A 57,671-nucleotide genomic window follows, 5' to 3' on the forward strand; every position below is an offset into this window, starting at 1 on the left:
CATGCCAAAGATATTTGTAATCGCTGGTTTCTTGGGTATATCTTCCCTTACAATGATTATTGATACTGGAGAATGAAGTGATATGGGATCCTGAACGTTATGTGCTTGGAAACTATATTCAAAATAAAATCAACGATGTATTTCTAAAAACAATTCACAGCAAGCTGTCTGGAAATATTTTAGATATTGGTTGCGGAGATGGGCACTATACCAGCTTGTTGGCGGGCAAGGTAAAACATGGCCAAATTCTGGGAATTGATAGCTCTGAACAAATGATAATGCACGCCAATCAACAATGGGCACGTACGGGGCTATCTTTTGAAGTTCATAACATTGAGGAATTTCACCAACCGCAATCTTTTGATTTGGTGCTCTCATTTTGGTGTCTGCATTGGACGAATATCCATATTTCTTTTCCAAATATTTTTCATCTTCTAAAAAGGGAAGGCAAATTGTATGCTGTCATGTCTTCCTTTTCCGATCACAGCATTTTGCAAACCTGGAAAGAATTGGCCAAACAAAACCTGTATAGGGATTTAACAAAACAATACATCTCTCCAATCAATGAACAGTATTTTTATGGTGTGATTAATCTTCTCAACAGATTGCCTTTTAAACGAATTAAACTTGATTTAAAAACTTGCCGTGTTCATTTGCCGCATATTGATTATTATAAGAATTTACTTCTAACCATGCCTTTCATAAAAAGAGTTCCTTCTGAAATAACAGATACACTGGTTGAGGACATGTTAAAAGCATTTCAAACTATCTGTGACAGGAAATACGGTGGTGAATTATATTATGAAACTCGCCCCATATTTTTAGAGGCTATCAAATAACTCAAGGTGTTAGGAGGCAATACTGTGCATTTAAATTTTAATACAACTCCTGGCATGAACATACCTATGGTCATTGCAAGCCAGGATAATTTGAAAGCAAGCCCTACCCCTTTATTACATTTTATTTCTGAGTATCATGATGAGATAATCCAAAAGCTCAATCAGTATGGAGCAATAGTATTAAGAGGATTTTCCTGTCAAGAAGAGAACTGCTTTTCGAAAGCAATCGAATTATGTGCCTTAGGCACGCGATGTTCGACAAGCGATTATGACCTGCCAAGAACTGTACTGGCAAATGAAATTTACACATCAAGTGACCTGCCGGCTGATATTCCCTTACCGCTGCATCACGAAAAACCCCGATCACCAAAACCACCTAATCACATCTATTTTTGCTGCATCATTCCGCCTCAGGAAGGTGGTGGAACAATCTTTGCCAACGCTGAAGAAATATGGATAGATATGCCCCAAGGCATTCAGAACAAGATTCTTGAATACGGTGTCCAATACAAGCAATTTTTTCATGGGCAATCTGTAAAATATCGTGTATTAAGAAAAATTCTGGGAAACCATTGTGCTCGAAGTTGGATTGATTATTTTGGCACAGAAGACAAAACTCAAATAGAACAAAATTTAACTCAAAAGCAGGTAGTATGGGATTGGATAAATCATGGGATTGATTTGATAATAATAAATTATTTGCCCGGAGCATTAAAGCATCCTCTAACTGATAAAATGGCCTGGTTTAATTCATCAGCTTATTTGAATTATTATTCCAATTTGAATTATGGTGAATTAAAAAACCTGCGTTCATTCAAATATTGGGCAAGCCGGTATCTTATCCTGAAAGATATGCTTCCCATGATCTGTCATTATGGTAATGGCCAGGCGTTTTCTGCAAAAGAAATATCTGAAATTAACCAGGTTATTCAGCGTCATACTCGTGTTTTTCATTGGCAAAAAGGAGATTTCATGATTGTGGATAATTTTACTTTCATGCATGGCAAACAAGCTCATGTTGGAGAAAGATTATTGTATTCATGCATGACGGCTTATTAATGCTGGATTATTTTTATCTGCTCCCTGACAGTCGCGGTTCAGTGTTTGAACCATAATCCGAGCCGCAACTATCAGGGCATACTCTTATACATAAGTTATTCTAACTCAATGTATGAAAGGTTTCCCAAGCCAAAGTAAAATCTTTCATGCGTTGTAGACCAATCCACATGACTTTTGTTCCAGGGAAGCCATCAGAGCCTCTTCCTAAATGTCCTCCAAATTTTGCGATCATTAAAATAATTTCATAAAGTTTAGGTGGTTTTTTTGGTGGTTTTTTCTTTGTTGCCATGGCATAAGTGGCTTGCCATTCGTTATCTTCAAAGACTGTTGTACAGTCTATATCAGGGCAAGTTCGTCCCAACATTGTTAAATAAAATACCCGCCATGCCACTATCATATAAAAAGCGATGCAATTAAGAGTAGCCTCGTAAGTTTCAAATCGTAATTCCTCTATCTTGCATCCACTCTTTAAAATTTTTATGTACATTTCTATTAACCACCTACATAAATACCAATTAACAATTTCAACTGCCCGATCCAGTGTTTTTATAGGGACACTTGTGATTAGAAACCATTCAACGGGTTGCTCCCCTTCTGGTGTATTTATTTCTTTGCAGTGTACAACCTGAATTTCAATGACGTTCAATTTTTTGCTTTTTCGACGAGGAGGCCTTAAAGAAACACTACATATACGAATCTCCTGTCTAACGCTACGGGCTTTTCGAGTATGTCTTTTTTTGCAATTTCTATAGGAAGTGCCTGCGGGAATTTCAAACTCTATGGTGCCAAGAACACAAGCTTTGCTAACTTCTTTTTTAAGAAGTAACTCGAATTGATTTGTTTCTTCATTCAAAACAGCTCTATCATGCTGACAACGTATAAGCCAATAGGCTTTATTTTCTTCGGAGGGAAGTTTTTCAAGAACCTCATAAATATCTCCCTCTCTATCGGAAATACTGACAACCATTGTATCGGGTACTGCCAGTGCAATTTTATTCGCTGCATTATAGCCCTTAAGCCAACAATAGGTTTCCTTTTCCTCAATTGACTTTCCCTTTCTACTATTCCTCGTACCAATCTCTTTTCTTATCCAATGCTGCATTTCTACTACGCCCAAACAAACTCGTTCTGGCGTAAATGCAATGCTTGGATGTAAATATAATCCCCGGCTTCTCTCGTTGGAGAGATAACCCATGCCTGACAATGATTTTCTACCTGTAAAATCTACCTCTGTTGTGTCTTGGGGAATTAGAACTATCTTTTCTGCTTTTATACGTTCTAGTGTCGCTTCAGAATGGGGTAAAAGAATTGATTCCGGATTTACATTCACATGGTTAAAAAACCGGTAGGCTGCCAGTGTTTCATTCCAACTTTGAAATGTAGTTGGAATGCTTGCATTTGGTGAGCTAAGTAACCCGCTTAAGATATCTCCATAACGCTTATCTAACCGCTTATCACCGAAGTTCGCTTCCTTGGATTCATTAATAATCCATTCACAACTAGCCATCTAAGTTCCATATAAAAAATATGAATTTTACATGGATTAATACTTATGTATAAGAGTATGACTATCAGGGAGCGGATATGGTATTCCCATACAAAATCTTGCTGAATTCTGGCTATACTTAAGGTAAATAGACCTTCCAGGTTAATTTGTTTATACTCAAATTCTCTCTCTGTTATGGTTGTTTTTATTATAACTCTTTGCCAGACAAATAATTTTTGTGCGTAGCCAGGCACTTTCAGGAGCATTGTAAGTGGTAAACGTAACTATGAAAAACAAAACCAAAAACCTTTTGAATGAACCCATTGCCATCATTGGGATGAATTGTCAATTTCCTGGGATTGATTCTGATATAGAAGATATTAGTGCCTTTTATGACATGCTGATGAAAGGGCAAACACCAATCAAAGATGTGCCTGAAAATCGCTGGAATATTGAAGAATACTATAGTGCTGACAGAAAAAAAGCAGATAAAATTATTAGCAAAAAAGGCGGTTTTTTAGATAACACCCATTTATTCGATGCTGCTTATTTTAAAATATCTTCTGCCGAAGCGAAGCAAATAGATCCCCAACAACGCCTTTTTCTCGAAGTGGCTATTCGAGCTTTAAATGATGCCAATATCCCACTAGACTCTTTAAAAGACTCTAACAGCGGAGTTTATTGCGGCATTTCCACACACGAATACAGCCAACTGAACTATAAAGACCATATCAAATTTAATGCCTACACACCCATTGGAATAGCGAACAGTGCTGCCGCTGGCAGGCTCTGCCATTTTTTGAATTTAAAAGGACCCAGCATGGCTGTTGATACAGCATGCTCTTCTTCGTTCACTGCACTCTATCTAGCGGCCACCGCATTGAGAAACCAGCAATGTGATATGGCAATTGTCGGAGGCGTCCATTTGAGTCTCTGTCCTGAAAGTTTTATCGGATTAACCAAAGCCAATATGCTGTCAGCGACAGGTCAATGCAGCAGCTTTGACAGTAAAGCAGACGGCTTTGTTCGTAGCGAAGGTTGCGGAGTAGTTATTGTTAAACGCTTAACTGACGCCATACGAGACAATAACAAAATCTATGCACTCATCAAAAGCATGGTTATTAATCAAAATGGCGATGGAACAGGCCTTGCAGCCCCCAGTACTAATGCCCAAATTGCCATGCACCAAGCCGCATTGGAACATGCCCATTTAACTGCAGGTGAAATTGATTACATTGAAACCCACGGAACAGGCACAACAGTAGGTGATCCCGTCGAATTTAATGCGATCCAAAGCATTCACCAGGGGCATCACTCTCCTCAAAAACCCTTGATAGTAGGGGCACTGAAAAGTAATATAGGCCATACTATTTCATCATCAGGCATTGCTTCTTTAATTAAAGTACTTTGCTCTTTGCAAAATGAAGCGATTCCCCCCAATTTACATTATTCAAACCCGAACAGCTTGATTGATCCTGAAAGTATCCCTGCGCTTCTACCCGTTGAAGCAATTCCTTTTCTCAAACTCAAAAATAAAAAAAGATATGTCCAGGTATCTAATTTCAGCTTTACAGGCACGAATGTAAGTGTCATTTTGGAAGAAGCGCCTGAGTTGGAATCACACGAGTCAAAGCAAGACGACAATGAACCAAAATGTTTTGTTGCCTCAGCCAATAGTGAACTCTCATTGAAACAATTGATGTCACGCTACGAACACTATTTGAAAAATTCTTCCTCAACCTTGGGCGATATATGCCATACCTTGATCAATTGTAGAGACCATTACAAATTTCGCTGCGCCATCATTGTAAACGATAAAAAAGAACTCATTAAAAAAATTGAATCGAAAGACTATGAAATAAAAAAGGTAGTTCTGCAAAACAATCCCAGAACGGTATTGAATGATGCCAAAGCCATTTACGAAGCTTACTTATCCGGCATTAATATCAGTACTGATGATAAAAATACTGCGTACAACAAAGTGGATTTACCGCTCTACTGTTTTGACAGAAAACCCTATTGGCATGAAGTCAGAAAACAAGTCAAGAATGATCATTGGCTGGATTCTTTATATCAACAACCAATAGAACAACAAGTCGCAATCATTAAAACAGAGCTCGCATCCCAAATCAAAGATCTTTTAAAGAAAGACAATATAGATCCGCATCAGGATTTGGAAACTTTAGGTTTAACTACCTCCTTATTGGAATCCCTGGATCAAATCTTCCAGGATATGTTTTCCCCCCGATATAAGGTGCCTTCTCTCCAATCCTTACGCTACTTAACCCTGGATAAACTGGCAAGACATTTACAAAAAATGATCATGCCGCCTGTCGTTTACCGACAACCGTCAATTAATGTACTCAATGTTGAACCTATTGCAATTATAGGTATGAGTTGTCGTTTCCCCAAAGCAGCCAATGTGGATGAATTCCTGTCTTTGCTGGAAAAAGGAGAAAGCGGCATGATCGATATCCCCTTAGAGCGCTGGGATAACGAAAAATTCTATGACTCGGACGTTGATGCCTTAGGAAAACTGTACATCAAGCAACTGGGCTTCATTGATCATGTCAACCATTTTGATGCGGAGTTTTTCAATATCAGCCCGCGTGAGGCTAAGCTCATGTCACCTCAATTGCGTGTTTTTATGGAAACCAGTTATCACGCACTTGAAGATGCCAATCTTTCTCTTGATGCGGTCAAAGACACTAATACAGGAGTTTTTGTCGGAGTGGGGACTAATGAATATCCCCGAGTTTTAGCTTATCAAGGCGTTACCTTAGAAGATTTGAATATTTACTTTGCGACGGGGAATGTTTTAAATGCGCTGGCCGGCCGTGTAGCCTATTCCTTTGACTTTCATGGCCCAATACAAGCAATAGATACCGCATGCTCATCCTCCATGACAGCCATACACAATGCCTGCCTGAGTCTGCAATCCGGTGACTGTAATATGGCTCTTGCTGGCGGTGTGAACATCATCCTTAGCCCTGATTCTAACATTACTCTTTCAAAAGCCAGAATGCTCTCACCTGACAGCCGTTGCAAAACCTTCAGTGAAGACGCTGATGGCTATGGCCGCAGCGAAGGGTGTGGTGTGGTGGTTTTAAAACGTTTAAGTGACGCCGTTAAAGACAACGATAATATTCTGGCAGTAATCAAAGGCACCTCCATCAACAGCGACGGTAAAAGTGGTGGTTTCACTGTACCTAATGGTGCTGCGCAAGAAGAAGTCATCCTAAGCGCATTGGCAAAAGCGAACCTGTCACCTGGTGATATTGATTTTGTCGAAGCCCATGGGACTGGCACGCCATTAGCTGATCCTATCGAAGTGAATACGCTGACCAAGATTTTTAGTGAGCATCACAACAAAGAAAACCCGCTTTATATCAGCTCAGTAAAAACCAATATTGGGCACTCGGAAAGCGCATCCGGTGTAGCCAGTGTTATCAAAACCGTTTTAAGCCTGAAAACCAAAACAATATTTAAGCATCTGAACTTCAAAAAGCTTAATCCTGCCATTCAATTAATTAATACAGTAATCCCTCTTGATAAAACCGATTGGACCAAGAAACAAGGCTTAAGGTGTGCCGGGGTTAGTTCTTTTGGTTTTAGTGGGGCTAATGCCCATGCCATCCTACAGGAAGCTCCTGAAGACAAAAAAGAAGCACGCACCCTTCCCGAAGAATCTCTGCTCGTTTTATCAGCAAAAAGCAAAACCTCTCTGGAGTTATTACTGGCCAGTTACCAAAACTATTTATCCAATACCCGGGAAGAATTTGCCGATATCTGCTACACAGCAGCAACTTGTCGCAGTCATTTTATGTATCGTGTAGCAATTAAAGCGCAAAATGCAGCCCAGGCGGCCAATATCATAAAAAGCAATGGATACACTATTTGCCATATCACCAAAGAAAAAGAATGGACTCAACAACCGGACACACTTGCAGAATTGCAAACAGCCTACCTGGATGGATTCCCCATCAACTGGTCTGAATTTTATCGCTCCCTTGGCCATCATTTTGCAAAAGTAAAATTACCCTTATACGAATTTGAACGTATAGAACATTGGTTTGGTGACAAAAACAAGTTGAAAGATGCACCTCTACCAAAGGACTGGTGTTTTCAAATCCAGTGGCAAAATGAACCATGTGATAAAAGCAATCGAAAGCTGAGAGGAAATAGATGGCTTTTAATTGGTCCCAGACATCTGGCTGATGGTTTCAAAGCTCAAGGCCTGGAAATTGTCTACGAAGATGAAGAGTATTCTCGAGACAAACTGGAAGGCATCATTTTTGCTGAAAGTTTGCATCTGGCACCACCTGACATAGAAGCTAATATTGATTTTCAAAAGAAAACCTTAAAAAAGCTGCTGAACTTAATTAAAGAACTTGATAACCAGTCAATTGATTTGCAATTGCTCATTCTTACCAGCAATGGAATTGCTGAACTGGCGAATGACAAACACCCTGTCAATATAAGCAATAGCCCTCTTATTGGTTTCTGCAAGACTCTCGCTTTAGAGCTGCCACAATTCAAAACCATTCTCATCGATATGGATAAAATCGAAGAGGACAAATACCGGACACAAGTGATAGAAGAAATCAATTATAACCATGGAAGCCGCTATGAACACATAGTAGCTTACCGTGGTGGGGAAAGGCTGGCTTCCCGTTTAAAAAAGACTCCGCTGGAAGATAGGCGACGACTATTGCATGGAGTGAAAGGACGCTATCTTATTGCTGGCGGCTGCGGTGGTTTGGGATTGGTAACTGCCCAATCCTTGCTTTCCTCTGGAGCAAGAGAATTAATTCTCACCTCAAGAAATATCGATAAACCAAGGATCAAGGAAGCCATTTATAAAATTAAGTCCCATTACCCTGGCGCCAACATCCGGGTTGTCAGTTTAGATATTACTGATAGGGAAAGTTTAAAAAATTTATTATCAGAGCTTAATGCCGATGGTCAGTTAAAAGGCATCATCCATGCCGCTGGTGCTGCGATTAAAGCGCCTTTGCTTGAACATCAGGATGAAGACGTTGATTATTTATTTTCAGCTAAAGTAAAAGGCGGATGGTATTTACATGAACTAAGTCTGGATTGCAACCTGGATTTCTTTGTTGTCTATTCTTCAGTTTCCTCCGTATTTGGAAGCAACAAAGAATCCGTTTATAGTGGAACGAACAGTTTCCTCGATGCCTTGATCGCAGAGCGTCAGCGTATGGGGTTACCTGGCACCGCTGTTCAGTGGGGACCTTGGGGTGAAGTAGGAATGGCCCAAAAACGCTCGCGTGATGAAGGACTAAAACAAGCGTTAATCAGTAATGCACAAGGCCATGTAATCATTAAATGTCTCATCAACGACGAATTCAAACACGCCACTATCATATCTCCAGAATACCTCAAATTTATGCTGGATTTTGTACCCAAGCCCCTACCTGGGTTTTATGGACAACTTGATGAGGAGCTTGAAAAAATACCACAACAACATCATCAAAGCCCGGCAAAAAATCTGTCTCCATGGCTTAATCAATATCTGGAAATTAGTGAAGAGGAGCGATTTAAAGCCTGTAAAGCAATGGTATCTGATATTTGCACAGGAATCCTTGAACTAACAGAAAATGAAGACTTAAACGAAGACGAAGGTTTTTTTGAGTTGGGTTTTGACTCGCTCATGATTACTGAATTGGCCAGTGAACTAAAGAAAAAGCTGGAACCATTCCTTAAAGTTACCGTGACCATTGGTTTTAATTATCCATCCATCAGTAAGCTTGCCAAATACATTGAATCAGAGCTTGATAAGAACTTGGTCAAGATACAAAGTCCAAAATCAACTCCCAAGCCGATTGATGATGGTATAGCAATTATAGGCATGAGTTGTTTATTGCCTAATGCGCCAGACATCGCTGCCTTTGAAAAACTGTTGGAAGAGGGATTAAGCGGTATCAAAGACATTCCAAATGACCGCTGGGATAATAACCAATATTACGATCCCGATATGGAAGCGCCTGGTAAGTCCTACGTTACTAAACTGGGATTAATCGAAAATATTAAATATTTTGACGCTGCATTTTTTGGTATTAGTCCCCGAGAAGCAAAATTGATGGAACCTCAGCAAAGAGTATTTCTTGAGTGTTGCTACAAAGCATTGGAAAATGCCAACTACCCTTCGGAATCTTTGCGTGGCAGCTTAACAGGCGTATTTGCAGGCGTAGGTCCCAATGAATATTATGCGCAACTGGAAAAATCAGGGTTTTCAAACGAAGAACTCAGCGCTTACTCCATCACTGGTAATGTACTCAATCTGATTCCAGGCCGAGTAGCCTACACTTTTGATTTTAAAGGCCCGTCAATCAGTGTTGACACGGCATGCTCTTCGTCGCTGGTCGCAATCCATTACGCCTGCCAAAGTTTAAAAAACAAGGAAATTGATTATGCTCTTGCGGGTGGGGTGAATATACTGCTTATGCCGGAATCTAATGTAACTTTGTGCAAGGCAAAGGCATTATCACCTGATGGCCAATGCAAAACCTTTGATGAAAGGGCTGATGGATACGTCAGAGGCGAGGGTTGCGGCGTAGTATTGCTTAAAAGACTCTCCGATGCCTTGCGGGATAACGATCACATCCTCGCCGTTATTAAAGGCTCAGCCGTAAATAACGATGGTAAAACAGCTGGATTAACCGTACCTAATGGTAAAAGCCAGGAAGAAGTCATGAAAAAAGCGCTTGGCCAGACTGAATTGTCGAGAACCGACATCAGTTATATTGAGGCTCATGGCACAGGAACCCCGTTAGGGGATCCCATTGAAGTGGATGCAATCAACAAAGTCTACGGTCATCAACGCAACAAAGAGAACCCCTTATACCTGGGTACTGTTAAAACCAATATTGGGCATCTTGAAAGTGCATCAGGCGTAGCTGGCGTTATAAAAACCGTTATCAGCCTGCAAAGGAAAACCATTTATAAGAATTTGAATTTTAATAAATTAAATCCCAACATCAAACTGGATGGTACTCAACTTGCTTTAGAAAAAACAAATTGGAAGACGAATACAAAACTCAATTACGCAGCGGTCAATGCATTTGGTTTTAGCGGCACGAATGCGCATGTTATCCTTGCGGAGTTTCCTAAAGAAGAAAAACCCAAAACCTCAAAACCCTCTCAAAAACATTTACTGGTTATTTCAGCCCACTCCAAAACGGCTTTAGATAATTTAACTCAGCGATACCAACAGTATTTAGAGACGACTGAACATCATTTTGGTGACATATGCTTTACCGCAGCGACTTGTCGAGATCATTATCATTACCGTTTGGCTTTAACCGCTGAGAATGCGATTGAAGCGAGTCGTATGCTGGGTGCAGGGCAATTTGCCTTGTCTTATCATGAAAATATTACACTGGACTTACAAAACGACAGAGCGCTTAATTCCCTGTTAATGGATTATCTGCAAGGAAAACCAGTTGATTGGAAATCCTACTATCAATCCCTTAAAGGAGAGTTTACAAAAGTTCTGCTGCCTAATTATACCTTTGACCGCAGCGAGTATTGGCTGGATAAAAAAAACAACGATAGCATGGCCACTCATAAAGGTGAGCAACACCCTCTTTTAGGGCAAATGCTTGCCATGCCAGGAAATGAATATCTGTTTCATCAGAAACTGGATTTGGAGAATTTGGCTTATATCAAACAACACAGTGTTTTTGAAAAAGTGATTTTTCCAGCAACAGCCTATATTGAATCGGGTTTGGCAGCAGCAAAATCCATATTTCAATCCAGCGCTTTTCAAATTGAAAAATTCAATATCGAACGTCCTCTACATCCTAAACAAGGTCAGGAGTTTCAATTACAAGTCAAACCTAAAATGGATGGACAATACAAAATCAATCTTTTCGCAAAACAAGAGAACGACTGGCAAACTTTCTGTGAAATGGAAATTCATGCCAAGCCGACAGCAGCCCGGGAATCTATCCATATTGACGTGCTTAAATCATCCTTTGGCGATAAAGTAGAGCTGTCGGACATATATGAGCAATTTCAGAAAAGCTCATTATTTTACGGTGATGAATTTCGTGTCCTGCAAGAGGGCTATGTTCGGACGAACAGTGTTTTGGCTAAAGTCACATTGACAAAGGCAAGCCAGGGCCAGGACTATTATTATCATCCTGTTCTGCTTGATGGTGCCATGCAAAGTATCTTGTTATTAAGTGTTAAAAATGACGAGAATAAAAATTTTAACGCCGAGAATGTTACCTACATACCCTATGCCTTCATCCGCATGACTGTATTTCAGGAAGCGCCACGAAGCCTATGGGTGCATTTAACTAAACAAAATACTGAAGATGCGAGCGATCTTTGCGTTAACATGAATTTATATGAGCAATCTGGTTTATTAATTGCTCAAATTGCAGGCCTTAAGTTGCGAAGAGTAACACGAAGTCATTTTGTTTCTTATGACGCTGCTTTAAACCACCTTTATTACACAGAATGGAGCCCCGTCCCATTAAAAACCTTACCCCAACAAAAAATCCCTGACTTCTTGGCCATTACAAAAAATCCTGGCAAAGCTAAAGAAATATTGGATGGCCTTAATTATCACCTGGTTGAAAGGATCGATGACTGCACAAATATCGAGAACAGCAACATAGTATTCCTTTATGAACAAGGACAGTTTCATGATCTTTTTCATTGCTGCCAGATCTTATTTCGATTGCGTCCCAAGCGCTTTATACTGGTTACGGAACATGCTTATGCCATTCAAGACCATGATCAGGTCAATCCTTATCACACAATGGCCTGTTCTTTTTGGAAAAGCTTTAGAAATGAATATGAGCCCAATAAAAATTATACCATTGATTTAGACTCCAATAGTCGCTTGGCTACGGCGTTAATGTATTTATTTAATACAGACACCCATGACACTCAAATAGCAGTCAGAGAATCTCTTTACTTACCCAGGCTAAAGAAAAAGCAATTGGTCAGTAACTCTGCCTCGGAGAGATTAATTGACGGCAATGCCACTTATCTTATTACAGGCGGTACTGGAGGATTAGCCAAACTCTTGATGGAATACCTCATGAGGCGCGGTGCCAGGCACATTGCCATTACCAGCCGCGCCCACTATCCGGATGACATTAAGGCATTAATAGATAAGGCCAAACAAAATCAGATTGATATCAAACATTACATGGTTGATGCCGGAAATTATCAGAAAATGGAGCAAGTGATTGGAGAAATACAACAGAGCCCCAACCCATTGAAAGGCGTATTTCATTTGGCAGGTTTGATACAAGATGGGCTCATCGTCAATTTGAATGATGAAGCGATGCAAAAAGTAATCAGTGCAAAGATGGATGGCGCTTTAATTTTACATCAATTAACCCAAAATATCCCATTAGAATGGTTCGTCATGTTTTCTTCATCCGCTTCCTTGTTAGGTGCCAGGGGTCAGGCAAACTATGCCGCAGCTAATGGGTTTTTAGATGGTTTAGCCCATTTAAGGCGCCAACAGGGCTTACCAGCAATTTCTATCAACTGGGGACCTTTCCATACCACAGGAATGGCAGCCAATTTGACTCATACTCTACAGCATTATGGTTTTTTACCATTGGATAAGGACAACATTGATATTCTTGATGTGCTCTTGCCTAGTCAATTGCCTCAAATTTCACCTTGCCCTATGAATTGGGATGTTTACTGCAAACATACACCGAAACAAACGGAATTATCCGCGCTGGTTAAGGCGAAACCACTACCTGATCAGTCTTTTTTGAATGCACTTCGACAACATTCCAAAGAAGAAAGCATCTCAATATTGTCACAAGCATTACGAGAAATTGCAGCGGATGTCCTGGCTTTGGATGACAGCGAACACATTTCTAACCACCAAGATTTGTTTTCAACGGGTCTGGATTCACTGATGTCAATGGATATCAGAAATCGCATTTATGACAAATTACAATGCCAAACACTAAGCTTACCGATTGAATATTTTATTAATACTCCTACCATTAATAAAATCGCCAGACATATTTCTGATGAATTAGACCATGTTTTTGATAGTCACTCTGACTACCACCCTACTGAAAATCCGTCAGAAAGGGAAATTGCATTATGTGATTTTCAATATGTATTCTGGGTGCTTAACAAACTGGATTACCATTTTAATATCGGTACACAAATACAATTACACGGCCGAATCAATAAAGATTATGTCCAACGGGCTTTTGAATTTGTTGTGAATCAAAACAGTGTCTTCTGGATCCATTTTAATAAGGATAAACCAACCCAAAAATTGCATAAAGTTGGACAATTTGAATTAATTTACCAGGATATTTCTCTGAATCATGAAACTAAGGCGCTGAATCACGAATTCCAAAACAATATATTGCGCGCTATTCCACTCACCAAACAACCATTGATTAGAGTGTATTTGTATAAGATTAATAATGAATTGCATGAATTACACATCGTAATACCCCATATTATTGTTGATGACGCATCATGCGAAATGGTTTTTTGTCAATTTAAAAACAATTATGAAAAACTAACTCTTGGGAAAGAATTAGTATCCAACCCAGAAAAAGGCTCTTATTTTAATTATGTGAAACAAAATAATAATCACTATCAAAAAAACCTGAAAAATAAAATTGATTTTTGGCAAAACTATAATAAAGGCTTTAAAATGCTGAGTTTCGGCAATAGATATCATTTATCCGATACCTCAAAACAAACAAAGCACTTATTTCATTACCCTATTGATCCTCAACACGCCGAACAATTTATAAATTGGCATAAAACCCAAAATATCAATGTCAGTACTGGATTGATTGCCGCATGCCAAATTGTTTTCTACAAACTAAGCCGCCAAAATAAAATACCGATCATTTTAATTCACAGTGGTAGAGAAGGTGGGGAATATAAATCAACCCTGGGTTTGTTCTCGGAATATAAAAGGATAAATCTTACCTTAAATGAGAATAGCCAATTTATTGATTGTATTCATTCAATTGAAGAGCAACTCTTAAAAACAGCCCCCTATCAAAAATGTTCTCATCTCATCAAAGACAGTGGCTTGAAAGGTTCGAGCTTATCCTTTGGTCAATATTTGACTTTGGCGTTAAATAAGATGTTTATGCTGAAACACTTTAAAGAAAGTAAGCTCCATTCCATTATCATTGACTATTACCTGAAATATTTAAGTCGCCTGCTATCCTTCAAAAAAAACATTTCAATGAAACAACGACTAAATCAACTATTTAAATTGGATATGTCATTGCAAAAACCGGAAAGATTAAGAGTTCTCGTCAGCGTAACCCCCAGCTTTTTTACCAAAGAACGCCCTGATATGAGTTTTGCTAATCTTGATTACAGCTATCCTAATCATTTTGGATGTATGGATAGGCCGATAGGAAATCGAACGCTTTGGATTTATTTCTCCAAAAATCAGGATGGTGAATATCAAATTTCCATTAATGCGCCATTAACAATAGAATGTAAAAATAAAATCGGAAGTGGTCTTGGCCAGTTTATTACAACTTTTGTAGAGAATAATAATTGTAATATTGCTGAATTAATTCAAGCAATGGAGGATTCCTCCATTGCTTCCTGATTTTACTGAGCCTGGTTAACCGTAGTATTATTATTTTTTATTTGTTTAGGGTTTGATGATGAAGGCTGAGTTGAAACTTTGGGTACCACAATATCCGTTCCAAATTTGCCTTTTATCTTGACCTCACCTGGCTGCAATACAGCAGATTGGCCATTGGCTCTACGACAACGCTGGGTATGACATTTCATCTTACAAACTCCCTGGACACATCCATAGCATCCCCAGTTATCCCAACAGCAAGCCCAATTGCCTTCGATTGTTGAGGTAAAAGTTCCCCCTGCCAACTGGCAGACATCTTTCATTTCAGCATTCGATGCCCCCGTATTCGGCGCAGCATAAACATGAATTGATACAAAACTAAAAAGAAAGAGGAAAAGCACCCCTGCCATCCTTAAAGATTTCATGATTCACCTCCTTGGAATCGTACTATCAGCACCTGCGAAAAAACCCAATTTCTTTGTTAAAAATTGCTTTCAATTTGTTCATTTAGCTTATCTAAACTCCCTCATTAAAAACATTTTTTGCCTTGACCTTGGGGCTTTTCGTAAGCCCTAACTATTTAATTATGGCAAAACCTCATAATTGTTCAAGTTTTAAACAAAAAGAGGTCTTGAAACACTGAAAAGCATCCACTCAGGTTACTTCATTTTTTCTATGCCAAATACTGAATAGAATACAAAAAACCAAAGTTGCCATAACAATACCCAGAGCAATGAAAATCGGTATCTTAAACCAAGGTGCGATAAGCATCTTAAAGCCCACGAATACTAAAATAAAAGCAAGCCCATATTTGAGAAAATAAAATCGTTTGTGCATATTCACAAGCAGAAAATATAAAGCGCGTAATCCTAAAATTGCAAATATATTAGAAGTGAATACAATAAAAGGATCATTGGTTATGGCAAAAATCGCTGGAATGCTATCCACAGCGAAAATCAGATCACTGATTTCAATAAGAACCAACACCATAAAAAGAGGCGTTACGTAGACAAGTTGATTTTTCCTGAGAAAAAATCGCTCACCATGTAACTCCTGGGTAATTCGCAAATGGCTTCGCATCCAATGTAGTATGGGGTTTTTTGCGAGCTCTGGTTTCTTATCAGCAAAAATGAACATCTTGATTCCCGTTATCATCAGAAAAAATCCAAAAATATAAAGAATCCAATGAAATTGATTCACTATCCATATCCCTAATAAAATAAGAATCAGACGCATAACGATGGCACCTATCACACCATAGATTAGAACACGATGTTGATATTTAGCCGGTATTGCAAAATACTCAAAGAGAATAAGAAAAACAAAAATATTATCAAACGATAAAGACTTCTCTATCAGATAACCCGTAAAAAATTCAAGGGCTTTTTCATTGGCCACTGAAAAAGTAAAATTCTCAACAAGATACCACCATAGAAGAAAGTTGAAAATAATAGCCAGAGTGAACCACAATATGGTCCAGGATAAAGCTTCTTTTGTGGAAACGCGATGAGCTTTTCCTCCCCCAAACACAAACAAATCAACAAACAGCATAATGAGCACAAATGCTAAAAAACCTAACCACATCCACCATTCACTGATTGAAGTCATTAATTTCTACCATGTCTTTTCTATGGTTTTTATACCACATTGATATGTTTTCATTATAGTCATAGTATTAGAAATTATGCGCTTCAAAAAATATTTATATTCATTTGAAAAAACCTAGGAAGGAGGAGGAGAAGAAGGATCCAAAGTAGCGATCAATTGAATAACCCCAAACTCACCATTGGTTTTCCTGCCTACAGTTAATTGAATATTCAGTAATTGAGAAACTCGCATGGTATCGTTTTTATAAGTGACTTTTAAGGGCAATGCTATAATCCAATGGTTCTCTCTGGTTTCAATGAACTCTGCTACCCCATTAACTTCACTAGTCATAGTGAGTCTTTGCATTTTAATTGCCTCGATATTCCCTGATTTCATCATGGCAGAATTAAACTCAATCCATCCGTTTTCTGTATAACATGATTGTAATTTATTTAGCTGCGACTCAATAGAAGTAAAATCAAAAGCAAAAGATTGTGTTGCGGCGTGTTCAGCCCATTGTAAAATAATATTTTTATCTGTTTTTATAGTTTCTTCAGGGATTTTATAGTGACAAGAAACCGTTTCTTTTGGCTTTGATTGCTCCGGTTGTTTGAGTTGAATGTTTTGAGAGCCGAGGAACAATTGAGGTGATAGCTGAAGAGAAGATGAGGCCAGTATCGATTTTAAAGATTGTAACACCCTGTTAGAGTCAAGGCTCTTATTCTTTACCGTCAAGTGATTTATCATCTTTTGATCTAAAGCTAAATTAACATCAAGGCGTTGAGTGATTCTCTCATCGTCTTTTTGATAAACAATTTTTATAGGTAATTTAATATCCCATTGATTTTCTTTAACCTCTATAAACTGGGGCTCTCCTTCTATCTGAGCACTTAAAATCGGCTTTTGCTTATTGATTGCCTCAATATTATCTGATTTATCTCTTATGGATTGTTGATATTGAGAAAAAGCACGCCATAAGGGCAAGGGATTAATTCGAGTAATCAATGAATTAAGTTGTAATTTAGAAGAATGCAAACCGATCTGGCTTAACCAGTTTGGATAGAGTTTTCGACTTTTGTTGCCAAAATCACTCAGAGTGCTTTTGTTAGAATCAGAATCGTTAACAAGGGATTTCTGTTGGGATAAAGCAAGATATGGAGTTTTTGCAGATTCAGGCATATCAAATGATTGCATTCTCACAAGATTATGAGTGGGATTTAAGTTTGGCATTGGTTGAATAATTGCCGCTCTTTGCGAAGCCCTGTTACTCAAAGCAAGATTTCCTTTAGAACATTCTCCATGATTTGAAAATAAAAACACAAAAAAAGAATCTGTTATTTTTCTTGCACTATCTAAACTGGCCTTTTTTCTCTCAGCCAGTATTATGCCCATACTTTTAATTACCTCATCAGCTGGCGTCACCTTCTGAGCTAGTGGCGCCAGACGAGGAATAGCAATCATTTGCATAATCCCCAAACTATCTTTATTTTTCCAGCCTATGGTCAGATAGGCATTAAGAAAATGTGTCACTCTTTTTTTATCATTCTCATAAACAACTTTTAAGGGCAATATAATTTTCCATCGATTATCCAAAGCCTCTATTATTTGAGCCTCCCCATCTTTATAGCCCTTTACTTTTAATTTTTCTGCTTTAATGGTTTCTATATTATTTGATTTATGTAAAGCATTTTGCATTTGCCCCCACCCCTTTTCAGTATAGCAAGAGTGCAATTGATTTAATTGGTCCTCAATAGACGAAAAATTGAAATTAAAAGACAGAATAGCCGCATATTCAGCCCAATTTAAAATGATATTCGAATCAATATGAGAAATTTCAGGTGAGATTTTATAATCACAATCAATAACATTGTGATAGACAATACCCTTTTTTTCAATGGATTCGGTTCGCTTTGCAATATCTCTGCTAACAGCATCCTGAGAGTAGGCTTTCATACTCAATAAAATAAGAAATACACCATAGAAGAGATGTTTTGGCATAAAAAGATTCCTTATTCTGTATCTACAAATCCCTTACGAACGTGAAAATTTATCGGATAATTTAATTTATTCTACTGTTTAATAGTTTGGAGGTAACTAGTTAATTTTTCAAATATTTTACTATTCTAATTTCGACCTATGGAAAGAATTGCTATTCAGCACATGTTTTCTTTTTAGACTATAAAAATCTGTCATTTTTCTACTTGAAATTTTATTAATTGACCCTATTTAAACATACAACTACATAGGGTTTTACACTTCAATTGTGAGACGTGGAGCAGCCAGTAGGGTGCTCGGTTAATATTAATCTTGGCCTCAAAGTTAAGGAGATATATTATGAACACTACCTCATTATCACTAACCCCGTTACTACGGCATTCCGTTGGTTTTGAACGATTCAATGATTTGTTTGAATCGATGCGAAATGCCGATGATTCAACCTATGCCTATCCGGCCTATGACATTGAGAAACATGGAGAAGACAGTTATACGATCACAATGGCTGTCCCAGGATTTCAGGAGAGTGATCTGAACATCATGGTACAAAATGATCAGTTAACGGTTAGTGGCCGCATTCAAGAAAAAGAAACCAAGGAGTCTGAATACTTACACCGCAGCATTGTGACGCGTGCTTTTGAACAAACCTTTCGACTTGCAGATCACATGCAAGTAACAGGCGCTGAAATAAAAAATGGGCTATTGTCTATTGGCTTGATTCGTGAAATACCGGAAGAAGCGAAACCACGCATCATTCCAATCAAGAGTATTTCTGATCAAGAAAGCAATAAAAAAGGCAAAACCCTCGAACCGGAAAGCAAGAAAAAAATTTCCAATTAAAATAATGTGCCGGGGGATATGGAAAATCCGGCACGGATTTTAGATAGAATAGCCAGATTTCGCCTGGCAATGATTAATTTGATGTTAACCAGATAAGTCTAATAATAGCAATAACTCAATTGACTTAACCCAGATTTAATGGAGGTTACGACTATGGACATTAAAAAACTTGCTCCCTGGAATTGGTTTAAAGAGGAAGAAGCTCAAAATAAGAGCGTACCGCTTAGTACCACTGGACAAAGCTGCATTTCTCCTCTGAGCCAACTGCATCAAGAAATAGATAGAATATTTGATAATGTCTTAAGAAGCGTTGGGATTTCTAATCTGGATATAGAAAAAACACCCTCTAACTCAGCCCAAAATCTGTTGCTTAAACCCTGTATCGATATTGCAGCAACTGATAAGGAATATACCATCACAGTAGAAGTGCCTGGCGTGGAAGAAGATCATATTAAGTTGGAATTAAGCGATAACACATTGATCATCAAGGGCGAAAAAAAACATGAGTCAGAAAAAAAAGACAAAGACATCTATAGAATCGAACGCGCTTATGGCTCATTTCAACGCGTGTTATCACTTCCAGAAGACGCTAATCAAGAAGACATCAAAGCTCAGATAAAAAATGGGGTTCTCACCATTACAATGCCACGTAAGGAGGTATCCAAACCCAAAGGTAAATTAATAGACATTAAAAAAGCAAGCTGATTTATTGCCAGAAATCTATGAGCAATGTGCCCATATAAGTATCCTCTTTAATTCAATAGAAAGAGGGGGCCAAGGGAAAAGTTAGAGTTGGATAAAAATCTACTCTGACCTCAGAGGTTTCTGTACATCTTTGCAACTTATTAAATTAAAATGATATTTTACTATAAAATTATAAGATAAACTGTATTTTTATTTAAGAAAAGCACTTTTTCTTTCCTGGAGTTCAAGCGGATAACTAAATACGAGGCCATTATGAAGCATGGTTTATTTGCTCATCTCAAACACGACTTACCAGCATCCATTGTTGTTTTTTTTGTGGCTTTACCTTTGTGTCTGGGCATAGCATTAGCTTCACATGTTCCTCTTTTTTCAGGAATTATTGCTGGTGTTATTGGTGGAGTAGTCGTAGGGTTTATCAGCGGCTCAGCGCTTGGAGTGAGCGGGCCAGCAGCAGGACTTGTAGCAATAGTCATTTCCTCTGTAGAGACATTAGGCAGCTGGGAAGCTTTTTTGTTAGCTGGGGTAATTGCTGGAATATTGCAATTAATTGCAGGTTTTCTGCGAGGTGGAATTATTGCTTACTATTTTCCCTCCTCCGTAATCAAAGGCATGCTCACGGGAATCGGTATTATTATTGTTTTAAAACAAATTCCTCATTTATTAGGGCACGACGTCACGCCACTTCTATTGAGTATGTCGGATGGTGAATTGGATATTAATGACATCAGAGAAGCATTGGATGATATTAATCCTGAGGTTGTTATTATCAGCATTGTTTCTCTTTTAACCCTGATTTTTTGGGAGAAGCTGGTAAAAAAACACAAACTGTTTGAAATGATACAAGGCCCCCTTGTCGTGGTCATCCTGGGAATTGCTTTGAACTTGTTTTATGAACACCGATTAACCAGTTTTTCCCTTGATCCATCGGAACTGGTTCAACTGCCGAAATTTAACAAAGCATCCGAATTATTTAATTATTTAACACTGCCAGATTTTTCGCTAATTACTCATTTGAAAATATACAAAATAGCAATCCTCATTGCCCTAATCGCCAGTTTGGAAACACTGCTCTGCGTAGAAGCCGTTGATAAACTGGATCCCTACAAGAGAGTAACGTCTACAGACCGTGAATTAAAAGCCCAGGGAGTAGGAAATATTCTCTCTTGCTTGATTGGCGGACTACCGATTACACAGGTTATTGTGCGTAGTAGTGCCAATGTCGCTTTTGGAGCAAAATCCAAGCTGTCCGCTATTTTACATGGCTTATTACTTTTTATTTGTGTCATCAGCATACCAGAAATACTCAATGAAATTCCACTTGCATCATTAGCTAGTATTTTGATTATTATAGGCTATAAGTTAGCCAAGCCGGCTTTATTCAAACAAATGTATAAAATGGGATGGGAACAGTTTGTACCCTTTATGATTACAATTATTGGGATTATTTTTAGCGATTTACTTTTCGGAATTACACTAGGATTTTCACTAGCTATTTTTATTATCTTGCGACATCACTTTCTTAATTCACATGATATGATTAAAACCCGTGGCAAAAACAAAACCCAATACTGCCTTAAACTGGCAGAAGAGGTAACTTTTTTAAACAAAGGAAGTATAATCAACGAATTAAAAAATATACCAGAAGGTGCCGAGGTAGTTATTGATGGGTCTCGCTCTAAAATTATTGATCATGATATTAAAGAAGTCATTCAAAATTTCATATTGAATTCAAAAACCAAAAATATTCAAGTTAAATTAATAGGAATTTAAATCATGTGGACTTTAACCAAAGAACAACAACAAGCAATTACTCCAGAGAAAGCTATTGAGCTCTTAAAAGAAGGTAACAAGCGTTTCGTTAATAATCTTAAGTTAAATCGCAACTTGCTCCAGCAAGTTAATGAGACGTCACAAGGACAATTTCCATTTGCTGTTATTTTAAGTTGCATGGATTCACGTACTCCAGCGGAGTTGATTTTTGACCAAGGCCTTGGCGATGTTTTCAGTATTCGAGTTGCCGGTAATATTTTAAATGATGATATTTTGGGCAGCATTGAATTTGCATGTCAGGTAGTAGGTGTGAAACTGATTGCAGTTGTCGGCCATACTCAATGTGGAGCAATTAAAGGAGCTTGTGATGGTGTCAAATTGGGCAACCTGACAAATCTACTGAATAAAATCAGCCCTGTGATTCAAGAAGCCAAAAAGCTGGATTCAAAACACGATGTTCATAGCCCAGAATTTTTGAATTGCGTTACCAGCCTGAATGTAAAACATACTATGAATGAAATTAAACAACGCAGTAATATCGTACATCAATTGCTTGATGAAAAAAGAATTGCAATTGTTGGTGGTTTATATCAGCTTGAGACAGGAGAAGTTCAATTTTTTGATGAGTGATATCAAGGCATCAATAATTTTCAATGATCAGTTCTTTTTAGCTGTACAACAGTATTGATGTGGAATGCTTTTATCAAAGAATTGCTGCGGACTTGAGACTTGAAGTCCGCATCTATGAACAACATTTTTTATGCAGATAATAAAAGCAAAATAAAACTCCTAAATAGAGAAAAAATGGCTTGATAATAAAATTAACAACTAATATAAAACGTAAGAAAAAATCATTGGATAACCACAAGACACCGCACAAAGACAAAAGTGGGAGCGTTGAATAATCAGAGGGAAGATACAATATTGCTGTTACTGTCTTAATTAAATAAATACCCACTGACATAACCAGTAGAGCAATCAGATGACGTAAGGAATATAAAATTGAAAAAAGTATTTTCTTTTTCCCAGGATGACTCATTTATACTCACTCTCATAAATGTTGCCCTGACTAACTAATAGAAAAGATCTCACCAAGATTATTTTTCAATGCATTTTGATAAACTGCTTCAGCAACACTTAAATCCTGTATTGCCAAACCAACGGATTTAAACACTGTAAGCTTATCTTTATAGTCAGTATTTTTTTGTAATAGCCAGTGACCGATTTCAATAATCAATTCCTTTTTTAAATGATTGTGCTCTACTGCACTAATGATTTCCCCTGATTCAGCTAAAACAGCGTCTAACTGATCAGCAATCACCACTGCTCGGCTTAACACATCATGGCTAATTTCTTTCATTGAAGGGTGATGCGAGCCTATGGCATTAATATGGGCATGTGGCGAAATGTCTCCAAAATGAATCAGTGGTTCTGTGCTATTGGTTGCTGTACAAATAATATCGGCATCTTTCACTGCCATGGCGACAGAAGGACAAATTGTCATATCAAATTGATCTTCGAATTCGTTAGCAAATTTTTCGGCATTTTTAATATTGCGCGACCAAACAAAAACCTGTTGTATATCTCGCACAGAAGCAACTGCCTCAAGTTGTGTTTTCGCTTGAGCACCTGACCCAATGATCGCGACCTGAGTCGCATTATCGCGTGCAAAATATTTTGTCGCCAGTCCTGAAACAGCGCCCGTTCTTAAGGAGGTGAGGTAAGCAGCATCCATTAATACTTTAGCTTCACCTGTTGTTGCGTCAAGCAACATAATAAAACCAGTGATAGTAGGTTTATTTTTAGTCAAATTTTCAGGAAAAATGGATACTACTTTTAAGCCTAAGCTTTTTTCTTGGGCAAGATAACCCGGCATAGTCAACATTAATCCGTTTTCTTCCTCAATGGTAACACCCGTTCTCAAGGGCAACTTCACCGTGTTATTTGCCAATTGAATAAATGCGCTTTCCAAAGCACTGATTGCCTGATGCATGGTGATGCTCTGCTTTACATCGCTTAAAGACAATATCCTGAGACTCATATCAATAAACCCTATACTTTAGTTAACTACGTAGTGACTGAATAGAATCACATCTTATGGTTTTAAATCAAATAAAGTATTTCCTGTTTTCATATCAAAGGGAACAGAATAATGCTCATGCATGATTTTCCATTTTCCATTCATTTTGCAGTGTACCATTGTACCTCGCATCCAACCTCCTTGCATTTCACCTTTTTCGTTCGTTCCACCACAATAAGTCAAATAATAGGAAACCGCCAGATTATTATCAACCAAAGTTTCCAACTCATGTACTTCAAATACTGAAGGTCCCGGACAGAATGAAAGACAGGTTTGCCAATGTTTTCTATAATCATCAGCTCCCTTAAACTGAAGCTGTGAAACTGCATCAAAAGAACGAATATCTGGTGCATAGTAAGACATGATTTTATCAATGTCTTTATCGCGTGCTGCATTGGCATACTCTTCAATGAGCTTATGAATTATTGCCACCTCATTTTCCTTATTCGCAATAGATTTCACCTTTATCTCCTTTAATTGGCTTCTTCCTGAATTTTAATTGTAGCAAATTCTGCAAAAAACCTAATGAATTGTTAACCTGCAACAGATGTTGCTAAAGCAACATTTTTTTGCTTTGTTAAAAAAGAACCCACAATAGAATTACCCTGTTCCCTGAGGTTTTTTGATACCGATGCAGCGAATGGATTGCCTCATCATATAGAGAAATCTGACTCTCAACAGAAAAAATATTCTGCGGAATCATTTAAATAAAATAACCTATACAATTCAAACAGGTTTGATAAACGAAGCTTAATCAACGTTTCTTTCCTAATTTTACTAAAGTAAAGTTTGGAAAGAAATTGAATGGCAGGTTGTTACATTCTTGAAGGCAACTGATTATTGATGGTAAAGTCTATTCTCATAAAATCAGCCAAAATGTTTGATGATTAAAATAATTCGGGAAATGCCGCATGGAGTTGCTGCGCTCTGCTTAATTCAGGCATTTTCAACTTTTTCATACGCTGTTCAATATTCTTCGCTCGCACTTTTTATTACCAAACAACTTGGAATTGCCAATTTATCAGCCAATAGCATAGTGGGCCTGTTTTTAAGTTTTAGCTATATTTTTCAACTAATTGGCGGTGTCATCGGAAGCCGTTTTATAAGTAACAGACTACTATTTGTTACAACTATTCTTATTCAAAATATGGGTTTATTCTTTTTAGCGCAAGCAAATCCTTCCTTGCTTAACATAGGCTTAAGTTTGTTTATGGTAGGTTCTGGTTTGAATGTTACTTCCAGCAACAGCATGCTTACTCAATGTTTCATACCACAAGATGATCGCAGGGAAAGCGCATTTTTTCTCAGTTATGCCGGCATGAATGTCGGTTATTGCATAGGTTATATAGCCTGCGGTTTTTTTGATTACTCCAACCAGTATCAATATTTGCTCTATGCAAGCATCCTGACTAACTCCATTGCTTTATTGATTATTATTAAAAACTGGGCCTACCTTGGCGATAAAAATTTTCCATTACCCAATCTCACTAAACGAAACTGGTATTTCATAAAAAATATTCTGGCAATAGCATTCATTACATTCCTTATTCCTTTTATGCGGGTATGTTTTGAATTTGCAAACTTTTGTAATGGATTGGTAATAATTACCTGTTTATTCATGTTTCTTATTATCTTTATCCTGGGGCTAAAACAAAAATCCTCCTCCGACAGGAAAAAAATGATGGCATATTTAATTTTGGCAATCAGTTCGGTTTTATTTTGGATGATTTATCTAACTGGCCCAATGGGTGTAACTCTTTTTGTCAAAAATAATGTGGATAAGCATCTTTTCAGCTTTGAATTGGCTACTCAATGGATAAAAAATATTAATCCCGTGGTCATTATTTTCGGAGCACCAATCATGTCCATGCTCATTAACAAATTAAAAGCAAAAGGTTTTCATGTCTCTGCTCCTGTGCAATTTTCCTGTTCCTTCGTGTTTTTAGCCCTGTCCTTTTTATGCCTTATCTTTGGAATTATTTGTTCAAATTCCTATGGGTATATCAGCATATACTGGATCATAGGCCATCATATCTTGCAAGGAATGTCTGAGTTACTTCTTGGCCCTGTTGGCTATGCATTAATTGGAAGAATAGCTCCCCCGAAACTACAAGGGATTTTAATGGGTACCTGGATGCTGGTTATAGGTGTAGCAGCCTCTTTTTCCCAATATTTCTCCAATGCCATGGTGCAATCAGAATCGGTAGACCCCCTAATTACAAATCAGGATTTTCTAACCGCATTTAAGCAATTGGGACTTTGGTCTTTACTCTGTGCTGCCTTGTTATATTTTGTTTCAGGTAAATTAACCAGGATAATAAATGGTACAAAAGACAATAAATCAGTTAATGAGAGCAAGGCTCTCCCCATGCCTTACTCTAACTAATCATTTAAAAATCTAAAGTATTGCTTTGCTCAGCGGGTTCTTCCAGACGAGTAGCAACATCCAGGTAAATTTTCGGATTGTACTGGCACAAACGTAAGAATATACTTTGGGAAAATTTTTCCTTTGCCTGCTTGCGCCTGTCTACCTCTTGAATAGAACATGTCTCACTAAGCAGAGACCAAAACTCAGCGTAATCCAAATGCTTTACTTCACTCGCTGACAAACTTTTTATATGCTCGTCTACCTTACCCGCATAGTTGCTAATTCTCTGAAGCAAAAGCACATGATTATTCATATGATCGGTATCAATTGGTGTTAATACATTGTACGATGGAGCTAAAAGCTTATACAACTCATTATAAAACACTGCCAAACCTAAGGTATTTTTATCAATCTCAAAGGATACAATAGCATCCCGAATCTGTCTTAATTCGTTTAAAAAATTGGGGGGAATCTCTGGCTGATGAGTCATTTCTCTCAACCACAGCGGAGTTTTTTTCCATTGCGCAATTTGATTGCAAACTAATTGTTTCTCTTTTAGCTGGTTTTTAATTTCCTCAAATTTTTCTCTATTAATAGTTAGCATGTTTTTTCTCTTATGAAAAAGGCAAGCCATACCCAAGAAATTTGGGTACAGTTTCCAGAATTGGTAATATTTGATAAAGCTTAAACTTTTTCAGATTACATGATATGATATTTGACAATTAACGTCAAAAAAAGTCAGTCTGGTTTTTATTTAAAAAAGAGAAAAAACAATCATAAAATGATTATCGGCACTAAATCCGATTTAAATCAAAGCAGATTAAAGTTGCATACCCATTTTAGGCTCTTCTCTTTCAGGCATTTTAAAGCTAGTGAAATCCTCTTTTGACGCCTTGAAGTCACCGCCTTGATAAAGGCTACCATTCCCATTGTATAGTTTTCCATCGCCATTAGAATAGGCAAGCACTTTATTGGTTGCAGCGTCAATAACAATAAAAGATCTGTTTTTTTCAGCCTGATCTTTAAAGAAGGTACCTGCTGCTTCCTGAGACGGGAAAGTCAAATGAGTTTTTCCGTCTTTCGTTTCGGGTTCTTTATACCAACTTTCCTTACTATAAAGCTTTTTGTAGTCTGCAATAATGGGATCAATATCTTTACCCTTCACTTCAACTTCTTTTACAGGACCTCTTTTCTTTAATTCTTCTTCCATTTGCTGGCTGGTCATCTGCAAAAATTCCATATATTTATTCTCGAGCTTTATTCGCTCCAGCATATCCTTCTGATTTAAAACTTGCTGTTCTTCCTGTTTTTTCTTTAATTCGAGTAATCTCTCAAGCTCTTTTTGTTTTGCACTCATTATAGATATCTCCTCGCACTTGTTGAGCTAATTTTAGTCTAAAAATTTATCGAAAATTATTTTGAGTTCATTTTTTTTACAAATTCCTTACAATTATAAGCTGCTCCTTTCACCTCAATAAACAATGGATTGTTAACTTTTGACACAAATGATGGGAATTAATTTAGCAACTTTTTTTGCCAAACCCGACATTTCAGCGGCATCGACAATAGAATGAACATCTTTATAAGCCCCCGGAGCTTCCTCAGCAACCCCACGGTATGATCCGCTACGAATTAAAATTCCTTGTTGAGCCAATTTATCTACTATGTCTTTCCCGTTCCATTTCTTCATTGCCTGATGACGACTCATAGCGCGACCTGCTCCATGACATGCCGAGCTAAAAGATTTATGCTCAGAACCTTTGACGCCTGCTAATACATAGGAACCTGTTCCCATGCTCCCTCCAATAATCACAGGCTGGCCTATATGAGAAACAGCTTTAGGTAGTTGTGGATGGCCTGGGCCCAAGGCACGAGTTGCTCCTTTTCGATGAACAAATAAGCGCTTTTTCTTGCCATCTACCTCATGAAATTCTTCTTTACAAGTATTGTGAGAAACGTCATAGATTAGATCAATCTGAGTGCGGGGTAAAATATCCTGAAACACATTGCGCATAAAATGAGTGATGATTTCTCTGTTGGCTAAAGCACAATTAATTCCTGCTCTCATAGCGCCCAGGTAATTTTCCCCTAGCTTTGAATGAATAGGAGCACAAGCCAATTCCCTATCCGCCAGCTTGATACCATAATGTTGTGATTCAATAACCATGGAACGGAGGTAATCTGTACCAATTTGATGCCCCAATCCTCTGGAACCACAATGGATACTCACTACAATATCTCCTTCATGCAAATTTAAAGCTGTTGCTGTATCGGAACAGTAGATTTGCCTGACTTCCTGCACTTCCAGATAATGATTACCTGAACCCAAGGTACCCATTTCATTTTTCTGGCGCTTTTTAGCTTGCTCAGAGACAAAATCAGGGATAGCTCCTTCCACACAACCGCGATCCTCGATACGCTCTAAATCAGCAGCTTCACCATAGCCTTGTTTTACTGCCCACTGTGCACCCCCTCGCATCATATCATCGAGCTGTTTGATAGTTAAATGAATGCCGCCTCTACTACCTACTCCAGCTGGAATATGAGTAAATAAAGCGTCTGCAAGGCTAACTTTGACAGACTCCAATTCATCTCGCTTCAATCCAGTAGATAAGAGCCTCACTCCGCATGAAATATCAAAACCCACGCCACCTGCTGAAATAACCCCTCCATCATCCGGATCAAAAGCAGCGACACCGCCAATCGGAAAACCATATCCCCAATGCGCATCAGGCATAGCATAAGCAGCAGAAACAATTCCCGGCAAAGTAGCAACATTAGATAATTGTTCGTAAACTTTCATATCCATATCAAGAATCAGCTGTTCTGAAGCGAAAATAACTCCTGGCACCAACATCTTTCCATGTTGCGGTATTTGCCATTCAAAATCATTTATTTTTTTCAAAAGACTTAAATCCATCACTGTTCACCACATTAATTCCTGTTAAGGAGTTTATACATCAACAACACATTGAGCTATCCAAATGCCATTATTTTTGTATATTTTTAATTCAGTATAGGTGGCCCCTTTGACCTCGACAACTGGTTGATGCTTTTTTTGATCAACCTTTTCACCCCTAATGACAGCATCCAAAACGAAGCGGTTGAGTTTTACATCAAACTCACGAAACAGCATATTATGAATTTGCATATTATAGACCACGGCATTTAGCCAATCGGTAAATAAAATTTCTTCATTGGGTGCTTCACAATGTATTTTTATTGATAAAGAAGGCTTGATTAGGGCTGCATCTGCAACTACATTCGTTAATGCCAAAGCTCCCATTTCAAAGGCATCTGGGAGAGTAGGTCCGATGCCACGAACTCCAATATCTGCCTCGTGAATGAAGTGTTCCCAGTATTTATTTAATGGTAACGGGTTTTGTCTTTTGCTAATAATCGCAACTCCTTTTTAGCTTCCATTAAAATTTCTTTTTGCCCGGTAGCCAATTTGCTTCCAGCTCGATTATAAAAATCCCATCTAACTCAAAGTATAAGTGCCTGGAAGCTCCGTTTCGCCCATCACCTCGTCGTTTACGACAATGAGTGATACTTTATATAGGCCAGAAGGCAAATCCTTACGCGAGATAGTTCCATTAAATCCTGACAAATCAAGATGCTTACCATCCTGTTTGAAAGCCAGATTAACACTTTGTTTTTGCATTTTATTCATACTGTATAAATAAGTATGAGTTCCCATCGACAACTTTAAAAACACTTCCCCATTTCCAGCATCTAAATCGGGAATATAAGCCCAGCCATTGACTGAGATTGTATCTGGGCCAATCTTGAATTTATCGACTCCTCCCCTGGCGGTTAAAACCTGTTTAGGGAGTTCAAGATTCACTTGATTTGCTGTAGTTTGAAAATTGACGAGTGGATAGAGCAAATCACGCTCGACTTTTTCATACACAATCAAATCAGGATGGTATTTTTGAATTAAATCAGACAAATTCCAGGAGGTATTCCCGGAGTGAATACGTACTGTATTATAAAAATCATTATGAAAATAAAAACTGAGAGACTCCGAAAAGCTGTCTCCTATTAATAAACAGGTTTGTTTGTTTTGTACAGCTTTATTAATATTCTCGTAAGGCGCAATGAGGATTACACCATTTGGATTGCCCTGAAAATCATCCAATTTAATCTCTTTTCCATCAATGTCTCTGCCAAACAAATCGATTTTTAAATTTGAAACATCGGGAAGAGGATTATTGGATTTGATATGCGTCAACTGCAGAAAATTGGTAAGATCAGAGTAGGTGGTTTCTCTGGGTATGAAATTAAATTGTAATTGTCTGCTCTGTAACCCTTTTTGCCGCATGTAATCTGATATTGCCTGGTAAGCAACATAAGCACCAACATAATTCCAGTGACTATCCCCCTTTAAATAAAGATCTCCATACTGTTTGCCAAGAGTATTTTTGGCTTCCATTTCCTTTTGTCTCAAATTGATAAAATCAATACCTCGAGCAAGCATTCCCTCTTGTAAAAGGTCAAGCCTGTTCTTATTGGAGCTTTTATGAACGTTAGCCGGTAAATATTCCGGATAAATCTCATGTTTATCTGGGGCAATGACCACCAGAAAAGGAATGTCATTTTGTTTAGCCAGATGATTCATCTGTTTTAAAACAGATAATTTCAAGAGAACTTCTTCCTCGGTAGGCTTATTTCTCCCTGTGTACTGATCGATGGATGCCGCGTAATCATTGCCCAAAAACAGCCAATCCTCTTTCCCCAAAATGGCTTGCCCAGGTTTGATGCTGGTTCCCAACTGATATACGACATGACTCCAGAATTTACTCAACGAAGTCATGAACAAGGTATGATCAACAAACCAATTTTCTATGCCCTTGAAATCAGTACGACCTATTTTTTTTATATTAATGGGAGGGAGTTGATGAGGTTCTCTGTTTAACAGAGATCTCACTTCATCCGCTTGTTTTTCAAAAAACATACCAATCCCTGGTACAAAAATGATTACCAGAAAAGCAAAGATGACCAGCCTGTCAGAAAACCTGGAAAAAATACGCATCATCAAAACCTAAAATAGAGGAAAGGGTTATAAGAATTAGTGCTTAATAATAATATTGAAACCAGTAAAAGCAGTATTCCCAAAACCTTGCTGGATTGCTTGTATGCGATAATCCAGTTTTTATTTCTACTTAAGATGAGACTATCCCTTACTCTGCTGTTAAACCCTAACGCAAGTATAATGCCCACAATAAAAGCAAAAATAAGAATAATATTAATACATGCTGCTATGGAATCAAGATTGAACTCAGCAGGAATAAACATCGTTTTAAGGAATACCAGTGCCGACTGAATATTATCTTCCCTGAAAAATACCCATCCGACTGTCACAACAGAGAGAACATAGCCATGGCGAATAATTTTAGGTAATTTTTTCATAAAATAACCAAAGTGGGTTCTTTCCAGAATAAGGAAAAACCCATGAAATAACCCCCAAACAATAAAGGTATAATTAGCGCCATGCCATAAACCGCACAAACCGAATACAATGATCAAGTTAATCTGCGTTCGAAATCTTGACTTATAACTCCCTCCGAGCGGTATATATAAATAATCTCGAAACCAGCTTGATAAGGAGATATGCCACTTCCGCCAGAACTCCTGTATCGATAAGGCATTATAGGGAAAATTAAAATTTTCCTTGTATTTAAACCCAAACATCAAACCAAGGCCTATTGCCATATCAGAATAGCCGGAAAAATCAAAGTAGATTTGCAGAGCATAGGCTATAGCTCCGAGCCAGGCCACCCAAAAAGTCAACTCATTGGCAGGCAAATAAAATACATAATCAGCAAGCTTTGCCACTTCATTGGCGATAAGAACCTTTTTTGCCAAGCCGAAACAAAAACGCAGAATTCCATTACGTACCCCTGCACGAGTTATATATCTCTGATAGAAAGAATGTCTTATATCTGCATAGCGAACGATTGGTCCTGCCACCAATTGCGGGAAAAAGGATACATAACAAACGAAAGTAACAAAATTACGTTCTGCTGGTACTTTTTTCCAATACACATCAACCACATAGCTTAAAGCATGAAAAGTATAAAAACTTATTCCAAGAGGCAGCACAATTTTACTGATTCCCATGACATTTAAGTCAAAGACACTGTTCAGTGAATCAAGAAAAAAATTAAAGTACTTAAAATACATGAGCATAGCCAGTGATGCGCTCACAGAGGTGATCAAATAGATTTTTCGTTGTCCTGGTTTTTTGCTGTCCTCAATCAATAGACCACATAGATAATTTATCAAAATGCACGCCAGCATAATAAAGATATGATCTTTCTCACCCCAATAATAAAAGGACAAGCTAAAGAGCATTAAAACAAAATTTTGCCACTTGATACTTTTAAAACAGACTAGATAAGTCAGGTTAAGGCACGGAAGAAATAAAAAAAGAAATATTAAAGATGAAAAAACCATTCTATCTCCGTGAAGGCATTTGCGGAATTAATTAAACTTGTATTAACTGTTCAAGACGTTAGATTCATCGCGTGAAGCGCATTATAGGGAAGTGTTATTCGTTGTGCAAATAGAATACGATAAAAAGAACCATCTGCAAAATCTGAATTGAAGCTGCCATTATAACATTCATTAGCTATACTTAACCTAAGGCAGCATTCGTTGATGAATTAATAATGCAAGATTCCTTTTTCTCATTTTTATCAAGCCCTATCAATTTACTCTTTCTTTTTGTTGCATTTTTTTTGCTTTTTGTAACACCATGGCTCTGGAACATAGTGAACTCGGCTCACAACATTCACAAGCTTCTTGACCCGCTTGGGATTAAGAAAAAAGAAAATTCACTGCCAGTGACAGGACTGTTATTTCTCCCACTGCTCCTGATAATAATTTTCATTGAATGGTTTTGGCCTTTGGCAAATATCACGTTGTTTCCGATACTAGCCTCACCCTATATTAAATTCAATATCATTGCAGTCATTTCAGTAGTTATTCTTTTGATTTTAATCCAATGTGATAAAAAAAAATCAATGGAGCTTTGGGTGCTTGCCTATGCAGCTGTACTTTATTTATTGTATTTGATTATCATTATGGCGACCGTAGTGGTAGGGATGAATGCTTTTCCTGCAAGCCATTATATTTTTGCCCCTGAAAGCAGCATGACAATCAATAGGACAATAATTTATGGTTTATTAATAGCCCATTTAATTTTTATCTGGCTAACCATATCGCTTAAATTCACATGGCGTTTATTGTTAATGATACTCTATACTCTGGCCCTGTCTTTTGCTTATTTCTCTCTTATAGTCTCTTAAATAAGCTGTTTCTTTCATTTTATTGTAGTGTTGCAAACGTTTGTGTGGTGCAGAAACTCCGCCCCTCAAAACGTTTTCACTTTACCCTGGCAGGACTTACGAAAAACCCCAAGGTCGAGGCAAGTGGTCTACCATTGCTTTCATGAACAAACCAAGGTATACCTAGCTTACCAGATTACGGTCATCGACACAGAACAATAAAAAATTTTTACAGGATGTAGCATTCATGAACCGCATGGCACTTTTCATCATTTTTATTATTCATTGTTTTTTTTCTCAATCATTTGCCGAACAGGAAAAACCATACAACGAATTGTACGTCAAACAAGCAAACCTGAAACAGTATCCCAAGGAAATCAATAGTTATCCGCCTGGCGTAGAAATCACTATTGGAGATTTGCATGGAAATGCATTGAAATTGCTCTATTTTTTAATTCGCAATGATGTGATTAAAATCGACAAAGAGGACTATAAGCTATTTGTAACTATCTACCAGAAAAATCCTAACGAACTGACAACAAAAGATTTGTCTTTTTTCCAAATTATAGTCAATTCCGCTGAAATCAATACCCAACACAAGATACGTTTTCTGGGAGATGATCTATGTGATCGTGGCATGAATGACTATTACACTTTGGTTATTTATAAAAAGCTCGACCAGGCCAATGTCCCTTTTGAGGTGATTCTATCCAATCATGGCAACTTTTTTTTAACAGCCTATGAAAGACCTGAGCAATCTTTTAACTATAATCCTTACGGTGAAGGTGAAAACGAATCCACAGTGCAATCCATGCTAAATATGGGAAGACTGATTGATCGGGGATTAATTGATAAACAGGACATTTTGGAAATGATTCAATATCATTACTTAAAGCATATAGTACTTCCCAGTTATACGCATAATAAAGATAAAAATGAACTTACTATTTATACTCATGCGCCAATCGATTTAGGAATAATCTCAGCATTAGCCAATGATCTGCAAGTTCCTTTTAAAGACTCTAACTTGCATGAATTAACCAAAAGTCTTGACGCAATGAACTCCAAAATAAAACAATGGATACTCTCTAACACGTTCACTAGACATTACAAGGAGCTTAACGAAGCACACAATCAGATCAACACGCCAAGCCCAATTAAGCAAATATTGTGGAATCGTGATTATTCTATCCTCGATCGCCACGCTCACCCCAATAACAAACCCTATGGCATTAATTATGTTCATGGCCATGACTCTATGCCCAATGTGTTTGATCTGGATAACTTATTTGGAAAAGGTGAGGATTTTTACCAAGGGCCTTACGCTGTGCATATTACACACAGCTAGCTGTGAATAAAATCAACCCTGTCATTAAACAGGGTAACAAATTGAAATTATAGCCCTAGCCACCGAATAAAGCGATTTGTTGTTTTTAAATTGAGGGCTGGTTTTGATTCAAAATCTATTCTATAGCTTTTAGCAGGTTCCTGTGTAATACGAGACGTATCAGAATTGGGTTGAACTTCCTTAATTTTACCCATATTGACGATTTGCATTTGAGTTTCATAATACCCATGTTCCATAATAATGACAGGTATTACAAAATGAATTTCTCCCAAACCCTCCCTATTCCCCTGAAGAACCAGCTTGCTAAATTCTTCCTTACTCAAAGCAATGTATTCTGCATTGTTAATTTGGCGTCTTAACATGCGGGACAAAGGAGGTTGAGAATGAAAAATACGCTCATAAGCATCTGCTGACATAGTAATGATAGGTTCATGCTCTTCACGGCTGTTATTTTTATTGAGGTCAACAAACAAAATATCTTCCCGTATTTCATCGTCAACAGGAGCTTGGGTCTCAGAAAGCTTGTTAATAGCGACTTGATCAGATTTCTGTTTACTGCAATTTAAAAATTTCGACTTATTAAACCACTCATCGCTAGGATAATAAACAACCAGTAAAGAATTATCTTTTATAGTATCAATAATTTGTTTTTTAATTGGCAAAGGTAACGCAGGACAACCCCAACTACGGCCAGGCCGACCATATCTTTTGATGAATTGTTCATCCATATACCATCCGCCATGCATAACAATATACCGATTAAAGGCATTATCATTAAATTTGGTATCCAACCCCACTAATCGTAAAGACAATCCTTCTCGACCATAATAGACTTGTTCTGTTTTATAAACACCAATACTGCTGGCCTTACTATCAAATTTATTTGAAAATTTATCTGTTAAAAGAGTGCCTGACTTTATCCCATGAGATACATAAGTATGAAATAATAATTCTTTCTTATCCAAATCAAACACCCATAACCGTTTTTGATTAGAAGGCATGGAATAATCAATAATAGTCAATATATTATTTCTATCCACTTGATAAGCATTAGCGCATTGTATGGTCGTTATCACTTTATCAATAACGGCAGGTTGAAGAGAATTACCCTCTTTTTGTAACAATGTTTTTATTTCATTCAAAGGCATCTTGATTGACGGTATTTCACTGTATAAAAGATTCCCTTGAGGCTCGGCTTTTGACACTGGAATCGTAGAAGTTGAAAAATTAAATGATGTTACTGCTAATAACCATAGCAGATAAATAATCATAGTTTTTCCTTGTGATTGAATTGATCTTATATTTTTTATTCCCTGTATTAATTAATATAGAACACGACAAAACATCATGTCCAATTTTTAATTAAAAGATATTTTTTTAACACAAATAGATTTGCGTAAAACTCCAAGGTCAAGGCAAAAAATGTTTTTAATGAGGAGTTTAGATAAACTAAATGAGTGATCCTCCGGGTACTGCTGCTTGTCAGCGATACCAACCAAGCACTTTCCGGATGCCTCAGACAAGCTGAGGCACGTAGGCTATTTAGAGAATCATTTAAAAATCAAGTGACTCTATCTGTTTCATTCCAGGCATCGTCGCTGTTTCGAGAATAACTAAATTGACTTGAATCCATTCAAAACGATCTTGCCTCTGGAAGTGCCACTTTCCAATAAAGCATGTGCTCTTCTCAAATTGTCAGCATTGATCAATCCCAGACATTCGGCAATAGTTGTCTTGATTTTACCGGCATCCACCAATCTGGCAACCTCTGTTAAAATATCATGTTGCTTTATCATATCTGCTGTTTTAAACATAGAGCGGGTGTACATCATTTCCCAGTGAATAGAAATGCTTTTTAGTTTAAATAATTTAATATCCAAATTCTGAGGGTCATCTATCAAAGCAAATTTTCCTTGAGGTTTCAGGACCTCAACTAGCGATTTGGCATGTTGATCGGTATGGGTCAAACTGATCACATAATCCACTTCAGAATAATGTAAATTCTGCAATTGAGCCTTCATGTCTTTAGTGTGATCAATGACATGGTGAGCCCCATTATCCAGGATCCACTGAATTGATTCAGGGCGGGCTCCTGTTCCGATGATAGTTAACTGGGTAAGTTGCCTTGCCAGTTGTACCAAAATAGAACCAACCCCCCCAGCCGCTCCAGTAATTAATAGAATACCTTTATCTTCTGCTGATAATTGCAATCTATCAAATAAAAGCTCCCAAGCTGTTAAACTGGTTAAAGGTAATGCAGCAGCCTCTTGAAAACTTAACGATTTTGGTTTTTTGGCTGCGATGCGTTCGTCAACAAGGTGAAATTCACAATTAGACCCTGGTCTGGTTAAATCACCGGCATACCACACTTCATCACCTGGTTTAAACATAGTCACCTCCGATCCAATTTCAGTAACTACCCCGGAAGCATCCCAGCCTAATATTTTGGGCTGATGAGGTTCTGGTTGAACATTACGACGCACCTTGGTATCTACGGGATTCACTGCAACAGCTTTGATTTCAACTAAAATATCGTGGCCAGTTGCTTTGGGCACAGAAACATCCAGGTCCATCAATGCTTTATTATCTGTAATGGGTAAAGAGTGGTAGTAACCTATTGCTTTCATTGAAATTATTCCTTTAAAAATACTGGAGTTTCATTATAGGTTTAGAAAATTTTATAAACAACAGCACAAGGCATTTCTCATATGAATGGGACTTACAAAAAAAACCAATGTTGAGGAAAAATGCTTTTAATGAGGGAGTTTAGATAAAATAAATGACCGAATTAAACGTTTTTAAACAAAAAAATTGGTGCTTTTGGTAAAAATCCTGATGAAAAACAAATCACAAGTGTATCAATCGTAATCTATAATTTAAGGGAGTCTATAAAAGACTAGACTCTCAATAATTTCAGGTAAGGAAACAATAGAAGCAGGGAAAGTGATGGCCATATTTAAAAATCTTGTCTTGACATTAGTCAGCTCTGCATTACTTGTTACACCGTGTTTTTCTGCAGGATTAACATTGGAAAGTCCGGCATTTGCATCGAATGCAGCAATTCCTCAAAAATTCACATGCAGCAATTTAAATTATTCTCCCCCACTAATATGGCATGATCCCAATCTGGGAACCCAATCTTATGTGTTAATAGTGCATGATCCTGATGCTCCTACAGGTAATTGGATACATTGGGTATTGTTTAATATCCCTGCTCAAGTGAAACAGCTCACAGAAGGGACAACAACTCCTGCTGGCGCAACCAGTGGGTTAAATAGCTGGAATACCACTGGTTACAGTGGTCCCTGCCCGCCTTCAGGTACACACCGTTACTATTTTACACTCTATGCTTTAGACACTTACCTTAGTCTTGGCCCAGAAGCCACTGCTCAGGATGTGGTGAATGCTATGAAAGGAGATATCATAGATACGGCTGAATTAGTAGGACATTATAGTAAGAATGCATCTCAATAAAATTGCAAAAATGCTTTCTCACGCGATCCTGCAACAAACACAAGAATTGGCATAAAACAAAAATAGACCGGCGTGGTAATAGTCACCTGTCAAAATCAGCTTTTATTAATTTAGAGGCCTCATATGGGATTTATTATAAAGAGCCTATCAGCGATTGAGCTTATTTTGCCTGATTAATCATTGACAATAATTTCTTATCTTCTTCATTGAGCATACGGTCAGAATAGTCAGGATTTGGTACATACCACCATTTCTTGCTAAAATATTCTTGTAAATCAGGAGACTGAAATTGACGCCCATATTGCGCATAAATAGTATTTCGTAAGAATCGTAATTCTTTATTACTCAATCTGGCCAATTTGCTTAATGCATCATCTGAATTTAACCAAGGATAAATCACCTTATAGCGAACATAACTAATCCCCGTAAATAAGCAAAGTGACAAATCTGCTTGGGGTTGAAAATGCCGTAAATCCCAGATGTATTTTCTATCCGCTCGTGAGCCTGAAATGCTCATCCCTGATGGGGTAGGATTGAGGTAGTCTGCCTTTTGATCTATCTCAGAGCATAAACGCGTTGGTGTATTGGGAATGACTTCAAGTCGAGTATGTCCGATACTGCTATCCTGCCAAAGAGCACCTGTTTTTAAAACATAACGAACCCAATGATACCCCATCACATCATAAGTGGCTCCCGTCGAATAATCATGATGAATATTGACTGTTGCCAAGGGTGGAAAGGTGGTTTTCCAAAAATAGGCATCCTCATAGTAAAGACCTTTATTCTGATCCGGGGCTATATTACCGCGCTGTGCTGAAACTTGCTTATCATTGACTGTAACCAGAAAATCATAAACCAATGCTTGACCAACATTAGTCTGCTGTCCTGCTGGCAGGGCAATTTCTGAATTCCCATCGTTTATAGGAAAGGGAAAAGCCATTGAAATGGTGACTTCTTTATTTAATGTATTTTTAAAAGTGAAATTACAATTATAATGCCAGGAACCATTCATCTGAGGCTCATTTAAATTCTTTCCGCTGATCCTGATTAACTCACTGACCATTTTTATATGCGGCTGAGAAACAGGAATGGGTAAAGATCCCTCCCCACCTACAGCAGTATCATTAGCTAATAAAACCTCATTAGGCGCAAAAACACAAAAAACCACAGCAAACATCTTTTTTTTAGATACGTAATGATCATTCGTCATGAGGCTGTCCTGGTTTCAAAATAATATAAAGTATAGTTAAGAACAGGAGGTATTTATCCTGTGAATGAAACACAGAAAGATACATGCATTGCTCAGATTAATTCAATGGTGAGTAGAGTTATGCCCTATGATCCTAAATCAATTGACTGGCAACAATTGTTCTTGCTCCTGCTTGTTTTCTGAATTCCATTAAATAAATGCCTTGCCAAACACCCAATAGCAACTTGTTTTCCTGAAATGGAATAGTTAAAGATGAGCCACACAAAATTGATTTAATATGGGCGGGCATATCATCTGGCCCCTCTATATCATGACGATAATGCTGATGTTCAGGAACAAGTTGAGTAAAGAAATGGTTTAGATCAATCAATACATCAGGGGAAGCATTTTCATTTAAGGCAAGTGCCGCAGAGGTATGCTGAATAAATAAATGTAATAATCCGGTACCCCTCAACGTAATTTTTTGCATCACTTCATTAGTGATTAGATGAGCACCATAAGGTTTTGGAGGCAGTTTGATTATATCATGTTGTACCATAGACCCTCGACTTAATTGGATAACGGAGGAATTGTCGAGTCAGAACAAAATGAAATTCTGTCCATAAACTCTATTTGCATTATAAATAAAGTAGCGCCTCTTGTCTTGATAGTCATGAGCTTAACAAATCTCTGGATTAATATCTCTCACTCGCCTATTCTAAAATATAATAAATTAACCAAGCTATTTAGGAATGGATATGGCCAAGGATAAAGGATTTTTTAAAAAAGCAAAAACGGGGAAAAACAAAAGTTCTGCCACTCCATACGCTGAAGAATGTGCCATTCAAATCCCATCTGAAATAGACAATGAGCAAATGCACCGCATGCCAGCAGGCGGTGAAGAAGATCAATACTTACGTATAAAGCACATGTCAGCACTGATAAAAAAATATGGAAATTTACCAATTATTACAACTCGGGAAACCAGGCTACCAGACTATTGGCTAGAATTATTCACAGCGATAGATGAAGGAGATACACCCAAAGCCCATGCGCTTTTTCATCTGCTGCCGCAGGAGGATATTATTTTACGAGCATTACGAGCTGTTCATTCAGAAGATTATCTTTATCAACTCATTAAATATTGTATTCAAGCGAAACATTTTGGCTTTAAACAACTAAATGCCGATCTGGTCGTTACCCCAAAAACCTTTGAAATTTTAATCAAGGATTGTGCAACAACTCTGTTCAATCCGGCAAAAACCCATTTTTCTTTTGGTTTACCAAGCCATCATGCCTATACCCAAATGGGAAGCGGTTTTTGCCTTATCAATAAAACAGCCATGCTGATAAAACAGGCTGAATTGAGTTCTGTTCAACCACCTAGATTTGTCATTATAGGAACCGACGTCAATCGCGACAATGGCCTATGTGACATTTTAAGACACTCATTTTCCCATCTATCGATTTGTCACATTGATGTGTTTGATTCAAGAGTATATCCCCAACAAGATTTTTCCTACATTAATAACGAATTCAATTCTGAGGGAGTAGATGTAGGGAAAAACATCCATGTATGGCACCACAATGATTTAAGTTATTATGCGGTGGATCTCAGCTTAACGTCCAGAAAATCAGTAGGTGTGCACCCTGCGCTTCTTTTTGCTTTAGAGCAATTCAAAGCATCGATTAGAGAGGCGAAAGTAAAAGGGCAAAAAATTGCTTTATACCTCCCGACCGGATGGGATTCTCATGAAGATGAAACAGCGTATTGCGGTAAATTTGTTAAAGGCCGGATGCTGGGGAAAACTGCCGCTCATCAATTTCGCTTTAATGACGGTGATCTAAGCTACTTCTATGAATCCATATTCACTTTGTATAACGAGAACAAAGACTGCATTGACACCATCTATTGGGGCTTGGAAGGTGGATATGACAGAACCATGTATAAAAGAGAACTTACTCTGCTGTTGCAGGTCATTGAGAAACAATTGCTACCTCAAGATTCCAACTCGCATAATATGTCGTGTTAATGGTTATTATTTCAAATTTTAATTTTAGTAATGATGGCGCGAACTGTTTTGGCCATGAAATAGTTATTATTGATTTCAAAAACGATTAGCGATTTACCTTACTGTGTTGATTGCTGGTTCTGGACGATAGCATTAGTAATCAATGATCATACCTCCGAGAATAAGGCCAGTTTGTTTTCCGTTTACCCTCCAATCTCAAATTACAACATTATTGTAAATCTTCTAGGCAAATGATACTCTTTGCGCGGAATTAAAAATAACTCAGGAGTAAAAAACATGATGTTTCAATCTAAATTAGCGACTTTTTTTGGCGCTTTAATTCTCGCCGGTTCTGCTTTTGCTTCTCAACAAGGTGCTTGCCCAGATATCAATGTAATCAAGGCGGAAGGTTTGCCTATGGCTGAAGAAATTGGCATGAATTACTATCTGGCTTATAATATAAGTGATTACAGCACCTCTTCTGTATGGGGCTTTTTCATTGCTCCAATTGAAGCAGATTCCGAGGAAGGCGCTTTGGAAGCATCAAATGAAGTGTTAAGCATGATGAATGCTCCTGGAGTTCCTCATCAACAAGACGAAGACATCATTTGCAGTTATGACACAGGCACTCCTAATTTAATCGCCGCTGCTATCAAAGATGGCTCTCAAATTTCTCCAATGAAATTAAAACAATACTTTAAGAGCGCTCGTTAATTAGTGCCCCTTTAAATACCCTGTCAAGTATTCAGTAACTTACAGGGTATTTTAAATATCCCTCCAAATCATGAAATCCTCTTAAAAATGCTGTTACTATATAGCAGAATACTGGTGCTTTAATGCCTTTTCAATGTCAGGCCATTTAAACTCAAAACCAGCTTCCAAAAGTCGTTTGGGTTTTACCTTTTGCCCGTGATTGATTAAACAATCACCCATTTCACCAAATAAAAGATGAATTATAAAAGCAGGAGTCCACAATAATAGTGGCCTATGCAGAGACTTGGCAAAAGCTTTAGCAAATTCTCTTTGCATGCATGGATTTGGTGAGGTCACATTCACAGGCCCGGTAATTTCAGGATGATTTAACAAAAACCGATAGGCATTGACCAAATCCTCACTGTCTATCCAGGAAAGATATTGGCGACCATCCCCAATAGTACTTCCTAATCCGCAAATAAAACTGGGATAGAGCTTCCCTAAAAACCCCTTCCCCTTTTTTAGAACAACGCCAAAGCGTGTGGAAGTCACAGGAAGGCCCGCCTCCTCTGCCTTTTGTAAGGCTTGCTGCCAACGAATTCCCACTTCACTTAGGTAATCCTTTGGGTGTTCCCAATTAATTGCTGTGTCTTCAGTCAAATCAGTTGCGTCACCATTTTCCTGTAAACCATAAATCCCAACTGCATTGGCGCAATAAAAGCGAGGTTTGGCATTCTGCTGCAAAATCCAATGAAGCAAATTTTCTGTTGTTTGCACTCTCGAACTGATTATTTCTTCTTTTATTTTTGGTGTCCATCGTGAAATGGCAATATTGACGCCACATAAATTAATTACAGCGTCAAACCGACTGGCATCCTGGGTATTTAATTCATCCCAGGACAAAGAGGATGCTTTTGTTGTAAAAATCTTTTGTATTGCGTCCTTATCACGCCCCAGCACAGTATAATGGTGCTCCTCTCCCATTCCACGAACTAACTCTTGTCCTATTAATCCAGAGCCTCCTGCCAATAAGATATTCACAATGAATCAAGCTCCTTTTAGGCCATCTTATTTCATTAATATAAACTGATGACTACTGTTTGTCATTAGTACCGTGCCTCAATAAAGTTTGGGGATTTGTAATTGTTCAACTCCAACCAGTTTTTTAGGGAAGGCAAAAAATGATTTTTTTACTCCACTCTCTTCTGCTCGATGGCAATGTATTCCGCGATCATTGAATAAGAGTTCTTTAAGAAAATCAGTGAATTTACACAGAAAAATACCTAGTATCCGTTTTAAACCTACAAAATGGTGCTCTTTTTGTTCAAAAACAGCCTTTGACATATCTGAAAATGGAACTCCATAATTCTGTAACTGACGTAAAATATGCAGATTTGTTCTCTCAACAGCAGAGACACTCATATAGATTGTTTTTAAATGTTCCGGTGGGATATCTTTAAGAAAATAAGCCACCATATAAGATTGATTTTGCTTTATTGACTCAAGCAAATACTCCATCCTTTTTTTATCATCTAAAGGTTTTTTACTTTCATTTAATTGGTTAACAAGTAATTTGACACATTGGACACTTCCACTGGTAATTGCAGAAAAAATGGCGTCTTCAAGATCTGAAAATCCAGTATGATTTCTTTTAAAATAATTCATTACCTTGGCCAAGAGAACAGAATTACCCCCTTTTGCTGCAGCTCGAATGGCTTGAACAGACGAATTAAATGGCAAGGCACCTTTCATGGAAAACAAGGCATCATAAACTTCTTCTCTCCCGCTCTCCAAAGCCGCGTGAAATAGCCTTTGAAAGAGTTCTGTCTCTCTATTTTTTCCCAGTAAAGCTTTTAATGCTTCTACATTGTTGTACATAACAGCATTTCCAGCAGCCTGATGATCATTATCTTTTGCTCCTTTCTCAAGCAAATTTTTTATTACTTCTGCATGACTAACCATTGCAGCATGCTCTAAAGTATTAAATGTTCCACCATGAAATGAAACAGCTACGTCATTAATATTGTTTTTGGTTAAATAACGATCATAAAGCTGAGTCACTTGAGGAAAAGCTCTTGGCTTCTTATTGTCGGGATAGCGGATGACACTAACCATCATCCCCAAAAGACCACCCTTAATATAAAATCCATTATGATACCCGAATACATTGTAATGTAACTCGGAAATCAATTCGTGTTCATTGGAGAACTCCTTAGTACCAGACGAGTAATTAGGATCGTATACAATGTATTTATTATTTTTTCTCCTGACGGCTACAGCATGCGCTGTTCCGCTAACACGAGCAATCTCATCCTCTTGCAGAGCAAGATTTTTAAAGATTTCCTCCCAATTTTTATCTTGAGTTGCAATTGCAAAATCAAAAGAAGAAACCAAGGGTTTATTGTTTACTGTCAAGGCACACATGGAATTAGCCTGACTTAGTTTTTTATTAAATTGATGCGGGAATAAAGTGAGAACGACATCATAGACAAACTGATTTATCTCAGACTCTATTGCTGAGTCTGCCTCCATTCTGACTATCTGATCAAGCAATTCAAAAAAGCGCTTTTCTTTACCATCGAGTACGTATTTTGCGTACACGGTAACCAAGCCATTGCAAATTCCTTCTTCATTCATGCTAACTGGCATATTATGCCATTTGAGATACCGATTTAATCGATCAATGACTTGACTTTGATCAACCGATTGACTCATATCATCGCTCTAATCCCTGATTAATTAAACGGACTGAATATTACCCCAGATGAGATCTCTTCATGTTCAGGCAACAGGCTAACAAATAATTTCTGAAGAGTTTCCTTGCTGAGATTTTTCTGTGGTTTCTGCTCCATTCCACCTGTTTTTTTTGTTTCTTCAAACTGATTTTTTAAAAAAACTTTCATCTCTGAGGACAATGAATCATTATTTTCAATTTTTGCTTTTTCACTTTCAATTTCCGTTTGATATTGTCTTTCAAATTCTCCCAGCTTTTGTTGTGCTTTTCTAGCCTTATCAATCATGCGAGCCGTATCAGACTTAAATATCTCATGGATATTTTCTGCAAGCCAGTTGGATAATTTTACTATCCAGGTGTCATTTTTTTCAATAAAATCAGATAATTGCTTTCGAGTTAACTGATTTCCCTTAAGTTTTTCTACATTATCTTTGAGTTTAATCTCAATTTGATCATATCCATCAAGAACTTTGCTTGTTTCTGTTGTTGCTGCAGCAATTTGCTCAAGATGGTCTGAAGTGGCGTTGATTATCAATTTTTCCAACTCAGGGCTACCGCTTGATAGTTGGCTATATCTCTGAACCAACTCATCCCTTTTGAGACTTTGTTGTTTTTTTAACTCAATTAACTGTTGTCTTGCCAATTCCTGCAAAAGAGCTTTTGCTTCACTATCCAGTGTTGCAGGAGCATAAGCGCTAACTCTATCCTGAACTGCTTGAGGAGTTATCTGGCGATAAATGACTGTACCCAAAGAAGTAGCCCAGCTTGCGCCCCATAAAAGGGTCGAAGAAACAGTTTGATAAAAATCCGGGTTCTTGAGTTGTTCTATTTTCCCTGCTAACTGTTTTTTTAACTCCCCACCCTCAGTACTCATTAGAGTATTAAAATGGTCTTTATGGCTGGCTAGTAAGTCTAAAAAATATTGTCTTCCTGTAACTTTTTTATCGTTTTCTTCTACTGTTTTCAGTAAAGCTTCAATTTTTTTAATTTTTTCACCAATCGTAGCCTTCTCTTTTCTTAACTCCACAATACCTGATAGTCCCTCAGCTACTTCCTTAAGGCTCATTTTTAACTTATCCAGTTTTGTTCTTTGTTTCTCGTCCCCACTTAAAATTTCGGTGAAACGCTCATTAAAATGTTCTTGTATCGTTCTGTCTTTTGGGGAAGTCTCAAGTGATTCATTGAGTTTTTCTGACAGGATTTTGTCCAAACTTTCGACTTTTTCTTCTGTTTTTGCTAATAATTCTTCCAGTTTTTTATTAATTTCATGAACATCGATGAACCAGCTTGCCAGTATTTCATTTTTCTTAAGCGATCTCTTCGCAATACATAATAGAGCATATAGATCTGCGCATAATTCTTTAGCCAATTGTGGATAAGAGTGATGTTCGATATTCAATAAGTGTTCTGTCGTTTCTATTAAAATTTTTACTCTGTTTTTGGCGTCCGATTTGGGATTATCATACGCTTTGCTCAGAGTATTATTTAACTCAATTAATAAATCCTTTTCCTGGCTATCAGAATCCGAAATTTTTTCTATCACTTCATCCAGTTTTAATTTGGCATAGAGTAAAACACCCAGAGTGCGCCTTTTATGGGCGTCCATTTTTTTAATTTTTTCAGAATTAGGATTAGCCACATCATTTCTGAGCTCAGCCAAGGTATCAAATGATTTAATGTATTCTTCCACTAATGGAACAGTTTTAATATATGCCTGTTCTGATTTCGCCTTTTCTTGGCGCCATTCATTAAATCGTTCTTCTTTACTCTTCATAATTAACCCTAATTGCCAGTTAGCACTCTTCCAAACAATAAATGGAGAAATACCCGCTAAATCTTAACTCCAGTATATGCATCTATTATTATCTAAATATTAAGTAATGAATTTCGTAGAATTTATCATAGTGAAAATTATATCACCTAATTCATCAAAACCAGGTTTATCTTGACAAAAAAATAACATAGATAATTCATTCAAACCATTTCTTCTTCATCAGAACCAGGAAATCCTGAATTAATTCCATTACTGAAAATATTTCACAAATTCATAATCATGACTCTGCAAATTATTACCGCTACATACAGGACTTGCCCATTTGTCAGCACAAGGTTTATCCCGATTGAAAGACCACATTGACAATCCCCCCAGCAGGTTTTTCTGTGCAAATTGTTTTAATTGAGCTGCATTAGATAAGGTAAATTGCTCTGTATTCACATCATTCACACCTATCATTGGCGTTACTTCAATCATCTGCCATAAAGCCTCCGGTTTTTTATCCGGATAAATTTCCTGGAGAAATTGATGGAGATTCGTTGCTGCGGATATCGCATAATCCCCCATATCTCCACTATAAGCCGGCCCATAATCCATAGCCATTATGTTCACATTAAAATGAAGGCCTAAAGTAGCCGCTGAGGTGATTATCTCTTTTCCAACAGAAGTTAAACCCTCAGGCATCACAGGAAGGGTAAAACTTAACAAAACATCCGGATGCTCCTTTTGGAATAATTTCAAAGCCTGCAACAAATTAGGAATATTGGCTGTTCCATTTTCTATATCAAAATCCAGAACATTCGCATGATATTGATTAGCCACTTGACTAAACGTATTAATTAATTGATTTTTATCACAATGATAGGAAATATCAGTACCACTCGCTCCGCCAAATGAAACGGTGAGTTTCACCCCCTCTCTTGATAGAGTATCGAACTGTTTTTTACCCCATCCCTTTGCCACACTGTAATTTTGCTGGGCTCCCCAGGCAGGTTGGCATTGACCACTGTCTGTAATAAAAGCCAAATGATAAGCTTTAATCCCCAGTTTTTTTGCCGGAGAAATCAAATCCATTGGCTCCATATCCTGTGATTGCGAGTCCCAATGAGTATTAATCGTTAAATCAACATAAGGGCTGAATATAGGGGCAGAGGGTGAAAACGCTGCAACATTACTGGATAATAACATGCCATTCAATAAACATAAAAACCGTCTATATCGCATTCAATAGTTCCTTAAAACCCAAGTTGTGTTTATTTTTACATCATTTATGCAATTAATCAATCATTTTGTTAATAAATAAACAAGTTGACAGGGCGCAAAGGTTTGCACTACCTTTTATCAGACTTTAACCATCGCTTCACCGAAAGAAATGGTTAAAATTTTTATTCTCTTTTTGCAGGTTTTTCTCTTTACGGTAAGGAAATGTTCATGAAGAATCTCTATATAGATCCTGATATTACAAAAGCTTCCACAATCTCTTCTGAATTTTATACATCAACGGAATGGTTTGAAATTACAAAAGAAAAGATATTTAGTAAAACCTGGCAGTTTTGTATCAGTACCGAAGAATTAACAACTAATAGGCAATTAATTCCTTTTACCTTGCTGCCTGGATATCTTGAAGAACCCTTACTGTTTGCAAAAGATGAATTGGGTACAATTCGTTGTTTGAGTAATGTATGTACCCATCGAGGTAAAATTCTCATTGAAGAGCCTTGCGTGGCGCATAAAATCAAATGCTCTTATCATGGCCGTCGGTTTAATTTTTGTGGCGAATTACTTCATATGCCTGAATTTGAACTCACAAAAGATTTCCCATCAAACAATGATAACCTAAGTCAAATTTCAACGGGTATTCTTGAGCCTTTTCTCTTTGCTTCGCTCTCACCAGTTGTCCCATTTCATGAAGTTTTTGCAGAAATTAAAGAAAGGTTGTTTTGGCTCCCTATGGAAAAAATGCGCCTGGATAAAGAAAAATGCAAAGATTATGTAGTTAAATCGCATTGGGCCTTATACTGTGAAAATTACCTTGAAGCGTTACATATCCCTTTTGTACATCCCTCGCTAAGAAAAGTAATCGATTGCAACACCTACACCACAGAGCTCTTCCGCTACTGTAATCTGCAATTGGCTTTGGCAAGCCCTGATGAAGTCAGCTTTGATTTACCCAAAGGGGCGCAAGATTATGGCAAACAAGTTGCTGCCTATTACTTTTGGATATTCCCCAATACGATGCTTAATTTTTATCCCTGGGGTTGTTCTGTGAATGTAGTCAAACCACTTAGTCCTGAGTTAACTCAGGTTTCCTTTTTATCTTTTGTTCTTGATGAATCAAAATTTGGGAAAGGCGCTGGTGGAGCACTTGACCAGGTTGAACAAGAAGATGAAAGAGTGGTGGAGTCTGTGCAAAGGGGGATAAAATCTCGCTATTATGATATAGGGCGTTTCTCCCCAACAAAAGAACAGGGCACTCATCATTTTCAAAGACTACTTTGTGAGTTTCTTAATGATTGAAATTAGATCTGTCACATGCTCAGACTTGGAACGAAAAAATATTTTTAATAAACGATTTAGATCAATTAAGTAACTGAGTTAGAATTATTTTTAGATAACGATTAGGGCATTCTACTAAACCCTAAATCATGAATATAACCCCCTTGTGGAGAAAGACAGGATGGCTGCTCAAAGACACCTTTATATTTTTACCCTGATTGGATTACTTCTAGGGGTAGTAGTGGACATACTGATACGCTATAACAATACGACTGCATTTATATACAGTGTTGTCACTATCTTTGGTGTTTTATTTGCCCTTACTTATAACAATGTCAATTTTTCGCGTCTGATTGGAACCAGCTTCCTACTCGCTTTCTTTCTATCAATACCATTGTTTCCGTTGAAAATGGACTACTCAATGAAAGACTATTTCCATTTTTTTACTTTTTTTGTTGGCTTTCCATTTTTTATCTACGTCGCTCATTGTTTCCATTACGCTTATCATCATGACAACACCTGGCGGGTAAGTTACAGCAGTTTATTTGCTGGAGTATGGAATACAATTCCTCTTTTGTTTATTGCCCTAGTCTTTTCCTCATTGGCCAATTTACTTATTGTATTGGGATCTTTTGTATTTAAAACCGTTGGAAATAATTATTTATGGGATTTGTATTTTTATAATCGTGATTTTAAATTAATCAGTAATACAACCTTATTTTTTATGGGTTTGGGTGTTGGTCAACAAAATCTCAATATCATTCATAACATGCGATTTTTATTACTTAGAATAATGTATTACCTGTTTCCCCTCTTGGCAGCAATAAGTATCCTCTATTTTATATTATATACATTTCATTCTTTTTCGAGCAGTCAGGAACACATTAACCCGTTAATAGTACTAATTCCACTGACTACAGCAGGTATCATATTTTTCAATGCCTATTTTCAGGATGGAACTATTAAATCAGACTATCCTTCCTGGTTAAAATTATCTTTAAGAGTCTATCGAGTCATTCTGTTCCTTCTGGCTTTAATGATGACTTATAAGATCCTTTCTGACTTCTCACTAGATACAAATGCTTTCATTTACTTATTGGTTGCCGTACTATTCAGTTTCACTTATGCCATTACAGCATTTTTGAATGAAAACCAGGAAAAGCAATGGATTTATATGGGAAATATAGGTACAGCAATATTTTTCATTGTCACCCTGTTTCTGTGTAATCTGCCCTATATTCCTGTTGAATTCACAATTGGTGGAGGAAATGCAATCAATTTCATCACCTCAACTCTTTCGTAGAAAATAATACTCAGCGCATGGCAGTTTTTTGTCATGCACAGAGCCAATAATAGACCTCTTCTTGTCTACTGCTGACTTTCAGGGAAAATCACCCGAAACCCTGGTTCTAAAATTTGCCCTAAGGGGTTTTGTGACAGTTCACTACGAAAGACCGCTTTTCGCAGCTCGATTAAATGCTGAAAATGTTTCCTTAATCCTGATCTGGTTGATATAGACTGATTAAGAAAGTATTCATAAATTTTGATTTTTTTCATTAGCTCTTTTGAATCCAATTGCTCTTTACTCATATAATCAGCTAGCTGACGAGCGCCTTTAAATTGCTCCTCACTGTTTCTTAAATTAATCAGAAATTGTTCAACCCATTCTTTGCTGTTTGTTTGATAGGATTCCGGTATTAATTTTAATAACTCACATCTTTTTGATGAAAACAAAGGATTGGTAAAATCGATCATCAGCACTGATTGTGCAAATTTTTTGCTAATTATATTGTGTTGGATAAGTTGCTTAATCGCGTTGAGATCAGCCTCCCCCTTGACAGGTGTAAGCCAGGCATGATCAGCGTCTTGCAAAGACGTTTCTGGGAAACGAGTTCCAAACTCTTTCAATAGTTGATTATAATCTTCCATTGAAATGGTTAAATGAATGTCGCCTAATAGTGGATTAAGCCAAAACGCTGATGGAATGGATACAACGGTTTCTGATGAGTCAGTGCTGGACTGAAGATTTATTTCGGTAGTACAAAATAAAGGCCGTAACTGCTCCTGCAATGACAGTTTCCCTTGAAATGCATTCATTTTTTTACTATCGCTCAAATGTCGCATTCCTGTTATCACGTCATTTGCAAATACACTGGCATCACTGATTTGTTCCAATAATTGGCTCACATCGCCATCGGGCTTATTGGGGAGCAAAATAAGCGGACGTTGATTAGTCCACCAATCATTATGAGGAAGAGACTGTTCCTTAAGGATCGGCCCGCCGGAGTTGTGGCAAGCTGAACATCGCATACGACTGCCAAAATGGTTTTCGCCCTCTGGACTTATTCTATATAACCAGGTGTTATCTTTATAAGCATCCTTCGAATTTCCTCGATAAAACCAACGTACGCCTCCATGTTCTATTCCTCGCAATTCATAAAAATTATAAAGCGCCTTTTTAGCATCCCAGCTGATTGCTTCAATCAATAATTTACCTTTCCTGGGTTTTTGATCCAAAATAATTAGGCCATCTTTTAAACGAGTAAAGTACCCCAGAAATAACTCCCCCTTTGCAATCAATTGGTTAGTTGCTAATCGACCATACACTGATTCAAAAAAACTGAAACTGCCTTCAACAGGATTATTTCTTCCTCTATTAGCGACCATCCCTATGACTTCTTTTAATCCTCTCAATCTCATGGAATTTCTTAACTCCTGAATCGATTGCGGGCAAATTTCAGTATTGGACAACAGAGAATACAAAGGATCAGATAACCTTTTATTAAGCGGCTGTTCGTTAAAATAGATCACACAATTGGCATGAGTCAGCGAAGAAATAAATAACAAGACGTAAACAATTTTTTTCATTCTGGAACATCCGTTTAATCAAAGAAATAATCAGCGGCTTCAAAGCCTGATTGCAGTAATCTGGATTCATTAAGTTAACCGGGAAAACAATGCACTAAATTCTGATTTTTATTAATCCAAACTTAAGATAAAACATTTCATTCTATTCAGGAACAGGTCTAACATTGCCAATTTTTGCATTTTCCTCAATAACCTGGTTAACAAAAGCATTCCCATAACCTATCCAGGCCCCTTTTTTAATTGTTGTTCCTGGGCCAATTTTAGTCGTCATTCCAACAAAAACATTATCCTCTATCACCACAGGCGATAAAAAAAGATAATTTCCTACATCAGAATGACAACTGATAGAGACTTGACTGGCAAGGGTAACATCCTTTCCAATCGAAATGAGAGGGCAATCCACAAAATCGATATCAAATGAGTTCATAACGCGAAATGACACTTTAATTCCCAATGCACGCCAATACAAATATTTAATAACATTAAAGGATTGTAATAAATGAATCAAACCAACAATTTTCGCTGCACGAGAGAGTGCAAAATGACAAAACCAGGCGATCATGGTCTTATTTAACTCTCGTTTATAGCGACCTGGCTTAAGTTTTGGAAGGCTTATCCTGATAAGTGCAATGATAAGAATAAAAGAAAAAAGTAATACAAACGGTGAGCAAATTAAAACAAGCCAGGTTTTTGAAAACCCATAATACAAAAACAAACCGGTTAAGCTAAATGCAGCCACGCCAGGCATCAAACTGAGCAATATAGAAATCAAATCAATAAAAATCAATAAAGAAACAGTCAGCTGACTTTTTTTGACAGGTGCTTTTTTATTCTTGACTGTCGTTTTCTTGCGCTCCGTCATCCTGTGATTTCCTTGAAAATAATAGACAATTCATTTGCCAACCTTTGAGGTTGTTTTATTTAAACCTGGAGGTATACTAACAAAAACAAGTAAAAGATTGGAAGATACATTCTTAAATTCAAAGAGGTCTCTTTATTCTGGTGAAATTAATTTTATATTTTTCTATTTTTGGGCTGCCGAACCCGAGTGTATGCGAGAATTCTCTCGCACACTCCCATAGCCCACAAATGCAGTATCCCTAGCTCTTGAAAACAGGTAACAGGCATTTATTTTTTGGCCTTGTAATTATCCGTATATTGTTGTCCTAAAATTCTCGCCTTACTCAGATCCTCTGGGTTCATAGATTTCTCAAGATCACTGGCATTGCTCGCCGCTTTTTCAAAGCCATTATTCTTGGCTGCTGTAAACCAAGCATAAGCTTTTACAGGATCAGCAGCAACACCAATACCGTCTCTGTAATAGATACCTAATTGATTTTGAGCCTTACCATACCCTTGCTCAGCTGCTTTTTGCATCCAGTATACGGATTGCTCAAGGCTTTTACCGACCCCATCACCGTAAAAATACATATCAGCTAAATTAAATTGCGCATTGGCATTCCCCAGATCTGCGCTTTTTTGATACCAAAAAGCAGCCTTTTGCAGATCCGATTTACCTAATTTTCCAGAATCATATAAATAACCTAACTCCAATTGCGATTTGGCATGACCTTGATTCGCTGCTTTCTCGAAATACTCTGCTGCTTTCTGATAATCTTTAGGAACACCATCCCCTTGCTCATACATCAAACCAAGATTATATTGTGCGCTGGCATTACCTAAGTCAGCTGCTTTTGCATACCAGTTGAGAGCTTGAGTCTTATCCTTTTTCACCCCTGTACCGGTATCATAATTATAACCAATAGCCAAAGCCGCATTAGAGTTGCCTTGCTCTGCTGCTTTTTTATACCATACCATGGCTGTATCGGAATTCTGAGGTACACCAGTTCCTGTATCATACATATAGCCCAAGCCATATTGACCATCCGCATTATTTTGATCCGCTGCTTTCTGATACCATTCGAACGCCTTTTTATAGCCCTCTGGTGTATTAAGGTACCAATAGAAACCGGCTAACAATACCTGGGCATCGACATTGCCTTGATTCGCTGAGGCAAGTAATAATTGCTCTGTTTTTTCCGGATTATAAGTTACACCTTGGGCATTATAATACATCTTACCCAGCAAATATTGAGCCTTGGCATCTCCTTTATCCGCTTCAGGAGACAACAAAATAAATGCTTTTTCGTAATACCCCTTGTTATAGGCCTCCTCACCTTCCTGAGTCGTAGCGATAGCTGAAGAGTTAATCACCGTCAGTAGAGAAAGAGATAAAATATATTTTTTCATGTCCATGATATATACCTTATTTTTAAGAGCTATCGCTTTAAAGTATATGACATAAATTCAGCAATGTATAAAATTACTTTTCATTTTGTTTTTTTTATATCTTTCATCAAGATATTATAACTCTTGCATAACGTGATTATTGTTTTAGGGAAAGGTACAAACGTTTTGAGGAGCGGACTTTATATGCAGTAAACGCGCACAAAGTGGCAATAACATGAAAAAGACAGATTATCTTTGCAATCCGATATTGGAGGGCTGGTTATTGAGGTAGCAGGCTATTCATTGACAAATCATTCGAATGGCCAGGCATTTTTTCCTTATGAGTTCTCACTGAACTTGTAGTTTGAAAAAAATCTGGTTTAAAAGGACTTAAAGTCTCTATCCCCATTCCTAATAAAGAACCAATGAGCCCCATATTGGCAAATCGCTTGATTGTAGCGCCTTGTTGATTTGTTCCAATGAGTATTTTATTGACGTAACTGAAACAGTCATTATCACCGGGTTTCATTTTAGTTAATATGAAAGACGCTGTCGGTGGATTCGTTTCCTGAAGTTTTTTATGATAGGCCAACATTTCTACAATCTTTTTACCACTTACTGTTCTTGTTTCGCTTTGAGCTGGAGCTTCTTTGGTATCGGTTGGCTGAGGGGTAAATTCTATTAAATACTCACGATTTTTAATATTAATCTTTATATACGCATGGTGACCTACACACCCATGAAGCAAGGATTCTCCAATAAAACTGGCCAGAAAGGAGTTAATTTCATAATCGATCTTATGATTTAGAAACTCCTCATACTCGCTATCATCATTGAAAAGCTGCTTAATTTCAGTTTCTACTTGGCCAAGATAAAATGAAAATGGTTTAATTTTATTTGGACCAAACATTGATGAGGAATATTCCTGCTTGATGTTGTCCAAGCTTTCACCTAAACCATCAAGACCAAATTTTATTTGCCGCTGTATCTCATTCTTAAATAGCTTTTTCGGTGCCCTGAAACCAAAAAGCCCACCAAGAACTGTGCCGGTAAATGTTCCAACAAGAAAACCTATAACTGGTTTGTACTCACATAAACCGTTAACAAAACCCAGTATTCCTCCTAACAATCCACCGACTACGCTTAAAGCTACAGCCGAAATAATACCGCCAATATGCAGTAAAACAACCATCACTTGAGCAGTGAAATGATGAGTCTTGGCCACTTGTTGCAATTCACAGAGGTGAAGCATTAATTCTTTGAGTAATTGGCTTGATGGGCATTGATTATCTAAAAAATTGGAAGTTTTTAATTCTTTTAATTTATACAAGGTATCCAGCAATTTTAGCAGTACTGCTAAAAATTCGTGCCTGGATGGGACATTTTGGGATTTTATCGATTCTAACAAAATATATAGATAATACTTAAACTCTCCTGCAGGCAAGTCGATAATACGCTGTCTCGCAAAATCTATCTTCAAGAAATAATTTTTCTCATCCACCATGACAAAACAAACCTAAGGGGAAACATAACCGAAATACACGATTTAAAATAATACTACAATCACACCATTTGATCAAAAAAAAATCACTATTGGACAACGATTCTGAAAACGATAATCACAGCTACTATTACCAGAATGATAGCTGCCAAAATTGACTAAATCATACTGAAAAGGGCAAAAAAATATTAATAGAATTGCTTTTTCAGTACGATGAAGTCAATGCAAATGGAGTCACTTATAAACTTCATGGCAAGCCCATGAGAGAAAAACATTTTGACTTCAAGAATACCCTCATTAAAGAACTAAAAATACAACTTGATTTGTTAGAAACACCCGAGGACAATAAAAATTGGTAGGAATTAATTATGCAGTCTATTGTGGGCGCTCAGGTTTAGGCGGAGCACGCTCACCCTCAGCCCCAGCATTCAGAACTCCATGGATTGGTGAAAATTTAACTGCTATCAAAACATTGTGCGAAATAAGGACGAAAGATTTTATTAATCTCAGATCTAACCTCGAGCAACAGACAATTATTGATGCTTTACAACGAGTTTATCGAAAATGATGGGATTAAGATAGGTTACTTTAATCCTATTTTTATAATTACTCACATAATTTAACTAATGGAAAATATATATCATGAAAGAACCTCGTGAACTTAATCGCCAACCCAATCCAGAACACATGGCTCAACTCATTAAAGACACGCCCAAAGACGTTTGGTTTCATCTCGCAAAATATCTTCCTGACCATGAATTACTCAACCTCATGCAAGTCGACAAACGCTTAAATCGCTTCTTCAAAGAAGGTACCCCCCCAAAAGAAATAATAAAAAAAATAGAACACGCCCCCCTTAAGGTCGTTTCTTCAGGCGTCAATACCTTCATTCTAACCCAATACCACGGCAAACCACTCTTACTCGCCTGCGGACAAAACAAAGACGGTCAATTAGGCTGTGGGGATACGAAAATTAGAACAGCACTCACCCCTGTCAATATCCCTGAATCATTTGCCTCCATCGAGTCGGTGCAGATCAGTCTTTTCCATGCAGTGCTTTGGGGACGTGATAAAGACAATAAGCCGATACTAGCGACTTGCGGATTAAATGATAAAGGTCAGCTGGGTTGTGGAGACTATAAGTCTAGAGCATTATTCACCCAAGTCAAATTAGCAGAAGACATCACTTCCATCGAATCAGTAGAAATCAACATTTTCCATTCTGTGATTTTAGGCCATGATAAACATAACAGACCAGTACTTGCATCCTGTGGAAGCAATCACTTGGGTAAATTAGGTTGTGGAGACATAAAAGATAAAACAACATTCACCCGAATGAAATTACCTACAGAAATTGTTTCCATAGATACTTTACAGATGAATTGGCATACAATTGTTTCAGGACGCGATAAGAATAACAAACCAGTACTGGCAGCTTGTGGATGGAATGATAGAGGCCAACTAGGGTGTGGGGATAAAAAGGAAAGAGCATTACTCACCCCAGTCAAGTTACCTGAAAACATCGTTTCCATCCAATCAGCACAAATTGGCACCAGTCGTACTACAGTTCTAGGTCGCGATAAAGACAATAAACCGATACTTACCTATTGTGGATGGAATGAAAGAAACCAAATGGGTTGGAGTAACACTGAAGATAAAACAGCACTCACCCCAGCAAAATTACCTGAAAACATCGTTTCCATTGAGTTAATGCAAATCAGTACTAGCCGCACTGTAAT

The 57,671-nt window shown here is 37.6% G+C and carries 40 protein-coding genes (1 of these 40 only partly in view); 16 read left to right on the forward strand and 24 right to left on the reverse strand.

Features of this window, described 5'->3' with window-relative positions; all coding sequences use genetic code 11:
• Positions 1-77: 77 nt before the first annotated feature.
• On the forward strand, positions 78-839 hold the full coding sequence (locus LPG_RS10965; RefSeq protein WP_015444191.1) for a class I SAM-dependent methyltransferase: 762 nt from the start codon (positions 78-80) through the stop codon (positions 837-839).
• Positions 840-863: 24 nt separating this feature from the next.
• Positions 864-1,898, forward strand: a complete 1,035-nt coding sequence (locus LPG_RS10970) for a TauD/TfdA family dioxygenase (protein WP_015444190.1) — start codon at positions 864-866, stop codon at positions 1,896-1,898.
• 100 nt (positions 1,899-1,998) lie between these two features.
• Here LPG_RS10970 and LPG_RS10975 read toward each other — a convergent pair whose 3' ends face one another.
• Entirely contained in the window at positions 1,999-3,405 is a 1,407-nt protein-coding gene (locus LPG_RS10975) for an IS4-like element ISLpn6 family transposase (protein ID WP_010947893.1), read from the reverse strand.
• 250 nt (positions 3,406-3,655) lie between these two features.
• On the opposite strand from LPG_RS10975, the gene LPG_RS10980 reads away from it, so the two are divergent.
• Positions 3,656-14,998: an SDR family NAD(P)-dependent oxidoreductase gene (locus LPG_RS10980; RefSeq protein WP_010947895.1), complete on the forward strand. Its 11,343-nt coding sequence runs from the start codon at positions 3,656-3,658 to the stop codon at positions 14,996-14,998.
• Positions 14,999-15,000: 2 nt separating this feature from the next.
• On the opposite strand, the gene LPG_RS10985 is transcribed toward LPG_RS10980, so the two are convergent.
• From LPG_RS10985 to LPG_RS10995, 3 genes are all read right to left on the reverse strand, one after another.
• Positions 15,001-15,402: a hypothetical protein gene (locus LPG_RS10985; RefSeq protein WP_010947896.1), complete on the reverse strand. Its 402-nt coding sequence runs from the start codon at positions 15,400-15,402 to the stop codon at positions 15,001-15,003.
• Between the two features lie 229 nt (positions 15,403-15,631).
• Positions 15,632-16,585 carry a TerC family protein gene (locus tag LPG_RS10990; RefSeq protein ID WP_010947898.1) on the reverse strand — a complete coding sequence of 318 codons (954 nt, stop codon included), beginning with the start codon at positions 16,583-16,585 and terminating at the stop codon, positions 15,632-15,634.
• A gap of 114 nt (positions 16,586-16,699) precedes the next feature.
• Positions 16,700-18,562: a DotI/IcmL family type IV secretion protein gene (locus tag LPG_RS10995; RefSeq protein ID WP_010947899.1), complete on the reverse strand. Its 1,863-nt coding sequence runs from the start codon at positions 18,560-18,562 to the stop codon at positions 16,700-16,702.
• Between the two features lie 336 nt (positions 18,563-18,898).
• On the opposite strand from LPG_RS10995, the gene LPG_RS11000 reads away from it, so the two are divergent.
• The 4 genes from LPG_RS11000 to LPG_RS11015 all read left to right on the forward strand — a co-directional run bounded on the left by LPG_RS11000 (position 18,899) and on the right by LPG_RS11015 (position 22,504).
• Entirely contained in the window at positions 18,899-19,399 is a 501-nt protein-coding gene (locus tag LPG_RS11000; protein ID WP_015444188.1) for an Hsp20 family protein, read from the forward strand.
• 153 nt (positions 19,400-19,552) lie between these two features.
• Entirely contained in the window at positions 19,553-20,104 is a 552-nt protein-coding gene (locus LPG_RS11005; protein ID WP_015444187.1) for an Hsp20/alpha crystallin family protein, read from the forward strand.
• 252 nt (positions 20,105-20,356) lie between these two features.
• Positions 20,357-21,874, forward strand: a complete 1,518-nt coding sequence (locus tag LPG_RS11010; RefSeq protein ID WP_015444186.1) for a SulP family inorganic anion transporter — start codon at positions 20,357-20,359, stop codon at positions 21,872-21,874.
• A gap of 3 nt (positions 21,875-21,877) precedes the next feature.
• Entirely contained in the window at positions 21,878-22,504 is a 627-nt protein-coding gene (locus LPG_RS11015) for a carbonic anhydrase family protein (protein WP_010947903.1), read from the forward strand.
• 439 nt (positions 22,505-22,943) lie between these two features.
• On the opposite strand, the gene LPG_RS11025 is transcribed toward LPG_RS11015, so the two are convergent.
• Together LPG_RS11025 and LPG_RS11030 are read right to left on the reverse strand one after the other, a co-directional pair.
• The gene (locus tag LPG_RS11025) at positions 22,944-23,915 is read right to left on the reverse strand and encodes an ornithine cyclodeaminase family protein (RefSeq protein WP_010947905.1); all 972 of its coding nucleotides are present in this window, start codon (positions 23,913-23,915) and stop codon (positions 22,944-22,946) included.
• A 54-nt stretch (positions 23,916-23,969) separates the two neighbouring features.
• A complete protein-coding gene (locus tag LPG_RS11030) occupies positions 23,970-24,416 on the reverse strand; it encodes a YybH family protein (protein WP_015444185.1) in 447 nt (148 codons plus the stop codon).
• Between the two features lie 421 nt (positions 24,417-24,837).
• Here LPG_RS11030 and LPG_RS11040 point away from each other — a divergent pair, with 421 nt between their 5' ends.
• A complete protein-coding gene (locus tag LPG_RS11040; protein ID WP_015444184.1) occupies positions 24,838-26,340 on the forward strand; it encodes a peptide MFS transporter in 1,503 nt (500 codons plus the stop codon).
• Positions 26,341-26,344: 4 nt separating this feature from the next.
• On the opposite strand, the gene cegC4 (LPG_RS11045) is transcribed toward LPG_RS11040, so the two are convergent.
• The 6 genes from cegC4 (LPG_RS11045) to LPG_RS11075 all read right to left on the reverse strand — a co-directional run bounded on the left by cegC4 (LPG_RS11045) (position 26,345) and on the right by LPG_RS11075 (position 32,610).
• Positions 26,345-26,977: a Dot/Icm T4SS effector CegC4 gene (gene cegC4, locus LPG_RS11045; protein WP_010947908.1), complete on the reverse strand. Its 633-nt coding sequence runs from the start codon at positions 26,975-26,977 to the stop codon at positions 26,345-26,347.
• 165 nt (positions 26,978-27,142) lie between these two features.
• Positions 27,143-27,679 (reverse strand): Dot/Icm T4SS effector CegC4, encoded by a 537-nt coding sequence (cegC4, locus tag LPG_RS11050; RefSeq protein WP_010947909.1) that lies wholly within the window; start codon positions 27,677-27,679, stop codon positions 27,143-27,145.
• Positions 27,680-27,811: 132 nt separating this feature from the next.
• Complete coding sequence (locus tag LPG_RS11055) at positions 27,812-29,242, reverse strand: RtcB family protein (protein WP_025862418.1); 1,431 nt, start codon at positions 29,240-29,242, stop codon at positions 27,812-27,814.
• A gap of 33 nt (positions 29,243-29,275) precedes the next feature.
• Positions 29,276-29,722 carry an archease gene (locus LPG_RS11060; RefSeq protein ID WP_306294292.1) on the reverse strand — a complete coding sequence of 149 codons (447 nt, stop codon included), beginning with the start codon at positions 29,720-29,722 and terminating at the stop codon, positions 29,276-29,278.
• A gap of 81 nt (positions 29,723-29,803) precedes the next feature.
• Complete coding sequence (locus tag LPG_RS11070) at positions 29,804-31,357, reverse strand: alginate O-acetyltransferase AlgX-related protein (RefSeq protein WP_015444181.1); 1,554 nt, start codon at positions 31,355-31,357, stop codon at positions 29,804-29,806.
• 2 nt (positions 31,358-31,359) lie between these two features.
• Positions 31,360-32,610 carry an MBOAT family O-acyltransferase gene (locus LPG_RS11075; protein ID WP_223804319.1) on the reverse strand — a complete coding sequence of 417 codons (1,251 nt, stop codon included), beginning with the start codon at positions 32,608-32,610 and terminating at the stop codon, positions 31,360-31,362.
• 386 nt (positions 32,611-32,996) lie between these two features.
• Between LPG_RS11075 and LPG_RS11080 the strand changes: the two genes are divergently transcribed.
• Both LPG_RS11080 and wipC read left to right on the forward strand, forming a co-directional pair.
• Positions 32,997-33,635, forward strand: a complete 639-nt coding sequence (locus LPG_RS11080; protein ID WP_010947914.1) for a hypothetical protein — start codon at positions 32,997-32,999, stop codon at positions 33,633-33,635.
• A 226-nt stretch (positions 33,636-33,861) separates the two neighbouring features.
• Entirely contained in the window at positions 33,862-34,962 is a 1,101-nt protein-coding gene (wipC, locus tag LPG_RS11085) for a Dot/Icm T4SS effector WipC (RefSeq protein ID WP_010947915.1), read from the forward strand.
• 47 nt (positions 34,963-35,009) lie between these two features.
• Here the strand turns inward: wipC and LPG_RS11090 are convergent, their stop codons facing one another.
• Together LPG_RS11090 and LPG_RS11095 are read right to left on the reverse strand one after the other, a co-directional pair.
• On the reverse strand, positions 35,010-36,233 hold the full coding sequence (locus LPG_RS11090; RefSeq protein ID WP_010947916.1) for a murein L,D-transpeptidase catalytic domain family protein: 1,224 nt from the start codon (positions 36,231-36,233) through the stop codon (positions 35,010-35,012).
• Between the two features lie 342 nt (positions 36,234-36,575).
• Positions 36,576-37,589, reverse strand: coding sequence for a zinc-binding alcohol dehydrogenase family protein (locus tag LPG_RS11095; RefSeq protein WP_010947917.1), 1,014 nt, complete (start codon positions 37,587-37,589; stop codon positions 36,576-36,578).
• Between the two features lie 319 nt (positions 37,590-37,908).
• Between LPG_RS11095 and LPG_RS11100 the strand changes: the two genes are divergently transcribed.
• On the forward strand, positions 37,909-38,436 hold the full coding sequence (locus LPG_RS11100; RefSeq protein ID WP_015444179.1) for a YbhB/YbcL family Raf kinase inhibitor-like protein: 528 nt from the start codon (positions 37,909-37,911) through the stop codon (positions 38,434-38,436).
• Positions 38,437-38,596: 160 nt separating this feature from the next.
• Here LPG_RS11100 and LPG_RS11105 read toward each other — a convergent pair whose 3' ends face one another.
• Together LPG_RS11105 and LPG_RS11110 are read right to left on the reverse strand one after the other, a co-directional pair.
• A complete protein-coding gene (locus tag LPG_RS11105; RefSeq protein WP_010947919.1) occupies positions 38,597-39,646 on the reverse strand; it encodes a YARHG domain-containing protein in 1,050 nt (349 codons plus the stop codon).
• Between the two features lie 133 nt (positions 39,647-39,779).
• The gene (locus LPG_RS11110) at positions 39,780-40,184 is read right to left on the reverse strand and encodes a secondary thiamine-phosphate synthase enzyme YjbQ (RefSeq protein ID WP_010947920.1); all 405 of its coding nucleotides are present in this window, start codon (positions 40,182-40,184) and stop codon (positions 39,780-39,782) included.
• A gap of 199 nt (positions 40,185-40,383) precedes the next feature.
• Between LPG_RS11110 and LPG_RS11115 the strand changes: the two genes are divergently transcribed.
• Together LPG_RS11115 and LPG_RS11120 are read left to right on the forward strand one after the other, a co-directional pair.
• Positions 40,384-41,658 carry an acetylpolyamine amidohydrolase gene (locus LPG_RS11115; RefSeq protein ID WP_015444178.1) on the forward strand — a complete coding sequence of 425 codons (1,275 nt, stop codon included), beginning with the start codon at positions 40,384-40,386 and terminating at the stop codon, positions 41,656-41,658.
• A 276-nt stretch (positions 41,659-41,934) separates the two neighbouring features.
• Complete coding sequence (locus LPG_RS11120; RefSeq protein ID WP_011216117.1) at positions 41,935-42,351, forward strand: DUF4949 domain-containing protein; 417 nt, start codon at positions 41,935-41,937, stop codon at positions 42,349-42,351.
• A gap of 96 nt (positions 42,352-42,447) precedes the next feature.
• Here LPG_RS11120 and LPG_RS11125 read toward each other — a convergent pair whose 3' ends face one another.
• The 4 genes from LPG_RS11125 to LPG_RS11140 all read right to left on the reverse strand — a co-directional run bounded on the left by LPG_RS11125 (position 42,448) and on the right by LPG_RS11140 (position 48,062).
• Positions 42,448-43,371 (reverse strand): TIGR01777 family oxidoreductase, encoded by a 924-nt coding sequence (locus tag LPG_RS11125; RefSeq protein WP_010947923.1) that lies wholly within the window; start codon positions 43,369-43,371, stop codon positions 42,448-42,450.
• A gap of 78 nt (positions 43,372-43,449) precedes the next feature.
• Positions 43,450-45,045, reverse strand: coding sequence for a Dot/Icm type IV secretion system effector LegA2 (gene legA2, locus LPG_RS11130; RefSeq protein ID WP_010947924.1), 1,596 nt, complete (start codon positions 45,043-45,045; stop codon positions 43,450-43,452).
• 20 nt (positions 45,046-45,065) lie between these two features.
• Entirely contained in the window at positions 45,066-46,838 is a 1,773-nt protein-coding gene (lem20, locus tag LPG_RS11135) for a Dot/Icm T4SS effector Lem20 (RefSeq protein ID WP_010947925.1), read from the reverse strand.
• A 249-nt stretch (positions 46,839-47,087) separates the two neighbouring features.
• Complete coding sequence (locus LPG_RS11140; RefSeq protein ID WP_010947926.1) at positions 47,088-48,062, reverse strand: chitinase; 975 nt, start codon at positions 48,060-48,062, stop codon at positions 47,088-47,090.
• Between the two features lie 207 nt (positions 48,063-48,269).
• Between LPG_RS11140 and LPG_RS11145 the strand changes: the two genes are divergently transcribed.
• The gene (locus LPG_RS11145; RefSeq protein WP_015444177.1) at positions 48,270-49,355 is read left to right on the forward strand and encodes an SRPBCC family protein; all 1,086 of its coding nucleotides are present in this window, start codon (positions 48,270-48,272) and stop codon (positions 49,353-49,355) included.
• A gap of 160 nt (positions 49,356-49,515) precedes the next feature.
• Entirely contained in the window at positions 49,516-50,637 is a 1,122-nt protein-coding gene (locus tag LPG_RS11150) for a hypothetical protein (RefSeq protein WP_015444176.1), read from the forward strand.
• Positions 50,638-50,702: 65 nt separating this feature from the next.
• On the opposite strand, the gene LPG_RS11155 is transcribed toward LPG_RS11150, so the two are convergent.
• From LPG_RS11155 to LPG_RS11170, 4 genes are all read right to left on the reverse strand, one after another.
• The gene (locus LPG_RS11155) at positions 50,703-52,202 is read right to left on the reverse strand and encodes a hypothetical protein (protein ID WP_010947929.1); all 1,500 of its coding nucleotides are present in this window, start codon (positions 52,200-52,202) and stop codon (positions 50,703-50,705) included.
• 142 nt (positions 52,203-52,344) lie between these two features.
• Entirely contained in the window at positions 52,345-53,064 is a 720-nt protein-coding gene (locus LPG_RS11160; protein WP_010947930.1) for a hypothetical protein, read from the reverse strand.
• Positions 53,065-53,330: 266 nt separating this feature from the next.
• Positions 53,331-54,458: a Dot/Icm type IV secretion system effector LpnE gene (gene lpnE, locus LPG_RS11165; protein WP_010947931.1), complete on the reverse strand. Its 1,128-nt coding sequence runs from the start codon at positions 54,456-54,458 to the stop codon at positions 53,331-53,333.
• 253 nt (positions 54,459-54,711) lie between these two features.
• A complete protein-coding gene (locus tag LPG_RS11170; RefSeq protein ID WP_010947932.1) occupies positions 54,712-55,935 on the reverse strand; it encodes a lpg2223 family Dot/Icm T4SS effector in 1,224 nt (407 codons plus the stop codon).
• A gap of 639 nt (positions 55,936-56,574) precedes the next feature.
• Between LPG_RS11170 and ppgA the strand changes: the two genes are divergently transcribed.
• Positions 56,575-57,671: the 5' portion of a Dot/Icm T4SS effector PpgA gene (ppgA, locus tag LPG_RS11175; protein ID WP_010947933.1), read on the forward strand. Its footprint extends 685 nt past the window's final position; only the first 1,097 of its 1,782 coding nucleotides appear in the window; its start codon is at positions 56,575-56,577; its stop codon lies beyond the right edge, outside the window.

It is taken from the genome of Legionella pneumophila subsp. pneumophila str. Philadelphia 1, from assembly GCF_000008485.1.
GTDB lineage: Bacteria > Pseudomonadota > Gammaproteobacteria > Legionellales > Legionellaceae > Legionella > Legionella pneumophila.

Bases quoted from the DNA above. Each gene is read 5' to 3' on its own strand.
- LPG_RS11055 (WP_025862418.1), bottom strand. From the start codon at position 29,242: ATGGATTTAAGTCTTTTGAAAAAAATAAATGATTTTGAATGGCAAATA.
- LPG_RS11010 (WP_015444186.1), top strand. From the start codon at position 20,357: ATGAAGCATGGTTTATTTGCTCATCTCAAACACGACTTACCAGCATCC.
- LPG_RS11005 (WP_015444187.1), top strand. From the start codon at position 19,553: ATGGACATTAAAAAACTTGCTCCCTGGAATTGGTTTAAAGAGGAAGAA.
- lpnE (WP_010947931.1), bottom strand. From the start codon at position 54,458: ATGGACATGAAAAAATATATTTTATCTCTTTCTCTACTGACGGTGATT.
- LPG_RS11090 (WP_010947916.1), bottom strand. From the start codon at position 36,233: ATGATTATTTATCTGCTATGGTTATTAGCAGTAACATCATTTAATTTT.
- LPG_RS11160 (WP_010947930.1), bottom strand. From the start codon at position 53,064: ATGACGGAGCGCAAGAAAACGACAGTCAAGAATAAAAAAGCACCTGTC.
- cegC4 (WP_010947909.1), bottom strand. From the start codon at position 27,679: ATGAGTGCAAAACAAAAAGAGCTTGAGAGATTACTCGAATTAAAGAAA.
- LPG_RS11115 (WP_015444178.1), top strand. From the start codon at position 40,384: ATGGCCAAGGATAAAGGATTTTTTAAAAAAGCAAAAACGGGGAAAAAC.
- LPG_RS10995 (WP_010947899.1), bottom strand. From the start codon at position 18,562: ATGCCAAAACATCTCTTCTATGGTGTATTTCTTATTTTATTGAGTATG.
- LPG_RS10985 (WP_010947896.1), bottom strand. From the start codon at position 15,402: ATGAAATCTTTAAGGATGGCAGGGGTGCTTTTCCTCTTTCTTTTTAGT.
- LPG_RS11170 (WP_010947932.1), bottom strand. From the start codon at position 55,935: ATGGTGGATGAGAAAAATTATTTCTTGAAGATAGATTTTGCGAGACAG.
- LPG_RS11040 (WP_015444184.1), top strand. From the start codon at position 24,838: ATGATTAAAATAATTCGGGAAATGCCGCATGGAGTTGCTGCGCTCTGC.
- lem20 (WP_010947925.1), bottom strand. From the start codon at position 46,838: ATGAAGAGTAAAGAAGAACGATTTAATGAATGGCGCCAAGAAAAGGCG.
- LPG_RS11155 (WP_010947929.1), bottom strand. From the start codon at position 52,202: ATGAAAAAAATTGTTTACGTCTTGTTATTTATTTCTTCGCTGACTCAT.
- LPG_RS11070 (WP_015444181.1), bottom strand. From the start codon at position 31,357: ATGCGTATTTTTTCCAGGTTTTCTGACAGGCTGGTCATCTTTGCTTTT.
- LPG_RS11140 (WP_010947926.1), bottom strand. From the start codon at position 48,062: ATGCGATATAGACGGTTTTTATGTTTATTGAATGGCATGTTATTATCC.
- LPG_RS11145 (WP_015444177.1), top strand. From the start codon at position 48,270: ATGAAGAATCTCTATATAGATCCTGATATTACAAAAGCTTCCACAATC.
- LPG_RS10990 (WP_010947898.1), bottom strand. From the start codon at position 16,585: ATGACTTCAATCAGTGAATGGTGGATGTGGTTAGGTTTTTTAGCATTT.
- LPG_RS11015 (WP_010947903.1), top strand. From the start codon at position 21,878: ATGTGGACTTTAACCAAAGAACAACAACAAGCAATTACTCCAGAGAAA.
- LPG_RS11150 (WP_015444176.1), top strand. From the start codon at position 49,516: ATGGCTGCTCAAAGACACCTTTATATTTTTACCCTGATTGGATTACTT.
- LPG_RS11110 (WP_010947920.1), bottom strand. From the start codon at position 40,184: ATGGTACAACATGATATAATCAAACTGCCTCCAAAACCTTATGGTGCT.
- LPG_RS11120 (WP_011216117.1), top strand. From the start codon at position 41,935: ATGATGTTTCAATCTAAATTAGCGACTTTTTTTGGCGCTTTAATTCTC.
- LPG_RS11025 (WP_010947905.1), bottom strand. From the start codon at position 23,915: ATGAGTCTCAGGATATTGTCTTTAAGCGATGTAAAGCAGAGCATCACC.
- LPG_RS11100 (WP_015444179.1), top strand. From the start codon at position 37,909: ATGGCCATATTTAAAAATCTTGTCTTGACATTAGTCAGCTCTGCATTA.
- LPG_RS11000 (WP_015444188.1), top strand. From the start codon at position 18,899: ATGAACACTACCTCATTATCACTAACCCCGTTACTACGGCATTCCGTT.
- LPG_RS11095 (WP_010947917.1), bottom strand. From the start codon at position 37,589: ATGAAAGCAATAGGTTACTACCACTCTTTACCCATTACAGATAATAAA.
- LPG_RS10975 (WP_010947893.1), bottom strand. From the start codon at position 3,405: ATGGCTAGTTGTGAATGGATTATTAATGAATCCAAGGAAGCGAACTTC.
- legA2 (WP_010947924.1), bottom strand. From the start codon at position 45,045: ATGAGTCAATCGGTTGATCAAAGTCAAGTCATTGATCGATTAAATCGG.
- LPG_RS11105 (WP_010947919.1), bottom strand. From the start codon at position 39,646: ATGACGAATGATCATTACGTATCTAAAAAAAAGATGTTTGCTGTGGTT.
- LPG_RS11080 (WP_010947914.1), top strand. From the start codon at position 32,997: ATGCAAGATTCCTTTTTCTCATTTTTATCAAGCCCTATCAATTTACTC.
- wipC (WP_010947915.1), top strand. From the start codon at position 33,862: ATGAACCGCATGGCACTTTTCATCATTTTTATTATTCATTGTTTTTTT.